This is a genomic window from Microbacterium resistens, from assembly GCF_021172025.1.
GTDB classification, from domain to species: domain Bacteria; phylum Actinomycetota; class Actinomycetes; order Actinomycetales; family Microbacteriaceae; genus Microbacterium; species Microbacterium resistens.
Map to the genome: position 1 here is coordinate 3,734,742 of NZ_CP082781.1, position 57,671 is coordinate 3,792,412.

The 57,671-nt window shown below is 71.1% G+C and carries 53 protein-coding genes and 1 pseudogene (2 of these 54 cut by a window edge); 46 read left to right on the top strand and 8 right to left on the bottom strand.

The window, feature by feature from the left end:
- The 12 genes from rplO to rplQ form a co-directional block, all read left to right on the top strand.
- Positions 1-192 carry the final stretch of a 50S ribosomal protein L15 gene (rplO, locus tag K8F61_RS17645; protein WP_084344243.1) on the top strand. The gene continues 369 nt to the left of window position 1, outside the view, so only the last 192 of its 561 coding nucleotides appear in the window; its start codon lies off the left edge, out of view; it ends in the stop codon at positions 190-192.
- A 103-nt stretch (positions 193-295) separates the two neighbouring features.
- Positions 296-1,618 carry a preprotein translocase subunit SecY gene (gene secY, locus K8F61_RS17650; RefSeq protein ID WP_067242077.1) on the top strand — a complete coding sequence of 441 codons (1,323 nt, stop codon included), beginning with the start codon at positions 296-298 and terminating at the stop codon, positions 1,616-1,618.
- Entirely contained in the window at positions 1,615-2,211 is a 597-nt protein-coding gene (locus tag K8F61_RS17655; protein WP_231820121.1) for an adenylate kinase, read from the top strand. Before secY ends, K8F61_RS17655 begins: the two co-directional genes overlap by 4 nt.
- Before the next feature lies 1 nt (position 2,212).
- Entirely contained in the window at positions 2,213-3,073 is an 861-nt protein-coding gene (gene map / locus K8F61_RS17660; protein WP_231820122.1) for a type I methionyl aminopeptidase, read from the top strand.
- 192 nt (positions 3,074-3,265) lie between these two features.
- A complete protein-coding gene (locus K8F61_RS17665) occupies positions 3,266-3,934 on the top strand; it encodes a DsbA family protein (RefSeq protein WP_231820123.1) in 669 nt (222 codons plus the stop codon).
- A gap of 729 nt (positions 3,935-4,663) precedes the next feature.
- Positions 4,664-6,652: a choice-of-anchor A family protein gene (locus K8F61_RS17670; protein ID WP_231820124.1), complete on the top strand. Its 1,989-nt coding sequence runs from the start codon at positions 4,664-4,666 to the stop codon at positions 6,650-6,652.
- A 240-nt stretch (positions 6,653-6,892) separates the two neighbouring features.
- Positions 6,893-7,114, top strand: coding sequence for a translation initiation factor IF-1 (gene infA / locus K8F61_RS17675; RefSeq protein ID WP_018171468.1), 222 nt, complete (start codon positions 6,893-6,895; stop codon positions 7,112-7,114).
- A gap of 65 nt (positions 7,115-7,179) precedes the next feature.
- Positions 7,180-7,296: a 50S ribosomal protein L36 gene (gene rpmJ, locus K8F61_RS17680; RefSeq protein WP_005050492.1), complete on the top strand. Its 117-nt coding sequence runs from the start codon at positions 7,180-7,182 to the stop codon at positions 7,294-7,296.
- Positions 7,297-7,562: 266 nt separating this feature from the next.
- On the top strand, positions 7,563-7,937 hold the full coding sequence (gene rpsM / locus K8F61_RS17685; protein WP_067242101.1) for a 30S ribosomal protein S13: 375 nt from the start codon (positions 7,563-7,565) through the stop codon (positions 7,935-7,937).
- Between the two features lie 27 nt (positions 7,938-7,964).
- Positions 7,965-8,363 carry a 30S ribosomal protein S11 gene (gene rpsK, locus K8F61_RS17690; protein ID WP_017829189.1) on the top strand — a complete coding sequence of 133 codons (399 nt, stop codon included), beginning with the start codon at positions 7,965-7,967 and terminating at the stop codon, positions 8,361-8,363.
- 128 nt (positions 8,364-8,491) lie between these two features.
- Positions 8,492-9,481, top strand: a complete 990-nt coding sequence (locus tag K8F61_RS17695; RefSeq protein WP_067242104.1) for a DNA-directed RNA polymerase subunit alpha — start codon at positions 8,492-8,494, stop codon at positions 9,479-9,481.
- Between the two features lie 35 nt (positions 9,482-9,516).
- The gene (gene rplQ, locus K8F61_RS17700) at positions 9,517-10,206 is read left to right on the top strand and encodes a 50S ribosomal protein L17, sunset domain variant (protein ID WP_231820125.1); all 690 of its coding nucleotides are present in this window, start codon (positions 9,517-9,519) and stop codon (positions 10,204-10,206) included.
- A 72-nt stretch (positions 10,207-10,278) separates the two neighbouring features.
- On the opposite strand, the gene K8F61_RS17705 is transcribed toward rplQ, so the two are convergent.
- Positions 10,279-11,850 (bottom strand): AMP-binding protein, encoded by a 1,572-nt coding sequence (locus K8F61_RS17705; protein WP_231820126.1) that lies wholly within the window; start codon positions 11,848-11,850, stop codon positions 10,279-10,281.
- 185 nt (positions 11,851-12,035) lie between these two features.
- Here K8F61_RS17705 and truA point away from each other — a divergent pair, with 185 nt between their 5' ends.
- The 6 genes from truA to glmM all read left to right on the top strand — a co-directional run bounded on the left by truA (position 12,036) and on the right by glmM (position 17,212).
- On the top strand, positions 12,036-12,890 hold the full coding sequence (gene truA, locus K8F61_RS17710) for a tRNA pseudouridine(38-40) synthase TruA (RefSeq protein ID WP_231820127.1): 855 nt from the start codon (positions 12,036-12,038) through the stop codon (positions 12,888-12,890).
- A gap of 188 nt (positions 12,891-13,078) precedes the next feature.
- Entirely contained in the window at positions 13,079-13,963 is an 885-nt protein-coding gene (locus K8F61_RS17715) for a hypothetical protein (protein ID WP_231820128.1), read from the top strand.
- A gap of 40 nt (positions 13,964-14,003) precedes the next feature.
- Positions 14,004-14,672 carry an endonuclease/exonuclease/phosphatase family protein gene (locus tag K8F61_RS17720; protein WP_067242120.1) on the top strand — a complete coding sequence of 223 codons (669 nt, stop codon included), beginning with the start codon at positions 14,004-14,006 and terminating at the stop codon, positions 14,670-14,672.
- 209 nt (positions 14,673-14,881) lie between these two features.
- Positions 14,882-15,328, top strand: coding sequence for a 50S ribosomal protein L13 (gene rplM / locus K8F61_RS17725; RefSeq protein WP_067242136.1), 447 nt, complete (start codon positions 14,882-14,884; stop codon positions 15,326-15,328).
- Between the two features lie 25 nt (positions 15,329-15,353).
- Complete coding sequence (rpsI, locus tag K8F61_RS17730; protein WP_067242140.1) at positions 15,354-15,839, top strand: 30S ribosomal protein S9; 486 nt, start codon at positions 15,354-15,356, stop codon at positions 15,837-15,839.
- A 17-nt stretch (positions 15,840-15,856) separates the two neighbouring features.
- A complete protein-coding gene (gene glmM / locus K8F61_RS17735) occupies positions 15,857-17,212 on the top strand; it encodes a phosphoglucosamine mutase (RefSeq protein ID WP_231820129.1) in 1,356 nt (451 codons plus the stop codon).
- A 128-nt stretch (positions 17,213-17,340) separates the two neighbouring features.
- On the opposite strand, the gene K8F61_RS17740 is transcribed toward glmM, so the two are convergent.
- On the bottom strand, positions 17,341-18,303 hold the full coding sequence (locus K8F61_RS17740; RefSeq protein WP_067242147.1) for a Ppx/GppA phosphatase family protein: 963 nt from the start codon (positions 18,301-18,303) through the stop codon (positions 17,341-17,343).
- A gap of 24 nt (positions 18,304-18,327) precedes the next feature.
- Positions 18,328-19,668: an aminotransferase class I/II-fold pyridoxal phosphate-dependent enzyme gene (locus tag K8F61_RS17745; protein ID WP_231820130.1), complete on the bottom strand. Its 1,341-nt coding sequence runs from the start codon at positions 19,666-19,668 to the stop codon at positions 18,328-18,330.
- Between the two features lie 137 nt (positions 19,669-19,805).
- Here K8F61_RS17745 and K8F61_RS17750 point away from each other — a divergent pair, with 137 nt between their 5' ends.
- From K8F61_RS17750 to K8F61_RS17825, 16 genes and pseudogenes are all read left to right on the top strand, one after another.
- Positions 19,806-21,527, top strand: coding sequence for an ABC transporter family substrate-binding protein (locus tag K8F61_RS17750; protein WP_219085620.1), 1,722 nt, complete (start codon positions 19,806-19,808; stop codon positions 21,525-21,527).
- Between the two features lie 99 nt (positions 21,528-21,626).
- The gene (locus tag K8F61_RS17755) at positions 21,627-23,138 is read left to right on the top strand and encodes an ABC transporter substrate-binding protein (protein WP_231820131.1); all 1,512 of its coding nucleotides are present in this window, start codon (positions 21,627-21,629) and stop codon (positions 23,136-23,138) included.
- 4 nt (positions 23,139-23,142) lie between these two features.
- Positions 23,143-24,129, top strand: coding sequence for an ABC transporter permease (locus K8F61_RS17760; RefSeq protein WP_231820132.1), 987 nt, complete (start codon positions 23,143-23,145; stop codon positions 24,127-24,129).
- Positions 24,116-25,909, top strand: a complete 1,794-nt coding sequence (locus K8F61_RS17765; RefSeq protein WP_231820133.1) for a dipeptide/oligopeptide/nickel ABC transporter permease/ATP-binding protein — start codon at positions 24,116-24,118, stop codon at positions 25,907-25,909. The genes K8F61_RS17760 and K8F61_RS17765 overlap by 14 nt, the downstream gene beginning before the upstream one ends.
- 1 nt (position 25,910) lies before the next feature.
- A complete protein-coding gene (locus K8F61_RS17770; protein ID WP_219085624.1) occupies positions 25,911-26,807 on the top strand; it encodes an ATP-binding cassette domain-containing protein in 897 nt (298 codons plus the stop codon).
- A 40-nt stretch (positions 26,808-26,847) separates the two neighbouring features.
- Positions 26,848-28,332, top strand: a complete 1,485-nt coding sequence (locus tag K8F61_RS17775) for an ABC transporter substrate-binding protein (RefSeq protein ID WP_067242169.1) — start codon at positions 26,848-26,850, stop codon at positions 28,330-28,332.
- 80 nt (positions 28,333-28,412) lie between these two features.
- Complete coding sequence (gene coaA / locus K8F61_RS17780) at positions 28,413-29,363, top strand: type I pantothenate kinase (protein ID WP_067242233.1); 951 nt, start codon at positions 28,413-28,415, stop codon at positions 29,361-29,363.
- 250 nt (positions 29,364-29,613) lie between these two features.
- Positions 29,614-31,461, top strand: coding sequence for a glutamine--fructose-6-phosphate transaminase (isomerizing) (gene glmS, locus K8F61_RS17785; RefSeq protein ID WP_231820134.1), 1,848 nt, complete (start codon positions 29,614-29,616; stop codon positions 31,459-31,461).
- A 155-nt stretch (positions 31,462-31,616) separates the two neighbouring features.
- A pseudogene (locus K8F61_RS17790) lies at positions 31,617-31,964 on the top strand (holo-ACP synthase); the annotation flags it as partial.
- 119 nt (positions 31,965-32,083) lie between these two features.
- Complete coding sequence (gene alr / locus K8F61_RS17795) at positions 32,084-33,190, top strand: alanine racemase (RefSeq protein WP_231820135.1); 1,107 nt, start codon at positions 32,084-32,086, stop codon at positions 33,188-33,190.
- Between the two features lie 50 nt (positions 33,191-33,240).
- Complete coding sequence (gene tsaE, locus K8F61_RS17800) at positions 33,241-33,681, top strand: tRNA (adenosine(37)-N6)-threonylcarbamoyltransferase complex ATPase subunit type 1 TsaE (protein ID WP_231821576.1); 441 nt, start codon at positions 33,241-33,243, stop codon at positions 33,679-33,681.
- A gap of 83 nt (positions 33,682-33,764) precedes the next feature.
- Positions 33,765-34,400, top strand: coding sequence for a tRNA (adenosine(37)-N6)-threonylcarbamoyltransferase complex dimerization subunit type 1 TsaB (gene tsaB / locus K8F61_RS17805; protein ID WP_067242179.1), 636 nt, complete (start codon positions 33,765-33,767; stop codon positions 34,398-34,400).
- The gene (gene rimI / locus K8F61_RS17810) at positions 34,394-34,909 is read left to right on the top strand and encodes a ribosomal protein S18-alanine N-acetyltransferase (protein WP_219085634.1); all 516 of its coding nucleotides are present in this window, start codon (positions 34,394-34,396) and stop codon (positions 34,907-34,909) included. Before tsaB ends, rimI begins: the two co-directional genes overlap by 7 nt.
- The gene (gene tsaD, locus K8F61_RS17815) at positions 34,906-36,066 is read left to right on the top strand and encodes a tRNA (adenosine(37)-N6)-threonylcarbamoyltransferase complex transferase subunit TsaD (RefSeq protein WP_231820136.1); all 1,161 of its coding nucleotides are present in this window, start codon (positions 34,906-34,908) and stop codon (positions 36,064-36,066) included. The genes rimI and tsaD overlap by 4 nt, the downstream gene beginning before the upstream one ends.
- Entirely contained in the window at positions 36,063-36,467 is a 405-nt protein-coding gene (locus tag K8F61_RS17820; RefSeq protein WP_067242188.1) for a hypothetical protein, read from the top strand. Before tsaD ends, K8F61_RS17820 begins: the two co-directional genes overlap by 4 nt.
- A gap of 12 nt (positions 36,468-36,479) precedes the next feature.
- Positions 36,480-37,775, top strand: a complete 1,296-nt coding sequence (locus K8F61_RS17825) for a hypothetical protein (RefSeq protein ID WP_231820137.1) — start codon at positions 36,480-36,482, stop codon at positions 37,773-37,775.
- Positions 37,776-37,890: 115 nt separating this feature from the next.
- Here K8F61_RS17825 and K8F61_RS17830 read toward each other — a convergent pair whose 3' ends face one another.
- Positions 37,891-39,084, bottom strand: coding sequence for a class I SAM-dependent methyltransferase (locus K8F61_RS17830; protein ID WP_231820138.1), 1,194 nt, complete (start codon positions 39,082-39,084; stop codon positions 37,891-37,893).
- 140 nt (positions 39,085-39,224) lie between these two features.
- On the opposite strand from K8F61_RS17830, the gene groES reads away from it, so the two are divergent.
- The 3 genes from groES (at position 39,225) to K8F61_RS17845 (ending at position 42,065) form a co-directional block, all read left to right on the top strand.
- Positions 39,225-39,521 carry a co-chaperone GroES gene (gene groES, locus K8F61_RS17835; protein WP_067242196.1) on the top strand — a complete coding sequence of 99 codons (297 nt, stop codon included), beginning with the start codon at positions 39,225-39,227 and terminating at the stop codon, positions 39,519-39,521.
- A 191-nt stretch (positions 39,522-39,712) separates the two neighbouring features.
- Positions 39,713-40,639, top strand: coding sequence for an EamA family transporter RarD (rarD, locus tag K8F61_RS17840; protein ID WP_231820139.1), 927 nt, complete (start codon positions 39,713-39,715; stop codon positions 40,637-40,639).
- Between the two features lie 139 nt (positions 40,640-40,778).
- Positions 40,779-42,065: an ABC transporter substrate-binding protein gene (locus K8F61_RS17845; protein WP_067242202.1), complete on the top strand. Its 1,287-nt coding sequence runs from the start codon at positions 40,779-40,781 to the stop codon at positions 42,063-42,065.
- 61 nt (positions 42,066-42,126) lie between these two features.
- On the opposite strand, the gene K8F61_RS17850 is transcribed toward K8F61_RS17845, so the two are convergent.
- The 4 genes from K8F61_RS17850 to K8F61_RS17865 are packed head-to-tail and all read right to left on the bottom strand — an operon-like array spanning position 42,127 to position 46,228.
- Positions 42,127-42,861 (bottom strand): ABC transporter ATP-binding protein, encoded by a 735-nt coding sequence (locus K8F61_RS17850; protein WP_231820140.1) that lies wholly within the window; start codon positions 42,859-42,861, stop codon positions 42,127-42,129.
- Positions 42,858-43,883: an ABC transporter ATP-binding protein gene (locus K8F61_RS17855; protein ID WP_219085483.1), complete on the bottom strand. Its 1,026-nt coding sequence runs from the start codon at positions 43,881-43,883 to the stop codon at positions 42,858-42,860. The genes K8F61_RS17850 and K8F61_RS17855 overlap by 4 nt, the downstream gene beginning before the upstream one ends.
- Before the next feature lie 22 nt (positions 43,884-43,905).
- Positions 43,906-44,883 (bottom strand): branched-chain amino acid ABC transporter permease, encoded by a 978-nt coding sequence (locus K8F61_RS17860; protein WP_067242212.1) that lies wholly within the window; start codon positions 44,881-44,883, stop codon positions 43,906-43,908.
- A gap of 1 nt (position 44,884) precedes the next feature.
- Complete coding sequence (locus tag K8F61_RS17865; RefSeq protein ID WP_231820141.1) at positions 44,885-46,228, bottom strand: branched-chain amino acid ABC transporter permease; 1,344 nt, start codon at positions 46,226-46,228, stop codon at positions 44,885-44,887.
- Between the two features lie 206 nt (positions 46,229-46,434).
- Between K8F61_RS17865 and guaB the strand changes: the two genes are divergently transcribed.
- From guaB to K8F61_RS17910, 9 genes are all read left to right on the top strand, one after another.
- Positions 46,435-47,937 (top strand): IMP dehydrogenase, encoded by a 1,503-nt coding sequence (guaB, locus tag K8F61_RS17870; RefSeq protein WP_231820142.1) that lies wholly within the window; start codon positions 46,435-46,437, stop codon positions 47,935-47,937.
- A 99-nt stretch (positions 47,938-48,036) separates the two neighbouring features.
- Positions 48,037-48,315, top strand: coding sequence for a DUF2277 domain-containing protein (locus K8F61_RS17875; protein ID WP_067242223.1), 279 nt, complete (start codon positions 48,037-48,039; stop codon positions 48,313-48,315).
- Between the two features lie 58 nt (positions 48,316-48,373).
- Positions 48,374-49,750, top strand: coding sequence for an MFS transporter (locus K8F61_RS17880; RefSeq protein ID WP_231820143.1), 1,377 nt, complete (start codon positions 48,374-48,376; stop codon positions 49,748-49,750).
- Positions 49,747-51,243 carry a pyridoxal phosphate-dependent decarboxylase family protein gene (locus K8F61_RS17885; protein ID WP_231820144.1) on the top strand — a complete coding sequence of 499 codons (1,497 nt, stop codon included), beginning with the start codon at positions 49,747-49,749 and terminating at the stop codon, positions 51,241-51,243. The genes K8F61_RS17880 and K8F61_RS17885 overlap by 4 nt, the downstream gene beginning before the upstream one ends.
- Before the next feature lie 261 nt (positions 51,244-51,504).
- Positions 51,505-53,193: an ABC-F family ATP-binding cassette domain-containing protein gene (locus K8F61_RS17890; protein ID WP_231820145.1), complete on the top strand. Its 1,689-nt coding sequence runs from the start codon at positions 51,505-51,507 to the stop codon at positions 53,191-53,193.
- Between the two features lie 236 nt (positions 53,194-53,429).
- Positions 53,430-53,981: an OsmC family protein gene (locus tag K8F61_RS17895; protein ID WP_231820146.1), complete on the top strand. Its 552-nt coding sequence runs from the start codon at positions 53,430-53,432 to the stop codon at positions 53,979-53,981.
- Between the two features lie 113 nt (positions 53,982-54,094).
- Entirely contained in the window at positions 54,095-55,213 is a 1,119-nt protein-coding gene (locus K8F61_RS17900) for a GuaB3 family IMP dehydrogenase-related protein (protein WP_067242253.1), read from the top strand.
- A gap of 70 nt (positions 55,214-55,283) precedes the next feature.
- A complete protein-coding gene (locus tag K8F61_RS17905) occupies positions 55,284-56,039 on the top strand; it encodes an SURF1 family protein (protein ID WP_231821577.1) in 756 nt (251 codons plus the stop codon).
- Between the two features lie 232 nt (positions 56,040-56,271).
- Positions 56,272-57,671: the 5' portion of a bifunctional metallophosphatase/5'-nucleotidase gene (locus K8F61_RS17910; protein WP_231820147.1), read on the top strand. It continues 700 nt past the right edge of the window; the window shows 1,400 of its 2,100 coding nt (coding positions 1-1,400); its start codon is at positions 56,272-56,274; the stop codon falls past the right edge of the window.

Here is a 57,671-nt window from a genome sequence, read left to right on the forward strand (position 1 = left end):
CTCGCGGAGCTGTACCCGGCCGGTGGCGAGGTCACCGTGAGCGACCTGGTCGCCAAGGGTGCGGTTCGCAAGAACGAGAAGGTCAAGGTTCTGGGCAACGGCGAGATCGCCGTGAAGCTCACCGTGTCGGTCGACAAGGTCTCGGGTTCCGCCGAGCAGAAGATCGTCGCGGCGGGCGGCTCCGTCAAGTAGCCGACGACAAGAGGGGCCGGAGAAACCTCCGGCCCCTCTTGCGTTACCCTGGTTTCTTGGCCGCCCCTTGTCGGATCGGCATCCCTTTTCAGGAGGCACACCTTTGTTCAGCGCCATCGCGCGGATCTTCCGCACACCGGACCTGCGCCGGAAGATCGGCTTCACCCTGGCGATCATCGCGATCTACCGACTCGGCTCCACGGTGCCGGCTCCGTTCGTCAATTTCCCGAACGTGACGCAGTGCATCGCGGACAACTCCGGTACCGAAGGCCTCCTGGGACTCGTCAACCTCTTCTCCGGCGGCGCTCTGCTGAAGCTGTCGATCTTCGCGCTTGGCGTGATGCCGTACATCACCGCGACGATCATCACCCAGCTCCTGCGCGTCGTCATCCCGCACTTCGAGACGCTGCACAAGGAGGGCCAGGCCGGCCAGGCCAAGCTCACCCAGTACACGCGCTACCTGACGATCGCGCTCGCGCTCCTGCAGTCGACGACCCTGGTGACGGTGGCCCGCAGCGGCCAGCTCTTCGGCCAGAACTCCGGCGGCGCCTGCGCCCAGCTCCTCACCAATGACGTGTGGTGGGCGCAGCTGCTGATGATCATCACGCTGACCGCCGGAACGGGCCTCATCATGTGGTTCGCCGAGCTCGTCACCGAGCGCGGCATCGGCAACGGCATGTCGCTGCTCATCTTCACCTCGATCGCCGCGACCTTCCCCGGCGCCATGTGGGCGATCTGGGAGACCCGCGGTTTCGAGGTCTTCCTGCTCGTCCTGGCGATCGGCATCGTCGTGATGACGGCCGTCGTGTTCATCGAGCAGTCGCAGCGACGCATCCCGGTGCAGTACGCCAAGCGCATGGTCGGCCGCCGCACCTACGGGGGCACGAACACGTACATCCCGATCAAGGTCAACATGGCGGGCGTGATCCCGGTGATCTTCGCCTCCTCGCTGCTGTACATCCCGATGCTGGTCGCGCAGTTCAACATCCCGCAGGACGGCTCGACGCCGCCGGAGTGGGCGACCTGGATCATGCAGTACTTCGTGACCGGCGACCACCCGCTCTACATGGCGGTGTACTTCCTGCTCATCATCGGCTTCACGTACTTCTACGTCGCGATCACCTTCAACCCGGTCGAGGTCGCCGACAACATGAAGAAGTACGGCGGCTTCATCCCCGGCATCCGCGCCGGACGCCCGACGGCGGAGTACCTCGAGTACGTGCTGACGCGGATCACGCTTCCGGGCTCGCTGTACCTCGGCGTGATCGCGCTCATCCCGCTCATCGCGCTGGCCACGGTCGGTGCGAACCAGAACTTCCCGTTCGGCGGCGCGTCGATCCTCATCATCGTCGGCGTGGGTCTCGAGACCGTGAAGCAGATCGACGCGCAGCTCCAGCAGCGCCACTACGAAGGGCTCCTCCGATGACCGCTCGTCTCCTGATCGTCGGACCGCAGGGATCGGGCAAGGGCACGCAGGGCGTGCGCGTGGCGGAGGCCTTCGGGGTCCCGGTCGTCTCGACGGGGGACATCTTCCGCGCGAACATCAAGAACGGAACCGAACTCGGCAAGCAGGTCACCTCGATCCTCGACGCGGGCGACCTCGTCCCGGACGAGCTGACCGGCGAGATCGTGCGCGACCGGCTGTCCCAGCCCGACGCGGCGGGGGGCTTCCTGCTGGACGGGTATCCCCGCAACGCCGCCCAGGTGGCGCACCTCGACGCGTTCCTCGCGGAGTCCGGCGCCGCGCTCGACGCGGTCATCCTGCTGGACGTCCCGCGCGAGGAGAGCATCGAGCGCCTGCGGCTGCGCGCCGAGGAGCAGGGGCGCACGGACGACACCCCCGAGGCCATCGCGCACCGGCTCGACATCTACGAGCAGGAGACGGCTCCGATCCTGGAGGCGTACGGGGAGCGCGGCATCGTCGACCGGATCGACGGCGTGGGCGGGCTCGACGAGGTCACCGAGCGGATCTTCGCCGCGCTCCAGGCCCGTGGCCTCGAGCGCGCGGTCGCGGTCTGACGTGGTGTTCCGCCGGTCGATCTACAAGAGCCCGGCCCAGCTCCGCGCCATGGTGGAGCCGGGCCTCATCACCGCCGCAGCGTTGGACGCCGCACGCGCGCTGATCCGGCCGGGCGTCACCACGGCGGAGCTGGACGCCGCCGCCGACGCCCTGATCGTCGCCCGGGGTGCGGAGTCGAACTTCAAGCTGGTCCGCGGCTATCGCCACGCGACGTGCATCTCCGTGAACGATCAGGTCGTGCACGGGATCCCCGGCGATCGGGTGCTGGAGGCCGGCGACATCGTGTCCATCGACTGCGGAGCGCAGTACGAGGGGTGGAACGGCGACAGCGCGATCACCGTCGTGGTGCCCGACCCGTCGCGGCCCGATCTCGTCGCGCGACGCGAAGAGCTCTCCCGCGTGACCGAGGCCTCGATGTGGGCGGGGATCGCCGCGATGGCCACGGCGCGGAGCCTCGGCGACGTCAGCGCGGCGATCGAGGACCGGATCCTCGGTGCGGGTGTCCCGCCCGAGGCCGCAGACGGCATTGATCACTACGGCATCCTCCGTGAGTACGTGGGTCACGGCATCGGACGCAAGATGCACGAGGCGCCGAGCCTGTTCAACTACCGCACGTCCGACCAGGGGCCCGAGGTGCGGCCGGGACTCGTCCTCGCGATCGAGCCGATGGTCACCGCCGGCGGCGAGGAGACGTTCGTCGAGGACGACGACTGGACCGTGACCACGGCGGACGGATCCGACGGCTCCCACTGGGAGCACAGCGTCGCGGTCCACGAGAACGGGATCTGGGTGCTCACCGCGCCGGACGGCGGTGCGGCAGGCCTGGAGCCGTACGGCGTCGTCCCCACGCCGCTCGGCTGACGACGGGGCACCGGACGCGGATTGCGTCCCAGACGCACGGCGGGCGCCGGCATGGCAGCACCGTGAAGACGGGGTTCCCATGGAGCCCATAGGCGCGAGCGTGCAAAATGGCATACGGAGCGGGGCGTCGTCCTGCCCGAGACATCGGTCGCGCGCAGGCCTTGCGACGCGCCAGGACAGGAACGGAAGACAATGGCCGCTGCGAAGAGCTCGACCAATTGGTTCGCCATCGGCATCTCCATCGCCGTCGTCGTCGTGCTCGTGGCACTCGGCGGCGTCGTGGTGTGGCTGAACAACCAGGCCACGGACGCCGGGCCGGCTCCGAAGAGCAGCGACACGTTCAACGCCGAGACGGGCGCCGTCAGCTTCGGCGACGGCAAGGACACCGTCGACGTGTTCGTAGACTTCCAGTGCCCCGCGTGTAACGCGTTCGAAGGGCAGTACGGCGAGACTCTGGAGACCGCCGCCGCGGACGGAAAGATCACTCTGAACTATCACCCGATCGCGATCCTGGATCGATACTCGATGGGGACGGAGTATTCCTCCCGTTCTGCCGCGGCTGCCGTGTGCGTTCTGGAGTCGAACGAGGACAAGTATCTCGATTTCGCCAAGATTCTGTTCGAGAACCAGCCCGCTGAGAACACGACCGGACTGACGAATGAGCAGCTCGCAGAGTTCGCGACCCAGGCCGGTGCGGACAAGGCTGCGACCTGCATCACCGACGAGAAGTACAAGAAGTACGGCAGCGCTCAGGCGAAGAAGCACAACATCGGGTCGACGCCGACGGTCGACATCAATGGTGAACGCCTGAATCTTCAGGATCCCACCGACATGAAGCGGTTCACCGACCTTATCGGCTGACGACTCCACGATCTGGTGTTCGGGTCAAGGGCAGCACATGGGTTGCCCTTGACCCGAATGCGTATTGGCTAAGCACCACGTGCCTGAAGGTCGAGTTGCAGTCGTTGGACGATCGTCCAATGGTATACACGCCAAGCCGGTTCCTATCCTGGCATTAGGCGCTGACAGATCGTCAGCCCCGTTGTTCGAGGGGGAACAAGATGAGTAGGAAGATGTCGTTGACGAGGCGGATCGGTGCGATCGGGGCCGGGCTTGCATTGGGCGTCGGGCTTTCGATCGCGGCTGTGACGCCGGCAAACGCTGCGACGTGTTCGTCACTTGGGAGTGATTGGAACCGGGTCGTCGGTAGCTGTACCGGCTATCCGTCGTTCACCGTCAACTGGACGTGCTGGGGCGATCCGAATACCCATAGCCAGACGTTCAACACCAGCCCCTCGCTTCCGGGGTACAGTTTCAATTTCGAAGCGTGCTGGGCGGTCGGAGTCACTGGGGTGTGGGTCTCCTAGCAACCTGATCGCTGCGACGGCGCCGCGGACCTGGTCCGCGGCGTCGTCGTCGTGTCCGGGGGGAGCGCTTTTGTTCATTCCATGAACAAAATGCTAGTATGACGGCGGGGCCGCACGACGTGCGGTCGTGCGCGGCGGTGAATGTCGTGCACGTTGGTGTGCAGGTTATGCACAGGGTGGTTCGCCAGACTTGAGGCGACCACGTGGACAGGGGGAGAGAAACATGGGGATGTTCGGCGTGCGCGCGAAGCGCACCGCGGGAGTCGCGGGAGCGGCCGCGCTCGCAGCGACGGGGATCATGACGTTCGGGGCCTTCGGGTCGCTGACGCCGGCTCAGGCGGCGGCGGCCAGCTGTCCGACAGGGGAGATCGGGAGCCCCGGGACCGGCAACGAGATCTTCACGGACAACAACGTCGCGGTCTACGCGGGCGGGGACCTCGTCACCGGCTCGGGCGCGGCGGAGATCGAGGGCCTCGTCGTCGTCCACGGCGACGCGACCTTCCAGCGCCAGCCCGCGGGAGCATTCAACGTCGGCACCGTCGGCGTGGGATCCGGGGTCGTCCCGGGCGTCGGGGAGACCATGCTGGCCGTCGGCGGCGACCTCCGCGTCGAGTCGGGGATCACCACGTTCTTCGTCGGTGCCCCGGTGCCGGGTTTCCCCGATGGCGGCGGCGACGTGCGCGTGGGCGGCGCGGCGGACCCGACCCATCCGGACGGTCGCTACGACCTGAACGGCGGAGAGTTCCGCAGCGGCCTCGGAGCCGCGGCGCTGGACGGCTATGCGCACTTCGGCGACGCGATCTCGAGCGCCTCCGCCGCGTACGCCGCCGAGGCGACGACCGGATCCGCGCGATCCGAGTGGGGGACGGCGACGTTCGTCGGCACCGGCGCCGCGCGCGAGGTCTTCATCATCTCCGCGGCCGACCTCGGCGCGGCCGGCGCCGTCGCCTTCGAGAAGATCGCCGACGACGCCACCGTGATCGTCAACGTGACCGGGGACGCGGCGGTCTGGTCGCCGAACTACTTCTCCGACGACGGCGTGCGCGTCGACGGCGTGGGCGGCGCGGTGAACGGCTTCGGCCGCGTTGCCACCCGCACGATGTGGAACTTCGCGGATGCGACCCGTGTGGAGATCGGCGGCAGCTCGCAGGTGCTCGGTTCGATCATGGTTCCGCACGCCCACGCGGACGCCGCGACGCCGACCATCTCCACGACCGCGCACCTGAACGGGCGCGTCTACACCAACGGCACGATCCGGATGGAGGGGTCCGGCACGGAGATCCACAACTACCCGTTCCGGGACGGCGCTTTCGTGTGCGAGGTCGAGCCGGAGACGCCGGTGGACCCGGGCGCGGACGCAGATGCTGACGCCGACGGCGCGGGGGCGGACGCGGATGCGGCCGGAACCGACGCGGACGCGGGCGCCGCCGGAACCGACGCGGGCGCGGATGCGGCTGGAACCGACGCGGACGCGGGCGCGGCTGCGGCTGGAACCGACGCGGACGCGGGCGCGGCCGGAACCGACGCGGACGCGGACGCGGGCGTCGAGGTGCATGCCGACGCCGGTGCGACAGCCGACGCGGATGCGCGAGGCGCCGGCGCGGACGCCGACGCGGCGACCGCGATTCGCGCCGGTTCCGACGGCGGTGCCGACGGCGCCGGGATCGAGGGAACCGTCTCGGCGAGCGGGTCGGTCGACGCCGACGCGGCAGTGGAGGGAGCAGCGGTGTCTGCGGATGCCGCTGCGACGGCGGATGCCTCTGCGGGCGGTTCTGCAACGGCTTCCGGCGCCTCCGCGTCGGTGGCTGCCGCTGCGACGGCGGATGCCTCTGCGGGCGGTTCTGCAACGGCTTCCGGCTCCTCCGCGTCGGTGGCTGCCGCTGCGACGGCGGATGCGTCCTCGTCGGCGGGCTCCTCCGCGGCCGCGGACGCGGCAGCCGCCGCGACGGCCTCGGCGTCCGCGTCCGCGACGTCCGTCGCGAGCGCGTCGTCGACGGCCTCGACGTCCGGCGCCACGTCGGCATCCTCGGCCGCGGGGTCCTCCGCGGGCGGCACGGCTGCGAACGGCCCCGGCGCCGATCTGGCGGTCACGGGCGGGGTCGTCTCCGGGTGGCCGCTCCTCCTCGGCGGGGCCGCGATCTTCGGCGGGATCGTGCTGGTGCTGCGCACCCTCGTCCGGCGTCACGAGGCCGGTGCGGTCGACGCGGACTGATCCTCCTCGCCGTGCGCGACGGTGCCGTCGGGGTGACCCGGCGGCGCCGTCGTCGTGGCCCCGGTCGTCGACCCGGGGCGGGACCGATCGCGCATTTGCCCGTAGCGGGAAACGCGTCTACCATAGATCTTTGGTGCTTTGCGCCTCGGTCCGGCGTGTCCATGGACGTGTCCGGCGGGCCCTGCGCCATCCCATCCATCCACCGCAGATCGACCGGTCTGCAGAAGCGTCAGCGAGGCTATGGCTAAGAAAGACGGTGTCATCGAGATCGAGGGCGTCGTGTCCGAGGCTCTGCCCAACGCGATGTTCCGCGTTGAGCTCAGCAACGGCCACAAGGTCCTGGCAACGATCTCCGGAAAGATGCGGCAGAACTACATCCGCATCATCCCCGAGGACCGCGTGGTCGTGGAGCTCAGCCCCTACGACCTGACCCGCGGGCGCATCGTCTACCGCTACCGCTGATCGGTCGAGAAGTAACACCCCAGGCGTCCGCGCCTGCCCGGTGAAGACAGCGAACAGGAAACATCATGAAGGTCAACCCCAGCGTCAAGCCCATCTGCGATCACTGCAAGGTGATCCGCCGTCACGGGCGCGTCATGGTGATCTGCAAGAGCAACCCGCGCCACAAGCAGCGCCAGGGTTGATGCGGTGCGGCTCACCGCGACGAAGGAGCGTTGAGCCGCGACGGATCGAGGGTGAGCGAGCACGCGCGCAGCGCGAGCGAGTCGAAACCTCTCACGCAAGAAACTGACAACTCAACATCCGGTCCGCGGCGGGCGTTTCGTCTCGCTTCGCTCGCTCAACGACCGGGACCACACGGCAGGATCAGAACCCGCAAGGGGGACACCTCGGGGCGGAGGCCCGGGCACCGATCCTGCTCCACACCTCCACAACATCCAGGAGATTCCGCATGGCACGTCTTGCCGGCGTCGACATCCCGCGCGACAAGCGCGTGGTGATCGCCCTCACGTACATCTACGGCATCGGCCGTACCCGCTCGGTCGAGATCCTCAAGGCCACCGAGATCGACGAGTCGATCCGCGTCAAGGACCTCACCGACGACCAGCTCGTCGCCCTCCGCGACCACATCGAAGGCACCTACAAGGTGGAGGGCGACCTGCGCCGCGAGGTCGCCGCCGACATCCGCCGCAAGGTCGAGATCGGCTCCTACGAGGGCCTCCGTCACCGCCGTGGCCTGCCGGTCCGCGGTCAGCGCACGAAGACCAACGCGCGCACCCGCAAGGGCCCGAAGCGCACCGTCGCCGGCAAGAAGAAGGCCCGCTAAGCGGCCAGGGAATAGGAGAACACTTTCATGGCTGCACCCAAGGCCGCCGCGCGCAAGCCGCGCCGCAAGGAGAAGAAGAACATCGCGCTGGGCCAGGCCCACATCAAGTCGACGTTCAACAACACGATCGTCTCGATCACCGACCCGTCCGGCGCCGTCATCGCCTGGGCCTCGTCGGGCGGCGTGGGCTTCAAGGGCTCGCGCAAGTCCACCCCGTACGCCGCGGGCATGGCTGCCGAGTCGGCCGCCCGTCAGGCCGCTGAGCACGGTGTGAAGAAGGTCGACGTCCTCGTCAAGGGCCCGGGCTCGGGCCGCGAGACCGCGATCCGCTCGCTGCAGGCCGCCGGCCTCGAGGTGGGTTCGATCCAGGACGTCACGCCGCAGGCGCACAACGGCTGCCGCCCGCCGAAGCGCCGCCGCGTCTGATCGCCCTGTGCGCCTCCGATCCCTCCGCGGACCGGAGGCGCACCGGGGTGTCAGCACCGTCTTCACACAACTCAACACCTCACCCAACACGTGTCATATAGCGGGCACGTGATCGAAAGGAACACATAGTGCTCATCGCACAGCGTCCCACTCTCACCGAGGAAAAGATCTCCGAGAACCGCAGCCGGTTCATCATCGAGCCGCTCGAGCCCGGCTTCGGCTACACGATCGGAAACGCGCTGCGTCGCAGCCTGCTCTCCTCGATCCCCGGCGCCGCGGTCACCAGCATCCGCATCGACGGCGTCCTCCACGAGTTCAGCACCATCCCCGGGGTGAAGGAGGATGTCACCGAGATCATCCTCAACATCAAGCAGCTCGTCGTCTCCTCGGAGCGCGACGAGCCCATCACCGCCTACCTGCGCAAGACCGGCGCGGGCGAGGTCACCGCGGCGGACATCTCCGCTCCGGCGGGCGTCGAGGTGCACAACCCCGAGCTCGTCATCGCGACCCTCAACGAGACCGCGCGCTTCGAGCTGGAGCTCACGATCGAGCGCGGCCGCGGCTACGTGTCGGCGGCGCAGAACCGGAGCGAGTACGCCGAGGCCGGCCAGGTGCCGATCGACTCGATCTACTCGCCGGTGCTCAAGGTCAGCTACCGCGTCGACGCCACCCGTGCCGGGGAGCGCACCGACTTCGACAAGCTCGTGCTGGACGTCGAGACGAAGAACTCGATCGCCCCGCGCGACGCCGTCGCGTCGGCCGGCCGGACCCTGACCGAGCTGTTCGGCCTCGCCCGCGAGCTGAACGTCGAGGCCGAGGGCATCGAGATCGGCCCGGCGCCGGTCGAGGCCGTCCTCTCGAACGAGCTGTCGATGCCGATCGAGGACCTCGATCTGTCGGTCCGCTCGTACAACTGCCTCAAGCGCGAAGGCATCAACACGGTGTCCGAGCTCGTCGCCCTCTCGGAGACGCAGCTCATGAACATCCGCAATTTCGGACAGAAGTCGGTGGACGAGGTGCGCGACAAGCTCGTCTCGCTCGGCCTGTCGCTGAAGGACTCGGTGCCCGGTTTCGACGGCGCCCACTTCTACGGCGGCTCCGAAGACGAGTCCTTCTGATACCCGACCCTTTCCGATCCAGGAGATAGACGACAATGCCCAAGCCCACCAAGGGTCCCCGCCTCGGAGGAGGCCCCGCCCACGAGCGTCTGCTGCTTGCGAACCTCGCCGCGGCGCTGTTCACGCACAAGTCGATCAAGACGACCGAGACCAAGGCCAAGCGCCTGCGTCCGCTCGCCGAGCGACTGGTCACGTTCGCCAAGCGCGGTGACCTGCACGCCCGTCGCCGCGTGCTGTCGATCCTGCGCGACAAGGACGCCACGCACGTCCTGTTCGCCGAGATCGCGCCGCTCGTCGCCGAGCGAGAGGGCGGCTACACCCGCATCACGAAGGTCGGCAACCGCAAGGGCGACAACGCCCCGATGGCCGTGATCGAGCTCGTCCTCGAGCCGGTCGCGCCCAAGAAGAAGGCTGCTGCCAAGCCCGCGGCCAAGGCGGACAAGCCCGCCAAGGCCGAGGAGGCCCCCGCCGAGGTCGTCGAGGAGGCGACCGAGGCCGAGGAGACCGCCGCTCCCGCCGCGCTCGTCGACGGCGGCTTCGGCGAGGACTCCGCCGCTCCGCTCGAGGACGGCTCGGCTCCCGAGGGCTTCGACATCAAGGGCAACAAGGACTCGATGAAGTACCACCGTCCCGACGGCCAGTGGTACGACGCGACCGTCGCCGAGGTGTGGTTCCGCACCGCGGAGGCCGCCGAGGCCGCCGGCTTCACCGAGGCCGGCAAGTAAGCCGCTCCCTCCGACAGAAGGGCCCCGCCGTACGGCGGGGCCCTTCTGCGTCTCCTGCTCGTCCGGGCGGGATCAGCGCACGCGGAGGTCCTTGCGCAGGATCTTGCCCGAGCTCGACTTCGGGATCTGCTCGATGAACTCCACGACCCGCACCTTCTCATGCGGGGCGACGTGCGCGGCGACATGGGCCATGACGCCGTCCGCGTCGAGCTGCGCCCCCTGCTGGAGGACGACGAACGCCTTCGGCACCTCCTGGCCGTCCTCGTCGAGAGTCCCCACGACCGCGGCGTCGGCGATGGCGGGGTGCTCGAGCAGCACCGCCTCCAGCACCGCCGGGGCGACCTGGTAGCCCTTGTACTTGATGAGCTCCTTCAGGCGGTCGACGATGCGGAACACGCCGTCCGCGGTCACCGTGGCCACATCGCCCGTGTGCAGCCAGCCGTCCTCGTCCAGCATCTCGGCGGTGGCCTCGGGGCGGTTCAGGTAGCCGACCATGATCTGCGGCCCGCGGAGGAGGAGCTCGCCGGGCTCGCTCGTCCCGGAGGCGGGGACCACGACGTCGCCGCCGTTCTCCGCGACGATGCGCGCCTCGGTGTTCGCCAGCAGGACGCCGATGCTGGAGCGGTCGATGTCGGGTCGGTCGACGGGGATCGCGTGGGCGACGGGACTCGTCTCCGTCATCCCGTATCCCTGGCAGACGGTGCAGTCCAGCCGCTCCGCGACGGCGCGGGCGAGGGCGCCGTCGAGCGGCGCCGCACCGGAGAACACGACCTTCACCGCCGAGAGATCGAACTGGTCGACGAGCGGGTGCTTCGCGAGCGCGACCGCGATCGGCGGGGCGATGAACACCCACGACGTGCGGTGCTCGGAGGCGACGCGGAGGAACTCGGCGAGGTCGAACTTCGGCATCGTCACGAGCGTGGCGCGCTGGCGAAGCGCGAAGTTCAGCAGCACGGTCATCCCGTAGATGTGGAAGAACGGGAGCACGGCGAGGACCCGATCGTCCTCGCCGAGGCTGATCGTGGTGCTGCTCTGGGCGACGTTGGCGACGAGGTTCCGATGGGTGAGCATCACGCCCTTGGGGCGGCCGGTGGTGCCGGAGGAGTAGGGCAGGACGGCCAGGTGCGTCGCCGGGTCGAACGAGACGTCCGGCGCGGCGTGCCCCTCGCCGAGCAGCGCGGGAAGGGACGGATGGCCCTCGGCGCCGTCGAGCACGATGACGTGGTCGTCGGCGATGCCGAGCTTCTCGGCGGCGGCCTTCGCGCCCGGCAGCAGCGGGCTAACGGTGACGATCCATTCGGCGCCGGCGTCCGTCAGCTGCGCGGCGATCTCCTCGGCCGTGTAGAGGGAGTTGATGGTGGTCGCGGTGGCGCCGGCGCGAAGCAGGCCATGGAAGACGGTCCCGAACGCCGGGATGTTCGGGCAGAGCACGCCGACGACGGTTCCGACGCCGACCCCGCGGGCGGCGAGGGCCCCGGCGAAGAGGTCGATCTGCGCGAGGAGCTGACGATAGGTGGTCTCGGCGCCGGAGGTGCCGTCGACGATGGCCGTCGTGTCGAGGCGCGCGTCGTCGAGGGTTCCGAAGAGGAACTCGTGGATCGAGACGTTCGGGATCTCGATGTCGGGGTGGGGACTGCGGATCATGGGATCTCCTTCGGATCGCAACACTGCGTTCGGGATTCGCGCGGTCGCCCGAGACCGGCTTCGTGCGATTCAGTCTCGCACAACCTGACACGCAGTCCCAGGGTGAACTTTGCGGCGGAGATCCGGGGGAGCACGGCCGAACGGCGCGGAGACGCCGTCGTCCCGCCGCTCGATACCCTGGACTCGTGCGCATCCGCCTCGACATCTCCTACGACGGCACCCACTTCCGCGGGTGGGCGCGGCAGCCGGGACTCCGCACCGTGCAGGGCACGATCGAGCAGGCCCTCGCGCGGATCGTCGGATCGGAGGCGCAGCTCGTCGTCGCGGGGCGCACGGACGCCGGCGTGCACGCGAGCGGCCAGGTCGCCCACGTGGATCTCGACGAGGCGCAGTGGGCCCGCCTCGGTGCGCGCCGGGGACCCGACGCACAGGATCCCGCGGGATCGCTCGCCCGCCGGCTGCGCGGGGTGCTCGGGGCGTACGCCGATGCGACCGTGACGCGGACCTCGATCGCCCCGGGGGGCTTCGACGCCCGGTTCTCCGCGGTCTGGCGCCGCTACCGCTACCGGCTCGCGGACGACGCGAGCGGGTACGACCCGCTGGCCCGGCACGACACGACCTCGATCCGCGGAGAGCTCGACGTCGCCGCCATGGACGAGGCCGCCCGCGGGCTGATCGGCCTGCACGACTTCGCGGCGTACTGCAAGGCGCGCGAGGAGGCCACGACGATCCGCACGCTCCTGGACTACCGGTGGCGGCGCGACGACGCCGGGGTCCTCGTCGCGGAGGTGAAGGCGGACGCGTTCTGTCACAGCATGGTGCGCGCGCTGGTCGGAGCCTGCGCCGCGGTGGGGGAGGGGCGTCTGGACCCGGGCGACCTCGTGCGGCTGCGCGACGAGCTCACCAGGACGAGTGCGTTCAAGGTGCTCGCGGCGCGCGGGCTCACCCTCGCGGAGGTCGGGTACCCCGCGGACGAGCTGCTCGCGGCGCGTGCCGAGCAGACCAGGAACCGTCGAGATCGGGACGAACCGATCGACTGACCCCCGGCATCCGGCTCGGAACGGCGGTCCCCGGCGGCCGGTCCCCGGACCGGCCACCGGGGCGGGGGAGGTGCCCCGGCGACGGCCCCAGTGCTCGCGTTACCGGAAACGACCTGCCCGTTCCCGGCGGGCGGTGGCCGTAGGGTGAAGCTACTCGAAGCCTCTTCACACGACGCCGGGGGACTGTGATGGACGAACGCGACGACGCCGACACGGGCTTCGCCGGCGCGCTCAGCCGGGCGATCGCCGCCAGCGGGCTGTCCCTGAGCAGCCTCCACGCCCGTCTCCGGGACAACGGCAACCCGGTGTCGGTCACGACGCTCAGCTACTGGCGCTCCGGGGCCCGTCACCCCGAGAGCGCGACGTCGCTGAGCGCGATCGAGGACCTCGAGCGCATCCTCGGGCTGGATCCGGGGTCGCTCTCGCGTCTGGTGTCTCCGTTCGCCCGGCTGGGGGCGGTCCCCGCGCCGCGGGTGCCCTTCGACGCCGAGCGGGAGCGGCGCGAGACCGAGGAGACGTTCGCCGCGCTGGGAGCGGCGCCCCAGGCCGCCATCCGGGACCTGTCGACGCACATGACGGTGCACGTCGGTGCGGACGGCGCGGTCGAGCGGACGACGACGCGTGCCCTGATCCAGGTGACCCGCGGCGTCGTCGAGGAGCTGCCGCTGATCGACGTCGCCCCCGAGGAGACCGAGGTCACTCCGGTGATCGAGGACGTCCGCGGCGGGAGGATGGCGCGCGAGTGGCGGCACCCCGGCGGCCTGTTGTCGGGCATCGTGATCGCCTTCGATGAGCCGGTCGTCGCCGGCGAGACCGCCCTCATCGAGTTCACCGAACGCCTCCCGCCGGGGTATCCGCCCCGACGAAGCGCCTGGCACGGCACTGCGCGGCCCTCCCGGGAGACGCTGATCTGGGTGATCTTCCCCGAGGGCGCCGAACCCGACTGGTGCGAGGAGTACGTCGAGCGGGACGGCACGCCGGAGACCTCCTCGCCGGCGCTCCTGCTGGGGCGGACCGCGCACGCCTTCCGGCACGGCTTCGGACCCGGCGTCCTCGGCCTCCGGTGGGGCTGACCCACCGGACGTCCGGGAGTCCGGAGTAGCGTGGGTGCCGATGAGGGTGATCTCGTACAACCTGCGCAAGCACCGCGCCGCCGGCGAGCTGCATGACCTGGCCGACGTGCACGCGGCGGATCTCCTCTGCCTGCAGGAAGCCGACACCCAGGCGCTCCCGGAGCGGCTGGGCGGGCTCGTCCTCGCCCGCGCCACCCAGGGGAACCGCCTCGGGCTCGCCGTCTACCACCGGGAGAACACCTTCCGCGTGGGGGAGGTGCGCGCGTTCGAGCTGAAGAAGTCCCTGCACGACCGCGTCCTGCGTCCCGCGCACGAACGGGTGCTCGGCGTGCGGCTGCGCGACATCGACAGCGGCGGCGACTTCGTGATCGCGTCCTTCCACGCGGCGCCCCTCACGGCGTTGAACTCGCTGCGCCGCCATCAGATCCGGGCGGCGCTGGACGCCCTCACGGAGCTCGGCGACGGCCTTCCCATCCTGATGGTGGGCGACTACAACTACCCGGTGTTCAAGGAGAACCTCGGCCAGGCCGTCCGCGACCACGGCTACACCCTGACCCTGAGCGACGAGCGCACGTACACGCGGTACCGGGTGTTCCGCGGGCACTACGACTTCGCGACGTCCATCGGCTTCGACATCCGGGAGATCCGGACCCTCGCGCAGGGGTCCAGCGACCACCGTCCGATCCTCGTCGTCGCCGAACCGGGCTGAACCGGGGCATTTGGGGAAGACGGTCGGATGCCGTAAGCTATCCCTTTGGTGCCCCATGCCTCGGCGTGTCCGAGGGGCGGGGCGCACGAACGTGAGCCCTCCACTGGCGCCCTTCGGCAGGTGCAGGACCGGAAACGGTCCCGACGGTCGAAGCGCCCCGGAGCGGGATTCACGAACCTCTCCGTTCGAATCAAGAAAGCAGCACTATCGTGACGCGCACTTACACCCCGAAGGCCGGGCAGGTCCAGCGTGACTGGGTCGTCATCGACGCCACCGACGTCGTCCTCGGCCGTCTGGCTTCGCACGCCGCAGCGCTCCTGCGCGGCAAGCACAAGCCGACCTTCGCCAACCACATCGACTCCGGCGACTTCGTCATCATCGTGAACGCGGACAAGGTCGCGCTCACGGGCCAGAAGCTCCAGAAGAAGATCGCCTACCGCCACTCGGGCCACCCGGGCGGGCTCAAGGCCGTCGCCTACTCCGAGCTGCTCGAGAAGAACCCGGTCCGCGCCGTGGAGAAGGCCGTCCGCGGCATGCTCCCGAAGAACAGCCTCGGCCGCCAGCAGCTGGCGAAGCTGAAGGTGTACACGGGTGCCGAGCACCCGCACGCCGCGCAGCAGCCGAAGACGTACACCCTCGACCAGGTCGCCCAGTAAGCGCCGCCCAGATAAGGACATACTCGTGGCTGACATCCAGGACACCACCGAATTCCCGCAGAACTTCACCACCTCGACCCCTGAGGCCGAGGCCGTCGAGAGCGCGCCCCGCCCCGTGCTGAGCGTCCCCGGCGCCGCCGTGGGCCGCCGCAAGCAGGCCATCGCCCGCGTGCGCCTCGTCCCCGGTTCGGGCACCATCACGGTCAACGGCCGCACGCTCGAGGACTACTTCCCGAACAAGCTGCACCAGCAGCTGATCAACGACCCGTTCACGGTGCTGAACCTGCAGGGTGCGTACGACGTCATCGCGCGCATCTCGGGTGGCGGCGACTCGGGCCAGGCCGGCGCTCTGCGTCTCGGCATCGCCCGTGCGCTCAACAACATCGACGCCGAGAACAACCGTCCGGTCCTGAAGAAGGCCGGCTTCCTCTCGCGCGACGCCCGCGTCATCGAGCGCAAGAAGGCCGGTCTCAAGAAGGCCCGCAAGGCTCCTCAGTACTCGAAGCGCTGATCCTCACAGTCCCTTCTATGGCACTGTTCGGTACGGACGGCGTGCGTGGGCTGGCCAACGGCCCCCTCACCGCCGATCTCGCGCTCACCCTGGCCCAGGCGACTGCCGTCGTCCTGGGCCAGGGCCGTATCGCCGAGGCGCGCAGGGCCGCCGGCAAGCGGCTCACCGCCGTCGTCGCCCGCGACCCGCGGATCTCGGGACACTTCCTCAGCGCCGCCGTGGAGGCGGGGCTCGCCTCCTCGGGCGTCGACGTCCTGGACGCCGGCACCCTGCCCACGCCGGCGGCGGCGTTCCTCATCGCGGACGTGGACGCGGACTTCGGGGTCATGATCTCGGCGTCGCACAACCCGGCGCCCGACAACGGCATCAAGATCTTCGCTCGCGGAGGGGTCAAGCTCCCCGACGTCGTCGAGCAGCGGATCGAGGCCGCGATGGCGGGCCCGAAGCTCCAGCCGACCGGCGCGGACGTGGGGCGCATCCAGCGCTTCTCGGACGCGGAGGACCGGTACGTCATGCACCTGCTGGCGTCGCTGCCGCACCGCCTCGACGGCATCCACGTCGTGCTGGACTGCGCGCACGGCGCCGCCTCCGGTGCCTCGCCCGAGGCGTTCCGCAACGCCGGGGCGAAGGTGACCGTGATCGGCGCGGACCCGGACGGCATCAACATCAACGACGGCGTCGGCTCCACGCATCTGGACAAGCTGGCGGCCGAGGTCGTGCGCGTCGGGGCGGACGTCGGGATCGCCCACGACGGCGACGCCGACCGCTGTCTCGCTGTGGACTCCGAGGGCAACGTCGTCGACGGCGACCGGATCATGGCGATCCTGGCCGTCGCGATGAAGCAGCGGGGGAAGCTCTCCCAGGACACGCTCGTCGCGACCGTGATGAGCAACCTCGGGCTGCACGTCGCGATGCGCGAGCACGGCATCACCGTGCGCACGACCGGCGTGGGCGACCGCTACGTGCTGGAGGAAATGAACGCCGGCGGGTACTCGCTCGGCGGCGAGCAGTCCGGGCACGTGATCCTCAGCGACTTCGCCACCACGGGCGACGGGCTCCTCACGGGCCTGCATCTCGTGGCCGAGATGGCCCGTCAGCGCAAGACGCTGGCGGAGCTCGCGTCCGTCATGACCGTCTACCCGCAGGTGCTCGTCAACGTCAAGGACGTGGATCGCACCCGCACGGACGACGAGGTCGTGACCGCGGCGGTGCGCGAGGTCGAGGCCGAGCTCGGCGAGTCCGGCCGCGTGCTACTGCGGGCCTCCGGCACCGAGCAGCTCGTGCGCGTGATGGTGGAGGCCGCGGACGCGGAGTCCGCCCACGCCTTCGCCGAGCGCCTCGCGGACGTCGTCCGCGAGCGCCTGGCCCTGTAACGCGAGCCTCGCCCAACGCCATCGGGTTGCGCCGAATCAGGCAGACGCGCGGGATCAGGCAGATGGCAGCAGATGTCGCCTGAGCTCGCGCGTCTGCCTGATCTCGCGCGCTCGCGCGGGGCGCCGGATCAGGCGTGCGCGGCGTGCGGGGCCGGAGCGGGACTCCAGGCGAGCTGCTCGATGTAGCGCAGCAGCACGCCCTCGCGCAGCGCCCAGGGCGACACCTCCAGCTCGTCCACGTCGAGGGCGGTCATCGCGGTGTGCAGCACGACGGCGGCGGCGACGATCTGGAAGGTCCGGTCCGGCGTGATCCCGGGAAGCTCCTGCCGTGCGGAGGCGGGGAGGCGCGCGAGTCGCGGGATCCAGGATCCCAGGGCGGTGCGCGGCAGCAGCAGCCGCTCCGATCCGGACCACCCGACCGCCTGATAGCCCACGAGCCGGGCCAGGGAGCGGATCGCCTTCGAGGAGCCCACGGCGTGGTCGGGGGAGGGGAGGGCGGCGAAGCGCTCCGCGATCGGGGCGATCACCTCGGACGCATGCGCGCGCAGGTGCTCGGCCGCGTCCTCGCCCGGCGGGTCGTCGGGGAGGAAGCCGATCGTCATGCGTCCGGCGCCGAGAGGCGCCGAGACGGCGAGGTCGGGCAGCTCCTCGGATCCGGCGGCCAGCTCCAGCGATCCGCCGCCGATGTCGAAGAGCAGGATGTTCCCCGCCGACCACCCGAACCAGCGCCGGACGGCGAGGTAGGTGAGCTCCGCCTCGGTCTCTCCGGCGAGGACCTGCAGCGGCTGCCCCAGCGCCGCCTCGATCCGGGCGATCACCTCCGGCCCGTTGGACGCGGACCGCACGGCGCTCGTCGCCGTCGCCAGCAGCGCGTCGACCCGTTCCGCCTCGGCGACGCGCCGGGCCTGCGTGACGGCGGTCTCCAGCGCGACGACGCCCTCCTCGCTGATCGCGCCGGACGGCGTCAGGAACCTCATGAGGCGGAGGATCGACCGGTCGCTCGTGGTCGCGAGCGGGCGGCCACCGGGGTGGACGTCCGCCGCGAGCAGGTGCACGGTGTTGGATCCGATGTCGAGCACTCCCAGTCGCACGTGACGAGACTACTCGCCGCGCCCTCACCCGATGGGGAACGGCCGGCACGCCGCCGCGATGAGCTCCGCCACCTCCTCGTGGTCCCCGTCCACGGCGGCGCTGTTCACGTGCACGCGCTCCTCGGGGAACGGCGCGGCCTGGAAGAAGCGGCCCGGGTGCACCGCGATCCCCTGCTGACTGAGCCGGGTGCAGACCGAGTGGTCGTCCGGGACCGGCAGCCAGATGCACGGGCCCGCGGAGGGCTCGACCTCGAATCCGCGCGCCCGCAGGGCATCGGCGAGGAGACGGAACCGGTCGCGCACTCCGTCGCACAGGGCGTCGAGCTCTCGCCGCGACGCGTCGTCGGTGAGCAGGAAGGCGAGCGCGCCCTGCACGAGGCGGCTGACGAAGCGCGTGGAGTACGTCAGCCGCATCCACATCGCGTCGATGAGCTCCGAGGTCCCGCCGACGACCGAGACGCGCATGTCGGCGCCGAAGAAGAGGTTGTAGGAGCGGATCTGCGTGACCTGTCGCGGCCGGAACCTCCCCAGTGACACGTGGTCCGGATGCAGCAGCGACAACTGCGAGAGCTCGAGGATCGGGAGGGTGTCCGGGAGGAACTCGGCGGCGGCCTCCGCCCACCCCTCCGTGACGGAGCGGCCGGAGGGCATCTGGCCGGTCGGCTGATACACGAAGGCCACGGGCTTGCTGACGAGGGCGCGGCGCAGTGCGACGAGGTCCGGCCCCTCGACGCCGTACTCCACGGCGACGGCCCGCGCGCCCAGCGCCTCGAGGACGTCGAGGATCCGTCCGTGCGTGGGGGACTCGACGATCACCGCGTCCCCGGGCTTGACGAGCAGGGAGAGCGCGAGCTCGACGCCGTCCATGAGCCCGTGCATGGTCACGAAGCGCTCGGGCTCGAACGGCCAGGTCCGGCGCACCGCATCCTCCAGCTCGGCGGTGATCGGCTCCGCGAACGGCTCGTGGAGCCGCGGCTGGGTCACGGACCACGCCATGGCGCGGGAGAGGTCGGGGTACGTCAGCCCGTCGGTGCGGATGTTCGCGAGGTCGCGCACGCCGCTGACGGTGCTCCGGATCATGCTCTCGTACCGCAGCGCCCGCGGCGTGGGCGGCTTGCCCAGGACCACGGTCCCCCCGCGGCGGCGGGTCTCGATGAGGCCTCTCGCGCCGAGCTCGCGCCACGCCTCGCCCACCGCGGACCTGCTCATCCCGCAGTCCTCGGCGACCTCGCGCACGGTCGGCAGCCGGTCGCCCGGCGCGAGAAGGCCCGCGGCGATCATGTCCGCGACCGTCTGCGTGAGCGCCGCGGTGGTCCGCAGCGTCATGCGGCTGTGCAGGAGATCCAGGGGTGTCGGATCCTCCATCGTCCTCCTTTATGTCCGGGGACATATTGGTCTTGTAGTTCCTCTTTGGCCGATCATAGGATCCGACCAAGTGATCTGCCAAGGGCCGACCCGACCGTGTCCCTCCTGATCGCGACCCGAATCCAAAGGAGGATGTCATGCCCAGGTCCCGGAGCCCCTTCCCCTCCCGGCGCCGCCGTGCCGCACTGACCGTCGCCGCCTCGATCGCCGGCCTGTCGCTGGCGTTCACCGGATGCGCACCGCTTCCCTCGACGTCCGGCGACACGGGCGCGGCGACCGACGCCCCGGTCGAGACGGTCGCCGACGGAGGCTCCCTCACCTTCGCCGCGACGTCGCCGATGGAGGACTGGAACCCGCTGTCCGCCGCGGGGGACACCACCGGCCAGCGCCAGCAGCAGTGGCCGATGTACCCGCACCCCTTCCTCAGCCAGCCGGACACCTCCGTCGTCCTCAACGAAGCGCTGCTGGAGTCCGCCGAGGTCACCGAGACGGACCCGATGACGGTCGTGTACCGGATCCAGGACGACGCGGTCTGGTCCGACGGTGTTCCGATCACGGCCGACGACTTCGCGTACACCCAGGCGGTCCAGGACCCGGAGAGCTGCCCGGACTGCCTCGCGGCCTTCACCGACGGCTACGACTCGATCGAGAGCGTCACCGGCAGCGAGGACGGGAAGACCGTCACCATGGTCTACTCCGAGCCGTTCTCGCAGTGGCGCGCGCTGTTCAACTACCTCCTTCCCGCGCACATCGCCGAGGGATACGGAGACCTCGCGACCTCCTTCAACCAGGGCTTCAGCCAGAACGTCCCCGCGTTCTCCGGCGGCCCGTACATCGTGAAGGAGTACACCGAGGGGATCTCCCTCACGCTGGCCAAGAACCCGAAGTGGTACGGCGAGCCCGCGCACCTGGACGAGGTCATCATCCGCTACATCAAGGGCCAGGGGGAGCAGGTCACGGCCCTGCAGAGCGGCGAGGTGCAGATGGTCTACATGAACCCGACCGTCGACACGGTCGAGCAGGTCAAGACGATGCCGAGCACCACGTACAGCATCGGTGCGACGCTGACCTATGCCCACCTCGGCATGAAGACCACGGGCGACGTGATGAGCGACCCCGCGCTTCGCAAGGCGATCTACACGGCGATGAACTTCTCCGACATGTACGCCCGCACCGCGGGGCAGGCGGCGCCCGACGTCCCGCTCATGCAGAGCGCCGTCTACGTCCCCGGGCAGCGGATCGGCGGGGTCGAGGCCTACCGTCCCAACACGGAGAAGGTCGGCATGGGGATCGGTGACGTCGAGAAGGCCACGAAGATCCTCGAGGACGCCGGCTACTCGATCGAGGGGGGAAAGCTCCTGCTTCCCGACGGCTCGCCGCTGCGCGACCTCACCTTCCTCACCTACGCCGCCGACCAGACCCGCATGGACATCGCCGTGATCGCGCAGCAGCAGCTCAAGGAGATCGGGATCACGATCGTCATCGACCCCGCCGACGGCGCCCGCTACTCGCCCGCGCTGCGGGAGGGCTCGTTCGACATCATGGCCACCGGGACCGCGCTCGATCTCGGACCGCTCTCGATCCAGCAGTGGTACGGCACCGGTGCGCCCCGCTCCTTCGGGTACAGCAACCCCGAGGTGGACGACCTGCTCGCCCGGGCCTCGGCGGAGCTGGACGAGGAGAAGCAGGTGGAGCTGATGAACGAGCTCGACCTCCTCCTCCTCGAGGACGGCGTGGTGATGCCGCTCTTCGCCTACAGCAACATGGCCGCCTACGCGGACAAGTACCGCAACATCCACGTCGACCCGAGCAAGTACGGCGTGACGATGAACATCGAGCAGTGGGGCATCGCCGAATGACGCACTCCGCGCGGGCCGGCCGACGCAGCCCGGCCCGCGCGGTCCTCCCGATGCACGACATCGGACGCTGCGTGCTCGACCCCTACGAAAGGTGACCCCTTGACCACCGATTTCATCGTCGTGTCCCCGGACGACGCCGTCGAATTCAACGACGTGTATCGCAACGTGACCGGAAGCGCCGGATACATCGCGTGCAACAACCTGTACAGCCGGCTGGTGCTCAACGAGTGGAGCGACATCCACCCGTATCCCGACCTCGCGACGCACTGGGAGTGCCTGGACGGCGCCCGTCGCTGGCGCTTCCACCTGAACCAGGCCGCGCGCTGGCACGACGGGATGCCGCTCACGGCGCACGACGTCCACTACACCCACACCCACGCCATCGCGAACGGCTACACCGGCGGGCGGATGCTCAAGGACGTCGCAGAGATCGAGATCGTGAACGACCACACCCTCGACTACCACCTGAAGGGCCCGAACTCGGGCTTCCTCGTGATGCTCGGGAACTTCGTCTGGACCCACATCCTCCCCGCGCACCTGTACGAGGGGACCGACTGGGCGACGAACCCGCACAACCTCGACCCGGTCGGATCCGGGCCCTTCCGCTTCGCCGAGTGGATCCCCGGCGACCGGATCGTCATGGAGGCGGTGAAGGACCACTGGGGCCCGCGCCCCGAGATCGACCGGCTGATCCTCAAGATCGTCCCCGATCGCGACGAGTGCGTGCGGATGCTCGCCCGCGGCGAGGCGCACTACTTCCCGCAGGACACGCTCACGAAGGACCGGCTGCCGCTGCTGGAGGGCGCCACCGCCGGCATCGAGCTCATGCTCGACCGCGGACCGGGACAGGCCCTCCTCGACTTCAACCAGGCGCAGGACCGGTGGAAGGACGTCCGCGCCCGCCGGGCGATCGCCCAGGCGGTCGACCGCTCGGAGATCGACGCGCTCGGCGACCCTGGCATCTCGCAGGCCTGGGGCCACTACCTGCTCGCCAGCACGGACTGGGCGTTCAACGCGGAGGCGAAGGCGCCCGCGCACGATCTGGCCGGCGCCGAGGAACTGCTGGACGAGGTCGGGATGACGCGCGGCGCGGACGGACGCCGCGGCCACCTGCGCCTGTACTACATGGACACGTTCGACGGGCACCGTCCGCTCGCACGGATCGTGGCGGACCAGCTCGACCGGGTCGGCTTCGACGTGACGTGGTCGGGGCTCAGCTCCGTCGACTGGGCGAACACGATCACGCGCGACCGCGACTTCGACCTCATCATCATCGGCGGCTCCATGACCCCGGACCCGGAGATCATGTCGACGAAGTACTCGACCGGCGGCGACAACAACGTCGGCGGGCACGCGAACCCGGAGGTCGACGCGGCGTTCCAGCGGGCCAGGGAGGCCCTGACGATCCCCGAGCGCGGGGAGCACTACCGGGAGCTCCAGACCGTCCTCGCCCGGGACGTGGAGTACGTCCCGCTGTTCTGGTACGGCACCTACTTCGCCCGCAGCACGGACTTCTTCGGCTGGTCGGACCAGGTGGCGTACACGGTCCCGTGGTGGCACTGGGGCCGGATCCGGCCCGTCGCGACCGCGGACCGCGTGGCGGCAGGCTGACGCGATGGTCGGGATGATCCTGCGCCGATTCGGCAGCGCGCTCATGGTGCTGCTGCTGTCGACGGTGCTCATCTTCGTGATCGTCGGCGTCTCCGGCGACCCGCTGGCGGAGCTGCGCGATCGCCAGCCGCCCGTGTCGGAGAGCGTGATCTCCGCGGAGGAGCACCGTCTCGGCCTGGATCTCCCGATCGCCCAGCGCTACGTCCTGTGGCTCGGCGGACTGCTCCGGGGGGACTTCGGCCCCTCGGTGCAGCCCGCCAGAGACATCGGCGCGGAGCTGGGCAGCCGGATCGGCGTGAGCCTTCAGCTCGTCGGCGTCGCCGTCGTCATCGCCCTCGTGCTGGCGGTGCTCGCCGGCACGGTCTCGGCGCTGCGGCAGCGGCGCTGGCCCGACGTCGTGCTCACCCCGACGGCGTTCGTCCTGCTGGCGCTGCCCTCGTTCTGGCTGGCCGTCCTGCTCAAGCAGTGGGGGATCGGGTTCAACGAGCTGACCGGATACCAGATCTTCGCGACGGTCGGGGCGACGTCCATCCCGGCGCCCACCGACCCGCTGGCCGCGTTCCTGGACAGCGCCGCCCACCTCGTCCTGCCCACGATCGTCCTCACTCTCGTGCACTACGCGGTGTGGAGCCGCTATCAGCGCACGGCCGTGGCGGAGAGCCTCGGCAGCGACCACGTCCGCTTCGCCGTGCTCAAGGGCCTGCCCCGGCGGACCGTGATCTGGTCGTATGTCGTGCGGCCCGCGCTGGTGCCCATCGTCACCATCGTCGCTCTGGATCTTCCCGCCCTGTTCTCCGGCGCCGTGATCACCGAGACCGTGTTCCAGTGGCGCGGGATGGGCGTCTTCCTGCTGGAGTCGATCACGCTGCGGGACACGAACGCGGTGATGGCCTGGCTGCTCATCGCCGCGGCCGCCGTCGTGCTGTTCAACCTGATCGCCGACCTGCTCTACCTCGTCCTCGACCCCCGGGTGCGCTATGTCTCTCACTGAGCCGTCGAACCTCTCGCCCAAGACCGAGCTCGTCGCGACGGCCGCGGCGGACGGCAGCGGTCAGTTCCGCGTCGTGCTGCGCCGGTTCCTGCGCCACCGGACCGGGATCGTCGCCCTCGGCGTGCTCGCACTGCTCGTCGTCGTCGCGATCGTCGTGCCGCCGCTGTGGCCGTACGCGGCGGGCCAGATCACCCCCGACCTGTCGGCGAGCCCCAGCCTGCAGCACCCGATGGGCACCGATCAGCTCGGCCGCGACCAGTTCGCCCAGGTGCTCCGCGGGCTGCAGCAGTCGCTGCTCATCGCCTTCAGCGTGACCGTGGTGGCCACCGTCATCGGCACCGTCCTCGGCGTCGTGGCGGGCTACCTCGGCGCCGCCGTCGACGCCGCGATCATGCGGCTGGTCGATCTCACCCTGACCCTGCCGACCCTCGCGATCGCGGCCTTCCTCGGATCCGTGGTGCCGGCCGGCGGCGTGTCCTGGTTCGCCCTGTCGCTCGTGCTCGGCGTCCTGATGTGGACGTCCATGGCGCGCCTGGTCCGCGGAGTCGTCCTCGGGCTCCGGGCGCTGCCGTACGTGGACGCCGCGCGCACCATGGGAGCGGGCTCCCTCCGCGTCATGTTCCGCCACCTCATCCCGAACGTCGCGGACCACATCATCGTCGCGGCGACGCTGCTGTTCGGCGCCTCGATCCTCGCCGAGACGGGGCTGTCCTTCCTCGGCTTCGGGGTCCAGCCTCCGGACACCTCGCTCGGCCGCCTCGTGGCCGACGCGCAGTCGGCGGTGCTGACGCGGCCGTGGCTGTTCTACTTCCCGGGGCTGCTCATCATCCTGCTCGTGCTGTCGGTCAACTACATCGGCGAGGGGCTGCGGGACGCCGTGAACCCGAAGTCCGCCCCCGTGAACCCCCTCGACGCACGACCGATGGGGGGCGCCCGTCGCCGGACCCGCCGCGGCGCGACCCCGCGGGCGTCCGCCCCGCCGGAGACGGGCCGGCTCGTCGAGATCCGTGACTTCTCGGTCGAGTTCTCCGGGCGCGCCGTCGTCGACCGGATCAGCCTGGATCTGGCGCCGGGCAGCGTGACGGCGCTCGTCGGGGAGTCGGGCTCGGGGAAGACCCTCACCGCGCTGTCGCTCGTCGGACTCCTCCCGCCGACGGCGGTCGCGAGCGGGGAGCTGCGGTTCGACGGCATCGACCTCATGGAGCTGCGTTTCGAGCAGTGGCGTCGCCTGCGGGGCAGACGGATCGCCATGGTGCTGCAGGATCCCTCCACCTCGCTGAACCCGGTCCTCACGATCGGGCGGCAGTTCGCCGACCAGCTCCGGATGTCCGGGATCACCGGGGCGGCGCTCGACGAGCGGGCGACGGTGCTGCTGACCGGCGTCTCGATCAAGGACCCGGCACGAGTGCTGGCCTCCTACCCGCACCAGCTCTCGGGCGGCATGCGCCAGCGCGTGGTCATCGCGATGGCGATGGCGATGGATCCCGACCTCATCATCGCCGACGAGCCCACGACCGCGCTGGACGTGACGGTGCAGGCGCAGGTGATGAAGACCCTGGCCGCGGCGCGCGAGCGCACCGGCGCCTCGATGCTGTTCATCACGCACGACCTCGCCCTGGTCGCGGGCATCGCCGATCGCGTCGTCGTGATGCAGGCGGGACGAATCGTCGAGAGCGGCGACGTGCAGGACATCTTCACGGCGCCGGCCCACGAGTACACGCGCAAGCTCCTCTCGCTCGCGCCCGATCTCAGCCGGCACGGCGCGATCGAGGAGGCCTGACATGGATCGTCCCACTCCCGTTCCCGCCGCCGACGCCGCGTCGGCGGCCGAGCCCCTGCTGCAGGTGCGCGAGCTCGTCACGCACTTCCGGCCGCGGCGCCGGGGCGCGGTCGTCCACGCGCTCTGCGGGGTGTCTCTGGATCTGCGTCCCGGAGAGACCTTCGCGGTCGTGGGGGAGTCCGGATCCGGGAAGACCACGTTGCTGCGCACCATCCTCGGCCTCGAGCGCGCGACGGCCGGGAGCGTCCGCTTCCGCGGGGACGACGTCACCGGCGTGCGCGGCGCCGCCGGGCGCCGGTTCCGGGCGGCGGTGTCGGTCGTGTTCCAGGACCCGTACACGTCGCTGGACCCGCGGATGACGGTCGCCGACATCCTGCGCGAGCCGCGCCGGATCCAGCGGCTCGCGCACCGGCCGGGCCAGATCGCCGAGCTCCTCGCCCAGGTGCGCCTGCCCGCCGACGCCGTCGACCGGTTCCCGCACGAGTTCTCCGGAGGACAGCGGCAGCGCATCGCGATCGCCAGGGCGCTCGCCGTGGACCCGGACCTGATCATCCTGGACGAGCCGGTGTCGGCCCTGGACGTGTCGGTGCAGGCGGAGATCCTGGAGCTGCTCCGGGACCTCCAGCGCCAGCGCGGCGTCTCGTACCTCTTCGTGTCGCATGACATGGCCGTGGTCGCCGAGCTCGCCCACCGGATCGGCGTCATGCACGGCGGTCAGATGGTCGAGGCGGGGCCTGCCGCGCAGGTCATCGGGGATCCCGCACACCCGTACACCCGCGCCCTGCTGGCCGCGGTCCCCGTCCCGGACCCGGCTCTCCAGCGGGCACGCATGCGCGCGCCGCTGCCGGTCTGGCCGACCCCGGACAGCCCCGCGGCCCCGTGCCCGGCCGAGGCATGAACCTCCCGTCGCAGCCGCGGCGGGTTCCCCGAGAAGGAGGATGATGAGCGTCGACTTCATCGTGGCCACACCCCACGACGCCCTCGAGTTCAACGACGTCTACCGCAACACCACCGGCAGCGCCGGATACCTGGCGTGCAACAACATCTACAACCGCGTCGTGCTCAACGAGTGGTACGAGATCAACCCGTTCCCGGACCTCGCAACGCACTGGGAGTGCCTCGACGGCGCGCGGCGCTGGCGGTTCCACCTGAACAAGGCGGCGCGGTGGCAGGACGGGACGCCCCTGACGGCCCACGACGTGGCCTACACCCACAGCCATGCGAAGGAGATGGGCTACACCGGCGCGATGTTCCTGCAGGACGTCGATCACATCGAGGAGGTCGACCGGCACACCGTCGACTACCACCTTTCCCGGCCCAACTCGGGGTTCCTGGTGCTGCTGGGGAACTTCATCTTCGCCCACATCCTGCCCGCGCACCTCTACGAGGGCACCGACTGGTCGACCAACCCGCACAACCTGAAGCCGGTCGGATCCGGACCGTTCCGGCTCGTCGACTGGACGCCCGGGGAGCACGTGATCATGGAGGCGGTCCCCGACCACTGGGGTCCGCAGCCGGCGATCGACCGGCTGATCCTGAAGATCGTGCCGGACCGGGACGAGTGCGTGCGCATGGTCGCGCGCGGCGAGGCGCACATCGTGCCGCAGGACACACTCACCCGCGACCGCCTGCACCTGGTCCCGGAGGACTCCGAGGCCGAGATCATGACCCGCCAAGGGCCGGGCATGGCCCTGCTGGACTTCAACCACCGCCAGGAGCGGTGGAAGGACGAGCGCGCCCGTCGTGCGATCGCGCACGCGGTCGACCGCAGCGAGATCGATCGGCTCGGCGACCCCGGCGTCTCGCAGGCGTGGGACCACTACCTCCTCGGCAGCAGCGAGTGGGCGTTCAACCCCGAGGCCAAGGCGCCGGCGCACGACGTCGAGGCCGCCGAGCGCCTCCTCGACGAGGCCGGGCTGACGAAGGACGCGAACGGCAGCCGCGGCGACATCCGGCTATACTACATGGACATGTTCTTCGGGCACAAGCCGCTCGCCGAGATCGTCGCGCGACAGCTCGAGGCGGTCGGGTTCGCGGTGACGTACGACGGCCTGTCCTCCCCGGACTGGGCCTCGATCGTCCGGCGGGGCGGGGAGTTCGACCTGATCATCGTCGGCGGCTCGATGGCTCCGGATCCGGAGATCACGGCGACGAAGTACTCCAGCGCCGGGCGCAACAACATGGCCGGCCACGCCAACGCCGACGTCGACGCCGCCTACGAGGCCGCGCGCGAGGCCACGACGCTCGCGGAGCGCGGCGCGCACTACCGCCGGCTCCAGGAGGTGTGGGCCCGCGACACGGAGTGGGTGCCCCTGTTCTGGTACGGCATGTACTACCCGCGCAGCAAGCACTTCTTCGGCTGGGCGGACCAGATCGGCTTCTCCATCCCCTGGTGGCACTGGGGCCGGATGCGCCGGATCTGATCGAGACGGGCGGGCGGGGACGAATGGTGCCGTCCCCGTCCGCCGACCACCGGACGGGAGCGGCGGCGCGCGTGGCTACGATGGGGGACGTGAGTCCCGAGACCCTCGCGCCGCTGTCGCCGTACCGCCGGATCGACCGAGCGGACTGGGCGCGCCTGGCGGCCGACCTGGACCAGCCCCTGTCCGAGACCGAGGTCGTGGAGATCCGGGGCATCGGCGATCGGCTGGATCTCACCGAGGTCCGCGAGGTCTATCTGCCGCTGAGCCGGCTGCTCAGCCTCTACGCGACCTCCACCAAAAAGCTCGGCGCGGCCACCAGCACCTTCCTCCAGGAGGAGGACGACACCACGCCCTTCGTCGTCGGCGTGGCCGGATCCGTCGCGGTCGGGAAGTCCACCATCGCCCGTCTGCTCCGGGAGCTCATGAGCCGCTGGCCCGGCACGCCGCGGGTGGAGCTCGTCACGACGGACGGCTTCCTCTACCCGAACGCCGAGCTCGAGCGGCGCGGGCTCATGGACCGCAAGGGCTTCCCGGAGTCGTACGATCGCCGGGCGCTGGTCGAGTTCCTCACGAAGGTGAAGAGCGGCGCCGAGGAGGCCCGCGCGCCCTTCTACTCGCACATCCGCTACGACATCGTGCCGGACGCGCACGTGGTGGTCCGCCGCCCCGACGTCGTGATCGTCGAGGGGCTCAACGTCCTGCAGCCGCCGCCCGCGCCCAACGACGTGGCCGTCAGCGACCTGTTCGACTTCTCCGTCTACGTCGACGCGGATCCGGATCACATCGCCCAGTGGTACGTCGAGCGCTTCCTCGCCCTGCGCAAGGGCGCCTTCGCGAACCCGAGCTCGTTCTTCAACGTCTTCGCGCACCTCACCGACGACGAGGCCGTGACCACCGCCATGGGCTACTGGAACGAGATCAACCTGCCGAACCTCGTCGAGAACGTCCAGCCCACCCGCCATCGCGCCTCGCTCGTGCTGAACAAGGGGGCGGACCACTCCGTCGAGAGCGTCCTGCTCCGCAAGCTCTGACCCCGGGCCGAGCCGGTGCCCGCCCGGCTCCTGCCTCCGTCCGTCCCCGATCTGCGTCCGGCCCCGATCTGCACACCCGGTCCCGATCTGCACACCCGGTCCCGATCTGCACACGTCTTGCGCGATTCGGTGTGCGGATCGGGGTGATGTGTGCAGATCGGGCGAGCGCCTCGGCGGGTGGCTCCGATCCGCACGAGCACGCTCCATTCGTTCAGAACCTGCGCAAAAGGCGCCGCTTACTCTGGACCGCATGTGTGGAATCGTCGGTTACGTCGGCTCGCGTCCGAGCCAGGACATCCTCCTCGCCGGGCTCGCTCGCCTGGAGTACCGCGGCTACGACTCGGCCGGGATCGCCGTGATCACGGAGGACGGGACGCTCTCCAGCGCGAAGAAGGCCGGGAAGCTCGGCGTGTTGCGCGACGAGCTCGACGCGCATCCGCTCCCTTCCGGGACGACCGGGATCGGGCACACCCGGTGGGCGACGCACGGCGGCCCGACGGACGTCAACGCGCATCCGCACCTCGCCGACGAGGGGCGCCTCGCGCTCATCCACAACGGCATCATCGAGAACTTCGCGGCGCTGCGCGCCGAGCTCGCCGCGGAGGGCGTGACCTTCCGCAGCGAGACCGACACCGAGGTCGCCGCGGCCCTGCTCGGGCGCGAGCACGCCCGCACGGGCGACCTCCAGGAGGCGTTCCGCGCCGTCGTCGGACGCCTCGAGGGGGCCTTCACCCTGCTGGCCGTGCATCAGGACGAGCCGGACCTCGTCGTCGGGGCCCGCCGCAACTCGCCGCTCGTGATCGGGCTGGGCGAGGGGGAGAACTTCCTCGGCTCCGACGTGGCCGCCTTCGTGGAGCACACCCGTCGCGCCCTCGCGATCGGGCAGGACCAGATCGTCGCGATCACGCCCGGCCAGGTGACCGTCACCGACTTCGACGGCACGGTCGTCGAGGCCGAGCCGTTCGAGGTGTCGTGGGACGCGGCCGCCGCGGAGAAGGGCGGATGGCCCAGCTTCATGGCCAAGGAGGTCTCGGAGGAGCCGGAGGCGGTCGCGAACACGATCCGCGGGCGCGTCCGCGACGGAGAGGTCGTGATCCCGGAGCTCGAGGGCATGGACGACCTGCTGCGCGACGTCGACCGGGTCATCGTCACCGCGTGCGGCACGGCGTCGTACGCCGGGATGGTCGGCAAGTACGCGATCGAGCAGTGGGCGCGCGTGCCCGTGGACGTCGAGCTCGCGCACGAGTTCCGGTACCGGGACCCGGTGATCGGGGACCGCACGCTCGTGGTCTCGATCAGCCAGTCCGGCGAGACCATGGACACCCTGATGGCGGTCAAGTACGCGCGGGAGCGCGGCGCGCGGACCCTGTCGATCTGTAACACCCAGGGGGCGACGATCCCGCGGGAGTCCGACGCGGTCGTCTACACGCACGCGGGACCGGAGGTCGCGGTGGCGTCGACCAAGGCCTTCGTCGCCCAGATCACGGCCCTGGAGCTGCTGGGCCTGCACATGGGGCGCGTCCGCGGGACGCTGTCGTCGGACGCCGCACGCGACGTCGCCGAGCTGGAGGCGCTCCCGGGCAAGCTCGCCCGCGTCCTGGAGTCGGAGCAGGCGCACGTGGCACAGCTGGCGGGATGGATGGCCGACACCCGTTCGGTGCTGTTCCTCGGCCGTCACGTCGGCTATCCGATCGCCCTGGAGGGCGCGCTCAAGCTCAAGGAGATCTCCTACATCCACGCGGAGGGCTTCGCCGCGGGCGAGCTCAAGCACGGCCCGATCGCTCTCATCGAGCCGGGGCAGCCGGTGTTCGTGATCGTCCCCTCGCCGCGTCACTCGTCCCTCGTGCATGCGAAGGTGATCTCCAACATCCAGGAGATCCGTGCGCGCGGCGCCCGGGTGATCGTCATCGCGGAGGAGGGGGACGCGGCGGTCCTGCCCTTCGCGGACGAGGTGATCCGGATCCCTCTGGCCGAGCCGCTGTTCGAGCCGATCCTCGCCGTCGTGCCGCTGCAGATCTTCGCGATGGCGCTCGCCACGGCGAAGGGGCTGGACGTGGATCAGCCGCGCAACCTCGCCAAGTCCGTCACGGTCGAGTGACCCCGGCCCCTCGAGCGCCGCACCTGCGCGCGGTGCCGAGTGGTCAGAAACTGTGGGTTCACGGCGCGACAACCCACACTTTCTGACCACTCGGCCGGGGCGGCGGTGCGACGGGAGCCGGGGGAGGGCGGGGCGGGCGCGAGTAGGCTGAACCGGTGATCATCGGCACCGGCATCGACATCGTGGACATCGCGCGGTTCGAGCAGACGATGACGCGGACCCCCCGGTTGTCCGAGCGGCTCTTCGCTCCGGCCGAGCGGTCGCTGCGGCTGGCGTCGCTCGCCGCGCGCTACGCCGCGAAGGAAGCGCTGATCAAGGCCCTGGGCGGATCGGACGGCGTGCACTGGACGGAGATCGAGATCGCCTCGGAGGAGTCGGGCCGCCCCTACTTCGTGCTCACCGGCACCACCGCCGAGGTCGTCCGGGAACGGGGCATCTCCACGGTGCACCTCACGCTCAGCCACGACGCGGGCCTGGCCGCCGCGTTCGTCGTCGCGGAGGGGACCGATACCCCCTCCGGCCGCCCACACCCCCCGGGAGAAGCGCCTGCAGGAGGGGGTCCCGGCGGGCAGAGGGGGTCTCGCGCCGATACTGTGGACGATCCGCCGAGGGAGGGCAGACCATGACCCTGTTCCGCGAAGCCGTGATCGACCTGGACGCGATCAGCGACAACACCCGTCAGCTGCGCCGGATGACCGGCACCGACGTCATCGGCGTGATCAAGGCGAACGCCTACGGGCACGGAGCCGCGTCGGCAGCCGTCGCGGCGCTCGCCGGCGGCGCGACCCGGCTGGGCGTGGCCACGGTCGACGAGGCGCTGGCGTTGCGCCGAGAGGGCGTCAACGCGCCCGTGCTCGCCTGGCTGCACGCCCCGCGGCGCCGTTTCGACGACGCCGCCGAGGCGGGCATCGAGATCGGCATCTCCTCCTTCGACCAGCTCGAGGCCGCCGCGGCCGCCGCCTCGGCGCGGACCCCGGTCGGAGTCCACCTGAAGCTCGAGACCGGCCTGTCCCGCAACGGCGTGGCGCCCGCCGCCTGGGAGCGCGTGCTCGCGGAGGCCGCACGGCTGGAGCGGATCGGTCGGATCCGGATCGTGGGCCTGTTCAGCCACGTCTCCAACACGTCGCCCGCGGACGACCTGGCCGCCCTCGCCGCCTTCGAGCGCGGCTGTGCGCAGGCCGAGGCCGCGGGCGTGCGACCGGAGATCCGCCACCTCGCGGCCACCGCGGCGGCGATCGACCTGCCGGAGACCCGCCTCGACGCCGTGCGCATCGGCATCGGCCTGTACGGGCTGTCGCCGTTCGACGACCGCTCGTCCGCGGACCTGGGCCTGCGCCCCGCGATGACGCTGCGGGCCGCCGTCGCGGCCGTGCGCCGCGTCCCCGCCGGGCAGGGCGTCTCCTACGGGTACGACCACCGCACCGCCCAGGAGACCACCCTCGCCCTGATCCCGCTGGGCTACGCCGACGGGATCCCGAGGCAGGCGTCGGGACGCGGGCCGGTCCTCATCGGCGGACGGCGCTTCCCGGTGGCCGGACGGATCGCGATGGACCAGTTCGTCGTGGACGTCGGCGACCACGCCGTCGCCGTCGGCGACGAGGCGATCCTGTTCGGGGATCCCACCCTCGGTCATCCGTCCGCCACGACCTGGGCGGACGCGGCGGGCACCATCAACTACGAGATCGTCACCCGGATCGGCCCCCGGGTGCCGCGGCGGACGGTCTCGTGAGCGTCTCGGACACCCTGCTCGGACGCCACGAGATCGCGACGGCCGAGGACATGGAGGCGCTCGGGCGCGCGATCGGCGGCGGTCTGGAAGCCGGGGACGTGCTGATCCTCACCGGTCCGCTCGGCGCGGGGAAGACGACCTTCACGCGCGGCCTCGCCGAGGGGCTGGGAGTGCGCGGTCCCGTGCAGAGCCCGACGTTCGTGCTGGCCCGGACGCACCCCTCCCTGGTCGGGCGCGCCCCGCTCGTGCACATGGACGCGTACCGTCTGGGGTCCGCGGCGGAGCTCGACGATCTCGACGTCGACGCCGCCGGTTCGGTGGTCGTCGTGGAGTGGGGGCGCGGGATCGCCGAGGACCTGGCCGACTCCTGGTGGGACATCGAGCTGGAGCGGCCGGTCGGGGCCGGAGCCGGGGCACGGGACGACGTCGCGGACGAGGACCTGGACGCGGACGCCCCGAGGGTCGTGACGATCCGCCGCGGCGGCCGCTGACCCCGCCGACCCGGGCGCGCGGATCCGGCCGGCACCGGATCGTCCCGGCGTCGGCGGGCGGCGGCGGAGACTACCCTGGAGGGGTGATCCTCGCCGTCGACACGTCCCTGGGCTCGGCCGTCGCCCTCCTCGGCCGTGACGGATCGACCCTGGCCGAGCTCGGGGAACGAAACGCCCTCGGGCACGCCGAGGTCATCGGAACGATGCTGCAGGACGCGCTCGCCGCCGCCCAGGCGGAGGCGCCCGACGACCCGCTCACGCACGTGGTCGCGGGCATGGGGCCGGGGCCGTTCACCGGGCTGCGGATCGGGATCGCCGCGGCCCGCGCGTTCGCCCTCGGCCGAGGCGTCCCCGTGGTCCCCGTGCCCAGCCATCTCGCCGCCGCCCTCTCCGTCATCCGCGAAGAGAAGCCGAGCGAGCCGTTCGCGATCCTCACCGATGCGCGCCGTCGTGAGTCCGCGGTGACGGTCTTCGAGGGGCTCGACGTCGACGGGATCCCGCACGTCGTGGTGGATACCGTGCTCGTCCCCCGCGAGGAGGTCGACGCGCGTCTGGGGGCGCTCCGCCAGATCACCGCGACCGAGCTGTCCGCGGTCTCCCTCGCCCGTGTCGGCGCCCGGGCCGTCGCCGCCGGACGCACCCTCGCGGGCGCCGAGCCGCTGTACCTGCGGGCGCCGGACGCCCGGATCCCGAGCGCGCCGAAACGGGTCGGATCATGATCCGGCCGGCCTCCCCGGACGACCTCGACGCGATCATGGCGATCGAGCAGGCCTCGTTCCCCCGCGACGCCTGGAGCGCGGAGGCGATGGCCGCCGAGCTGGCCTCCCCGCACGGCAGCTACCTCGTCGTCGTCGAGCCGGATGCGGCGGGCGAGCGGATCGTCGGCTATGGGGGAGTGCGGGCGCTGCGCGGCTCCCGGGACGCCGACATCCAGACGATCGCCCTGGATGCGCGGCATCGGGGCGCGGGGCGGGGCCGTGCGCTGCTGCGTGCGCTCCTGGCGCAGGCCGAGGAGCGGGGGGCGAGTGAGGTCTTCCTCGAGGTCCGCGCCGACAACCCCGTGGCCGCCGCGCTCTACGCGTCGGAGGGCTTCGACGAGATCGGACGCCGCGCGCACTACTACCAGCCCGACGACGTGGACGCCGTGGTGATGCGCCTGGACCTCCGGTCCCGCGCCGCTCAGACGACCGCGGACGCCGCGCCGAGCGACCGGAAGGAGTCGGCATGAGCGAGCCCCTCGTCCTCGGCATCGAGACGAGCTGCGACGAGACCGGGATCGGCATCGTCCGCGGACGCACCCTGCTGTCCAACACGATCGCCTCCAGCATGGACGAGCACGCCCGCTACGGCGGTGTGGTGCCGGAGGTGGCGGCGCGCGCGCACCTGGAGGCGTTGCAGCCGTCGATCGAACGCGCCCTCGACGAGGCCGGGGTCCGGTTGACGGACCTGGACGCGGTGGCCGTCACGAGCGGCCCGGGGCTGGCGGGCGCGCTCATGGTCGGGATCGGTGCCGCCAAGGGGCTGGCGGTCTCGCTCGGTACGCCGCTCTACGCCGTGAACCACCTCGTCGGGCACATCGCCGCGGACATCCTCGACGCCGATGCGCCGCCGCTGGAGTACCCCACGATCGCCCTGCTGGTGAGCGGCGGTCACACGTCGCTCCTGCACGTGCGCGACCTCACCACCGACGTCGAGCTGCTCGGCGAGACGGTGGACGACGCCGCCGGCGAGGCCTTCGACAAGGTCGCGCGCCTGCTCGGACTGCCGTATCCCGGCGGACCCGAGATCGACCGCGCGGCCGCGGGCGGGGATCCGCGGGCCATCGCGTTCCCCCGCGGCCTGTCCCGGGCGTCGGACCTGGAGCGGCACCGCTACGACTTCTCGTTCTCGGGCCTGAAGACGGCGGTGGCCCGCTGGATCGAGCGCGCGAGCGCCGACGGCGTGGTGGTCCCGGTCGCGGATGTGGCGGCGAGCTTCCGTGAGGCGGTCGTCGACGTGCTCGTGACGAAGGCGCTCGCCGCCTGCGCGGACCGCGGCGTCCCCCGCCTGCTCCTCGGCGGCGGCGTGATCGCGAACCGGCGACTGCGCGAGCAGACGATCGAGCGCGCCGCGGCGGCGGGCGTGACCGTGCGGATCCCTCCGCTGAGCCTGTGCACCGACAACGGAGCCATGATCGCGGCGCTGGCCGCCGAGCTCATCGCGTCCGGGCGTGCGCCGTCCACGCTCGCCTTCGGCGCCGACTCCACCCTGCCGGTGACCGAGATCCAGGTCGCGTCCTCGGCGCCGGGCGCCGCACCCGGGGTCGCCGCCGGGGCCGACACCGGGGCGGGCATTGGGGCCGACACCGGGGCGGGCATCGGGGCCGACACCGGGGCAGGCGGATGACGACGCCGGGCGACGGAGCCCCGGAACGGTTCTCCAAGCTGCCGACGGCGCCGTCGCCGGTGACGGTGGAGAGCGGCCCGGATCTGCACGACGAGGGGGCCGTCCCCACCGGAGCCGTCTGGGAGCCCTCGACCGCGACCGGCGCGGTGCGCCGGGGTGACGATGCCCGCCTGGCGCCCTGGGCCTTGCTCGCGGCGATCGTCGCGCTCGCCGCGTCCCTGTTCGTGGGGTGGGGGATCCCGGTCGCGATCATCGCCGTGGTCTCGGCGATCATGTGCCTGCGCCGCCCGGTGGAGAGCCGGGCGATGTCGGTCTGGGCGCTCGTGTTGGGTTCTGTCGCCACCGTCTACAGCGCCGGCTGGCTCCTCTGGGCCGCCTTCGCGGCGGGGCTGCTCGGGTAGCGGAGCGATCCGATGGGCGACGGGCTCGACGAGGAGCGCGAACGGCGGGCGCTGCAGGAGCGCGCCTACGGCCGGGGGCCGACGCCGTTGAGCCCCGCGGAGGCGGACCGGCTTCGGGACCTGCAGCGGCGTCGCGTGGTCCCGGCAGGGCCGGAGGTCAGCGCGGTCGTGGACACCGCGGCGCCGGGCGAGGGACCCGCACCGGGACCGGAGGCATGGTTCGCGTCCGCGGTGGCGGAGGACGCGGCGACGACGGGGGCGCCGCACGTCCTCGCCGTGCCGAAGGAACCCGGGAGCGATCCGGTGACGGTGGCGGCGGATCCGGGATCCTCCTCGATCGGTCCGCCGCACGTCCTCGGCGAGACGGCTCCGCCCTCCCGCTGGCGGGCGCTGCTCGCGGACCGCGCGATTGCCGGCCGGTGGCGGCGTCCTCGCGTGCTCGTCACGGCCGCCGCGGCACTCGTGGCGGCGGGCCTCGCGATCGGCTGGTCCGTGCCCCGCGCGCCCGATGTGGCGCTGCCGATGACCGCGGCGCACGAGGAGCGGCGGGAGGCCGTGCTCGAGGCGCTGAACGGACTCGACGACATCGACGGCGGCTCGCTCGTCCTTCTCGCCGAGAGCAGCCCGTTCGAGGATGAGGATCCCGCGGAGGAGGGGGCGCTGCTCTGGTATGTGACCCGCAAGGGCGGGGAGCTGTCTTGCGCGATCCTGGAGGTCCCTGGGCAGGGGCCCGGCATGCAGTGTCTTCCCCGGGCCAGTGTGACGAAGGGCAGCCTGACCGTTTCCGCGGAGGTGCGGCCGGATCGCCCTGCGAACGACGCCTCCCATCCGGGCGACGATTCCCTGAGCACGTACTTCTGGGGGACGGTCACGCTGACCCGGCTCGGGGTGCCGTTGGCCACGGTGTCCGGCCAACGGAACTCGAACGCGGATCCGGGCACGTGGTATCGCGAGCGCGAGGCTGCGGCAGAACGGATCCGCGAGGCTCTCGACATCACCTATCCGCCGACTCTCCTGGGGCACCTGGACGACGCCCCGGTCTGGCTCGCGAACAGGCAGGACGGCACACTGTGCCTCGTGCTGGAGGAGGGCGACGAGCCCCGTCTCGGGTGCGAAGCGATCGTCGTGCGTGGGCGTGACGGCGAGAGCACCGGGATCGGTCCGGTCCTCCTCCTGCGCATGTCGGTCCCCGCGACCCCGACCCGGGAGGCGGCTCTCCTCGAGGTGCTGAACGACCCGATGTCCGGGGCGGTGCTGACGATCACCCGGCAGGCCGATCCCTCGACCGCCTGGGGTCCCCGCCTCTGACCCCCTCCCCGCCCGCCCCTTCTGTCGAGTGGTCAGTTTCTGTGGGTTGAGGCGCGCGGAACCCACAAAAACTGACCACTCGACGACGGAGCGAGGGGAGCGGAACGAGGGAGGATCAGACGCGGTCGGCGAGGACGGCGTGGCGCCGGTCGCCGATGCGGACGAGGATGAGCGTCGCCGAGCCCTTCCCGCGCAGCGTCAGCTTCCGGCGGAACGCTGCGGGATCGATGTCGACGCCGCGCTTCTTGATCTCCAGGGTTCCGACGCCGGCCGCCTTGAGCGCCGCCGAGATCGTCTTCGCGTGCAGGGGCAGCACCTCGCGCACCCGGAAGCTCGCCGCGAAGGGGGAGGAGAGGGGATCGTCGGACGTGAGGTACGCGATGTGCTCGTCCAGCATCCCGGCTCCGGTGCGTCGCGCCAGATCCCCGATGAGTCGGGCGCGGATCACAGCGCCGTCCGGCTCGTGGAGGTAGGCGCCGAGCGGGCGCACCTCCGCGTCCGCGGAGTCGGCGGGAGCGGTGAGCTCGTGCGTGCTCTCCCCCCGGATGACCATCGCCGCACGGCGCACCCCCTCGCGTTCCAGGCCGCCGGCCCACAGCACGAGCTCCACGACGCTGCCGTCCACGCTCACCCACTGCGCCTCGGCCTCGCGCGGCAGGGCGTCGCGGTCGTGCCCGGGGCCGAGCTTGACCCCGGTCGGCATCCTCTCCGCGAGAGCGAACACCCAGTCCAGGGGAGGGGAGTAGTCGGCGGCCGCCACGCGGCGGGTCTCGGTGTGACCCGCCGTGCGCCGGGCGGGGTCGAGCCACGCCGCCTCGCCCGGATCGCCGCTCAGCGGGATCTCCTCGGCTCGGGCGTGCCGCACCTCGGCGTCCGCGCCGAAGGGCGCCAGGTTGAAGGCGGCCAGCGCCGCCGTGATCTCGTCGGCATCGACCGCGGTCACGCGCAGGCCCGCGGCGGCGAAGGCCAGCGCGTCTCCGCCGATGCCGCAGCCGAGGTCGGTGACGTGGGCGATCCCTGCGGTTCGCAGGCGTCCGGCGTGCCGTGCCGCCACGGACAGCCGGGTGGCCTGTTCGAGCCCGGCGCGGGTGAACAGCATCCGGTCCGCGAACGGCCCGAACTTCGTCCGAGCTTTGGCGCGGAGATGCGCTTGGCCGACGACGGCGGCCACGAGATCCGGACCGTGCCCGGCTCCGCGGAGCCGCGACACCGCGGCGGCGGCCTCGCCCGTCGTCTCCACCGGGCCGAGCTCGTCCAGCAGGCGCAGCCCCTCGGGGGTGAGCAGGGCGGTCAGCTCGGGCATCTCCACCTGCCCAGCCTAGGGGCCTGCCGCATCCGCCGAGGCTGGCACTCGCATTGCGCGAGTGCCAGCCTTGCGCCTACACTGTGATTAGCACTCTCGGGTTGAGGGTGCTAACGAGTCTTGAACCGTCGAGAAAGAGGTAGACCGTGTCGGTTTCCATCAAGCCGCTCGAGGACCGCATCGTCATCCAGCAGGTCGAGGCCGAGCAGACCACCGCGAGTGGCCTGGTCATCCCCGACACCGCCAAGGAGAAGCCCCAGGAGGGCGAGGTCGTGGCCGTGGGCCCCGGCCGCATCGACGACAACGGCAACCGTGTTCCGCTCGACGTCGCCGTCGGCGACCGCGTGCTCTACAGCAAGTACGGCGGGACCGAGGTCAAGTTCGGCGCCGACGAGTACCTGGTGCTCTCGGCCCGCGACGTCCTCGCGGTCGTCGTCCGCTGACGCGCTGACGTTCACGAAGGGCCCGGATGCCTCGGCATCCGGGCCCTTCGCCGTGTCCGGGCGGTCCGCCGCGTCTTGGGGCGCGTTCCGGGCGGAGATTGGCGCGAATCACGCCCCGAATGGCCGGAATCCGCCCCGAACCGGACCCGGACAGGCGCCGCTGAGCCGTGAGCGCGCCATAGGGTTGACCGGTGAGCCCATCCCCGCGCAGCCCGCAGACGGCCGGAGCGGTGTACGCCGGCGGCGCCTACCTGATCTGGGGCGTGCTGCCGCTGTACTTCCTGCTGCTGGTCCCCACCGGTCCGTGGGAGCTGGTTGCGTGGCGGGTGCTGCTGTCGTTCGTGTTCTGCCTGATCCTGCTCACGGTGATGCGCGGCTGGAGCGCGCTCGGCGCCATCGTGCGGCAGCCGCGCCTGCTCGGCTGGACCGCGCTGGCCGGCGTGCTCATCTACGTCAACTGGCAGGTCTTCGTCATCGCGACGCTGTCCGACCACATCGTCGAGACGAGCCTCGGCTACTTCATCAACCCGATCACGACCGTGCTGCTGGGCGTCTTCGTCCTGCGGGAGCGGATCCGCCCGCTGCAGTGGGCCGCCATCGGGATCGCCTCGCTCGCCGTGCTGGTGATCGTGTTCGCCTACGGGTCCTTCCCCTGGATCGCGCTCTCGCTCACCGCCTCGTTCGGCGTGTACGGACTGGTCAAGAAGCGGATCGGCGCGGCGGTCGACGCCGTCAGCGGGCTCACCCTGGAGTCGTTCTGGCTGATCCCGGTCGCGCTCGTGCAGCTCATCGCGGTCGCGCAGACCACCGGCGTGACCCTCGGGGCGGCGGGCCCGACGCACGCGGCGCTGCTGGCCTTCGCCGGCGTCGCCACGGCCGTGCCGCTGCTGCTGTTCGCGGCCGGGGCGCGACGGATCGGCCTCACCGTGATCGGCATGCTGCAGTTCATCACGCCGGTGATGCAGTTCATCGTGGGCGCCGTCTTCCGTGGGGAGCCCATGCCGCTGGAGCGGTGGATCGGCTTCACGATCGTGTGGATCGCGATCGCGGTGTTCCTCGTGGATCTGCTGCGGGAAGGGCGCCGGGGCCCGCGGACGGCGGCTCCCGAGCTGGTGTGACACCCGGTCCCGCGCGACGCGGGATCCGATCGTTAACGCACTGATACGCGGATGCGCCGCGGCCGGATCTAGGGTGGTTACACCCGACGGGCGGGCACCGACGATGGTGTCGCCACGTTCAGTCACGCAAAGGAGCATCATGAACGCACTGAAGGGTTCGAGGGTGGCGAAGACCCTGACCGGGATCGCCCTGGTCGGTGTATCGGCCCTCGTGATCGCCGGCTGCAGCGGCTCACCCGCCGGCACGCCGTCCGGCGACACCGGCGGCGGCGGTGGCGAGAAGCCCGCCGGCGACATCACACTGAAGCTGGGGTCGCTGCTGCCGCAGACGGGCTCGCTGTCGTTCCTCGGCCCGCCGATGGAGTCCGGCGTGGGGCTGGCGGTGCAGGAGATCAACGACGCCAAGGCCGGGATCACGGTCGACATGACCAGCGAGGACGAGGGCGACACCGACACCAAGGCGTACGAGACCTCGATCAGCAAGCTGCAGAGCGCGGGCGTCGCCGGCATCGTCGGCGCGGCCGCGTCCGGCGTGTCCAAGCTCATCCTGGACGGCAACGTCGCGAAGGGCATCATCACGATCTCGCCCTCCAACACCTCGCCTGACTTCACCACGTTCGAGGATGACGGCCTCTACTTCCGCACCGCGCCGAGCGATCTGCTCCAGGGCGAGGTCCTCGGGAACCTGATCGCCGAGGACGGGCGCAAGACCCTCGGCATCATCTACCAGAACGACGCGTACGGCACGGGTCTGGACGCGGCGATCAAGGAGACGTTCGAGAGCGCGGGCGGCCAGGTGGTCGCGGAGGCGTCCTTCAACGTCGGCGACGCGCAGTTCGACGCCCAGGTGGCGACGATCAAGGCGGCGAACCCGGATGCGGTCGCCGTCGTCTCGTTCGACCAGTTCCGCACCATCGCCCCGCTTCTGGTGAACGCCGGCATCACCGCCGACAAGTTCTACATGGTGGACGGCAACACCTCGAACTACGGTGCCGAGGCGTCCACGAACCTCCCCGTGTCGCTGGAGGGCGCGCAGGGCACGCGTCCGGGGCCCGCCCTGTCGGACGACTTCACGGAGCGGCTGCAGACGTACTGGACGGGTGAGGGCAACTCCACCATCCAGGACTTCACCTACGCCGCCGAGGCGTACGACGCCGTCGTGCTGATGGCTCTGGCGTCGCTCGCCTCCGGGTCGACGAAGGGCGCGGACATCGCCGCCAAGATGCAGGAGGTCTCCGGCGGGTCCGGCGACGGCAAGGCCTGCACGAGCTTCGCCGACTGCGCGAAGATCATCAACGACGGCGGCGTGGCCGACTACAACGGCTACTCCGGCGACGTCACGTTCGACGAGAACGGCGACCCGACGGGCGCCGCGATCGGCATCTTCAAGTACGGTGCCGACAACCTCTACGAGCGCACCAACTGACACCGGTCACGGAACGGCCCCGGATCCTCGGATCCGGGGCCGTTCGGCGTCTCCTGCGCCGTCAGGCCGCGTCGGTGCCCAGCGTGCCCAGGTAGAGCCCGATGACCTTCGGGTCGTTCAGCAGGTCGCGCCCCGCCCCTTCGTACGCGTCCCGGCCCTGGTCGAGGACATACCCGCGGTCGCAGATCTGCAGGCAGCGGCGGGCGTTCTGCTCGACCATGATCGTGGTGACGCCCGCCTTGTTGATGTCGGAGACGCGGATGAAGGCGTCGTCCTGGCGGACGGGGGACAGGCCCGCGGACGGCTCGTCCAGCAGCAGCACGGACGGGTCCATCATGAGAGCCCGCGACATGGCCACCATCTGGCGCTCCCCGCCCGACAGCGACCCGGCGCGCTGGTTCAACCGCTTGCCGAGCTCCGCGAAGATGCCGGTGACGAACTCGAGCCGCTCGGCGTAGATCCGCGGGTTCTGGTACAGGCCCATCTGCAGGTTCTCGGCGATCGTGAGGGACGGGAAGACGTTGTTCGTCTGCGGCACGAAGGCGACGCCGCGGCGCACCAGCTTGTCCGCCTTCAGCCCGACGATGCTGTCGCCGTTGACGGTGATGTCGCCGGAGCGCACGTTCACGAGCCCGAAGATCGACTTCAGCAGCGTCGACTTCCCGGCACCGTTCGGGCCGATGATCCCGATCAGCTCGCCGCGGCGGGCGACGAGGTTGGCTCCGTTGAGGATGTTCACGCCCGGGAGGTACCCGGCGTGCACGTCGGTCAGCTCGACGACGACGTCCTCGCTCATGCGTTCTCTCCGTCCTTCTCGCCGCCGGCCGGTCCCGACCCGGGCTCCGTCCCCTCGCGCTGCGCCTCCACGGCGTCCAGCTCCTCGACCGCCTCCGCCTCGATCTCCGCGCGCAGGGCCTGCGCCTCGGCGACGTCGCCCACCGAGATGCGGCCGGTCACGGTGCCGAGGTCCACGTCCTGGTGGGCGCCGAGGTACGCGTCGACGACCGCCGGGTCCTCCATCACCGTCTCCGGCGGCCCCTCGGCGACCACCCGGCCCTCGGCCATGACGACGACCCAGTCCGCGATGTGACGGACCATGTGCATGTCGTGCTCGACGAAGAGCACCGTCATCCCGAGGTCCTTCAGATCCAGGATGTGATCGAGCAGCGACTGGGTCAGGGCCGGGTTCACGCCCGCCATCGGCTCGTCGAGCATGACGAGGTTCGGGTCGGTCATCAGGGCTCTCGCCATCTCCAGGAGCTTGCGCTGTCCTCCGGAGAGGGACGCGGCGAAGTCCTTCTCCTTGGCGTCGAGCTTGAACCGGGCCAGCAGCTCACGGGCCTTGTCCTCGATCTGCCGGTCCTGAGCGCGCCACAGGAAGGGGAACAGGCTCGGCCAGAAGCGTTCGCCGCGCTGACCGGTCGCTCCGAGCTTCATGTTCTCCAGCACGGTCAGCAGGGACAGGGACTTGGTGAGCTGGAACGTGCGGACCTGGCCCATCCGCGCCACCTTGAAGGACGGGATCCCGGCGAGGTTCGTGCCGTCGTAGACCCACGAGCCGGAGTTCGGGCGGTCGAACCCGCACAACAGGTTGAACAGCGTCGTCTTGCCGGCGCCGTTCGGGCCGATGAGCGCCGTGATCGCGCCCCGGGGGATCTCCAGGTGGTCGACGTCCACCGCGGTCAGCCCGCCGAAGCGGCGCTGGACGGCGTCGACCACGAGGATGGGGTCGTTCTTGGCGACCCCGGGCGCGGCAGGACCCGCGGCCAGGCCCGTGGTCTTGGCCCGCGGGACGCTCCCGGTGGTCGTCGAGGGCACGGGAACGCCGGGGGTGGGGGTTTCACTTGACAAAGGTCATCTCCCTCTTGTCTCCGAGGATGCCCTGCGGGCGGAAGATCACGAGGAGCATGAGCGCCACGCCGACCAGGACGAACCGCAGGGTCCCGGCCTGGGTGTCCGACATCGGCAGGAAGCCGGCCTTCGCGAGGTCGGGGAGGAGATTGCCGAGGAAGGCGAACACCAGCCAGAAGATCACCGCGCCGAGCGTGGGACCGAAGACCGTCGCGGCCCCGCCGAGGAGCAGGATCGTCCAGAGGAAGAACGTCAGCGACGTGGAGTAGCTCCCCGGCACCACCGCGGACGGCAGCACGAAGACGATGCCGCCCATCGCGCCGATCATGCCGCCGATGACGAGCGACTGCATCTTGTAGGCGAACACGTTCTTCCCCAGGGACCGCACGGCGTCCTCGTCCTCGCGGATGCCCTTGAGCACGCGCCCCCAGGGACTGCGCATCAGCGCCCACACGAGCAGGATCGCCAGCGCGAGCATCAGGACGCCGAACACGCGGTTCCACAGGTCCGTCTCGTTGTAGGTCCACGGCCCGAATCCGTAGGTCCCCGGCGGGATCGGGTTGGCGCCGCGGAAACCGCCGTGGTAGCCGGCGAGGCCGTCGGCCGAGTTGGTCCACTGATCGAACAGCTGCGTGGTGAACAGCAGGCGCACGATCTCCCCGGCCGCGATCGTCGCGATCGCGAGGTAGTCGGCGCGCAGCCGCAGGGTCGGGATGCCGAGGATGAGCGCGAACACCGCGCCGCCGAGAAGGCCGATGAGCATGCCGAGCCACCACGGGAGGCCGAACGAGAGCACGGAGATCGCGTAGCCGTAGCCGCCGACCGCCATGAAGGCGGCCATGCCGAAGTTCAGCAGGCCCGCGTAGCCGAAGTGCACGGCCAGGCCCGTCGCAGCGAGCGCGTACGCGATCGTGACCGGGCTGAACAGATAGCTGGCGGTGTTGCCGAAGATGCTTCCGAAGTCCATGTCAGCCCAACCTCTCCTTGCGACCGAGCAGGCCCTGCGGGCGCACCAGCAGGATCACGATCAGGGCGATCAGCGCGCTCGCGTACTTCAGGTCCGAGGGGATCCACAGCGTCGAGACCTCCACGGCGAGTCCGACGATGATCGAGCCGACGAGGGCGCCGATCGCCGACCCCAGCCCGCCGAGCGTGATCGCGCAGAACATCAGCAGCAGCATCTGCATGCCCATGTCCCACTTCACGCCCGGGCGGAAGTAGGCCCAGAGGATGCCGGAGATCGCGGCCAGCACGCCCGCGAGGATCCAGACGATCCGGATCACCCGGTCCACGTCGATTCCGGAGGCGGCGGCCAGCTGGGGGTTGTCGGAGATCGCGCGCGTCGCCTTGCCGATCCGGGTCCGCGTCAGGAAGAACGCCACCGCCAGGATCACCACGAGGCTCACCGCCATGCTGACCATGTCGATGTAGGACAGGGAGATCGGGCCGAGCTGGATCGGGGTGGGGCTGGCGCCGGGGAGCTGATAGGTGCCGCCGCCGATGACGTACTGCAGCGCGTAGCGGAGGGCGAGCGACAGGCCGATGCTGACGATCATGAGCTGCACGATCCCGAGGCCGCGTCGGCGCAGCGGCCGCCACAGGCCCGCGTCCATCGCCCATCCGAGGAGCGCGCCGCCCGCGACGGCGCCGATGATCCCCAGCCACAGCGGCAGGTGCCAGAACGACGTGAACAGGAGGGCGACGACGCCGCCCCAGGTCACCATCTCGCCGTGGGCGAAGTTCGACAGCCGGGTCGTGCCGTAGATGAGCGCGGCCCCCATGGAGGCGAGCCCGAGGAGGAGCCCGAAGTTGAGACCGCCGACCATGCGCGACAGGAGCTGGTCGAGGACCGACTCCGTCACGCGCTCGCCCTCGCCGAGGAAGAGGTTGACGATCTTCGTCCCGGTCAGGCCGAACTCGGCGGTGAAGGACCCCGAGGTCCCCGAGACCGGCTCGACGCCCTCGGGGAGCTTCGAGGCGTCCACGATCACGCCGTCGGGGAGGGTGTCCTCGTCCACCGCGAGGGTGTACTCCTCCTTCTCCGGAACGTACAGCCGCCACTTGCCCTCGGCGTCCGTCTCGGTCTCGGCGTCGAAGCCGCCGCCCTCGACGGAGATCGTGACGCCCTCGATCGGTTGGTCGTCGAACGTGATCGTCCCGGCGAAGTAGAAGTCCGTCTTCTCTTGGTCGTCGGTGGCCGCCGCGGCGCCGATCGGCGTCTGCAGCACCAGCACGACCGCCGCTGCGAGTGCGCACAGCAGCGCCACGAGCCATCGTCGGGTTCGGTCGATGGCCGTTGTCCCTTGTCTCACGCAACCTCCACGGTGAGTGCGTCCGCGGCGCCGCCTCGTTGCGCCGCCGGTCTGACGAACAGAGCGTAACCCGACAGCGCGGGATCGCCTATGCGCCGACGCCGAATGCGCCCGAGCCGTGACCCTGGCCGGCATCGGGCCGGCGGGAATTTCCACCGGCCGCAGCGACTTAGAATTGTCAGACGGCGCGAGAGGAGCACACCCCCATGGAGCAGCACGACCCGTTCGGTTTCGTCGGACTCACCTACGATGACGTGCTGCTGCTGCCCGGGCATACCGACGTGATCCCCAGCGAGGCGGACACGTCCTCGCGCGTGACCCGCCGCATCTCGGTGGCTACCCCGCTGCTCTCCAGTGCGATGGACACCGTGACCGAGGCCCGGATGGCGATCGCCATGGCGCGCGAGGGCGGCCTCGGCATCCTGCACCGGAACCTCTCGATCGCGGATCAGGCCGCGCAGGTCGACCGCGTCAAGCGCAGCGAATCCGGCATGATCACGGATCCGATCACCACGACGCCCGAGGCGACGATCGAGGAGGTCGACGCGCTCTGCGCCAAGTACCGCATCTCGGGTCTGCCCGTCGTCGACCCGGACGGCCGTCTGGTGGGCATCGTCACCAACCGCGACATGCGCTTCGTCTCCGGCTTCGAGCGGCAGACCACCCTCGTCAAGGACGTGATGACCCGCGAGGACCTCGTCACCGCGAAGGTCGGCGTGGCCGCGGGTGAGGTCATCGCGCTGTTCGCGAAGCACCGCGTGGAGAAGCTCCCGCTCATCGATGAGGACGGCCGGCTCGCCGGGCTCATCACGATCAAGGACTTCGACAAGAGTGAGAAGTACCCGCTCGCGACCAAGGACGAGCAGGGACGCCTCCGCGTCGGCGCGGCCATCGGCTTCTTCGGCGACGCGTGGGAGCGCGCCGAGGCGCTGCGCGACGCGGGCGTGGACGTCCTGGTCGTGGACACCGCGAACGGGCAGTCCCAGGGCGTGATCGACCTCGTCACGCGCCTGAAGGCCGACGAGTCTTTCGCCCACATCGACGTCATCGGCGGCAACGTCGCCACCCGCGAGGGCGCGCAGGCGCTCGTGGACGCGGGCGTGGACGCGGTCAAGGTGGGCGTCGGCCCCGGCTCGATCTGCACCACCCGCGTCGTCGCCGGCGTGGGCGTGCCACAGGTGACCGCGGTGTACGAGGCCTCCCTCGCCGCGCGGCCCGCCGGGATCCCGGTCATCGCCGACGGCGGCCTGCAGTACTCCGGCGACATCGCCAAGGCGCTCGTCGCGGGTGCCGACGCCGTGATGCTCGGGTCGCTCCTCGCCGGCACGGACGAGTCGCCGGGCGAGATCGTCTTCCAGGGCGGCAAGCAGTTCAAGCAGTACCGCGGCATGGGCTCGCTCGGGGCGATGCAGACCCGCGGCAAGCAGACCTCGTACTCCAAGGACCGCTACTTCCAGGCCGACGTGCCCAGCGACGACAAGCTCATCCCCGAGGGGATCGAGGGTCAGGTGCCGTATCGCGGGCCGGTCTCGGCGGTCGCCTATCAGCTCGTCGGCGGGCTCCGTCAGTCGATGTTCTACGTCGGTGCCCGGACGATCGGCGAGCTCAAGGAGCGCGGCCGTTTCGTGCGGATCACCGCGGCGGGGCTCAAGGAGTCCCACCCGCACGACGTGCAGATCGTGGTCGAGGCGCCGAACTACAAGAAGTGAGACGGCACCGGGTCCGGCCTGTCCGTCGTCCCCGTCGTCGTGCAGGTGCGCGGCGCCCGGGCCTGGTCCGTGTCCATGACCCGGCGTAGCGTGTCGGGCATGTGCCGAAGCATCCACACCCTCCACAACTTCGAACCGGCCGCGACGTCGGAGGAGGTGCACGCCGCCGCCCTCCAGTACGTGCGCAAGATCGCTGGGACGACGAAGCCGTCCAAGGCCAATCAGGAGGCCTTCGACCGGGCCGTCGCCGAGATCGCGCACGCGACCCAGCATCTGCTGAACGACCTCGTCGCCACCCGGCCGCCGAAGAACCGCGAGGAGGAGGCCGAGAAGGCCCGCGCCCGTGCGATCGCGTCCGGTCGCTACGCGGCGGCCTGACCCCGTCGTCCCCTCCGCCGCATACGGCATGCGGGGCTCCGATCGCTAGAGTGACCGCATGGGTTCGACGACGAATTCCGCGGCCGTGCGCCTCACCCGCGGGCAGGTGTCGCGCTATGCCATCGGCTCCCTGGGGACCGGCGGATTCGCGACGCTCCCGGGTCTCGTCCTCGTCTACTATCTGACCGACTCGCTGGGCGTGACCGCGCTCGCCGCCGGCGCGATCGTGACCGCCGCCAAGGTGTGGGACGTCCTGATCGATCCGGTCATCGGCGGCCTGAGCGATCGATCGTTCGCCCGCGCGGGGACCCGTCGCGCGTTCATGGTGCTCGGCGGGATCGCCCTTCCCGTCGCCTTCGTGCTGACCTTCGCGGTGCCCGAGGGACTCGCCCCGGCGCTCGCCGGGGCGTGGGTGCTCGTGGCGTTCCTCGCCGCGGCGACCTGCTTCAGCCTCTTCCAGGTGCCCTACATCGCCCTGCCCGCCGAGCTCACCGACGACTACCGCGAACGCACGCGCCTGCTGAGCTGGCGGGTCGTCGTCCTGACGCTCGCGATCCTGCTGTTCGGGGCCGGCGGTCCGGAGCTGCGCGGGATGTTCCCCGAGGATCCGCTGCTCGGCTACCTCGTCATGGCGGCCGTCGCCGGGGTGGTGCTCGGCATCGGGATGCTCGTGGCCTCGACCGTGGCACCCCGTCGCGCGCCCTCCGCGGCCCCGCCCCGCGTGGCGCTCGGCGGGCACTACCGGGCGGGGATCGCGGTGCTCCGGGAGAGTGCGCCCTTCCGCGCGCTGCTCGTCACTTTCATGCTGCAGGGGCTCGCCACCGGCCTCATGCTGGCCGCCGCCCAGTTCGTGGCGCGCTGGCTGCTGCACGACGAGGGGGCCGTGACGCCGTTGTTCGCGGCTCTGATCGCCCCCGCACTGCTCATGGCGCCGGTGTGGAAGCTGATCGCCGACCGGGTGGGGAAGGAGCGCGCCTTCCGCCTCGCCAGCGTGGTGTTCCTGGGCGCCACGCTGGTCCTGTCCGTGTCCGCCTGGGCGCCGGGCTGGTGGATCCTCGGGCCCGTGGCTCTGGCCGGCGCCGCCTACGCGGGGATGCAGACGCTGCCCATGGCGATGCTCCCCGACGTCATCGCGCACGACCGACGGACCGGGGGCGAGAACCGGTCGGGGGTCTTCAGCGGCGTCTGGACCGCCGGCGAGACCACCGGCATGGCGCTCGGGGCGACGGTGCTGTCGATCGTGCTCGCGGTCACCGGCTACGTCGAGTCGACGGCCGCCGTCTCGGCCGCGGGCGGGGTGCAGCAGCCCGCGGCCGCCCTCGTCGGCATCGCGGTCTCGTTCAGCCTGCTCCCGGCGGCGCTCATGGCGGTGAGCCTCGTGACCGTGTCCCGCTACCGGCTGCGCGAACGCGACATCCTCGGGACCTCCGCATGAGCGAGGCGATCCTCGACCGGCTGCGCCGTCTGCGCGCCGGGGACGCGCCCACGCACGGCGGCCGCGTCCTGGCCTATGTGTACGACGCGGGCCTCCCGGAGCTCGACGAGCTCGCCGACGAGGCCGCGCGGCTGTCGCGGCCGGTGAACGGGCTCGATCCCACCGTCTTCCCGTCCGTCGCCGTGATGGAGCGGGAGCTGCTCGGCTTCGTGCGCCGTGTGCTGCACGGCGGTCCCCGGACGGGGAGGGGGATCGGCGGCGCCGTGGGGACGGTCACGAGCGGCGGCACCGAGAGCTGTCTGCTGGCGGTGAAGACCGCACGGGACCGGTGGCGGTCGGAGCGCTCGGCGGCGATCCCCGCGGTGCGGCCCCGGCTGGTCGCCCCCGCCACGGCGCACGCCGCGTTCCAGAAGGCGGCGCGCCTGTTCGACCTGGAGTGGGATCCGGTGCCGTGCGGGGCGGACGGCAGCGTCCGCGCGCAGGACGTCGTGTCGCGGCTCGACGCCGACGTGGCTCTGGTCGTGGTGTCCGCACCGGCGTACCCGAGCGGAGCACTGGATCCGGTCCGCGAGGTCGCCGAGGCCGCGCGCGCCCGCGGGATCCGCTGTCACGTCGACGCCTGCTTCGGCGGTCTGGTCCTGCCGTGGTGGCCGGACGGCGGCGGGAACCGCCGGGTGCCGCCGTGGGACTTCCGGGTGGACGGCGTCACGAGCATCTCCGCCGACCTCCACAAGTTCGGGTATGCGCCGAAGGGCGTCTCCGTGCTCCTGCACCGGGACCGCCGCGATCACCGCGCGCAGTTCTTCGCGACGACGCGCTGGCCGGGCTACCCCGTGGTGAACCCCACGCTGCTCGGCTCCCGGTCGGCCTCGTCGCTGGCAGCGGCGTGGGCCATCGTCCATCGCCTGGGAGACGCGGGGTTCGCGGAGCTCGCCCGGTCGATCGCGCGCGTGGCGGAAAGCGTCCGCGCGGAGGTCGAGTCGATCGCGGGGCTGCAGGTGTGGGGGGATCCCGCCGGCCCCGCGGTCACGCTGGTGGCCGATCCCGACGCCCCCGCGGCGGTGCGGGTGGATCCGCATCATCTCGCCGACGCGCTCGCGGGGCGCGGATGGCGGATCCAGCACCAGCCCGGGTTCGTGCAGACGGACGGCTCGCGGCTCCCGCGCAGCGCGCACCTCACCCTCACGCCCGTCCTGGAGCGGCGGATCGGCGAGTTCCGGTCCGCGCTCACCGCGGCGGCCGACGACGTCCGGGGCCGCCCGCCCGCGGACGCCCGGGGACTGGCGCGTGCGATGCGGGCGCTCGGATACGGTCCCGGCGGGCGCGTGCCCGGACCCCGAGCCGCATCGACGCTGCTGACGCTCGCCGGCGCGGGGACGGTGCGTCCGGATCGTCCGATGGCGACGCTGATGGCACTGATCGAGGAGCTTCCCGCCCCGGTCGCCGAGGCCCTGCTCACCGAGCTGGTCGCCCGTCTCTCCGCCCCCGCCTGACCCCCGCCCCCGCGCCCCGCGTCCCGCGGTTTCGGGGCGCACAACGGGGCATCGGGGCCAGTGATGAGCCCCTTCGCCCCCACCACGCGCCCCGAACCCGGGGGATCGGGAGGGAGCGGGGCTGGGTTTGGGGCACCGGGCGGGGGAGTGGGGCGGGGGAAGGGGGACCGGGGCACCGGGACGCGCCCCGAAACGGCGGGCGGCGCTGGTATTCTGGAAGGCTCGCCTTCCGACCGGACGCGGGCGGAAGGAAAGACCCCCGTGGGACACATCGACGTCGCCGGCATCTCGCTCGCCCTGCCGGACGGACGCCCCCTGCTGGACGAGGCCGGGTTCCGTGTCGGCGCCGGATCGACGAGCGCGCTGATCGGGCCCAACGGCGCGGGCAAGACGACGCTGCTGCGCGTGATCCGCGGCGAGCAGGCCCCGGACTCCGGCGTGGTCACCATCGACGGATCGCTGGGCGTCATGGACCAGTTCATCGGACACGGCCGGGAGGGCGAGACCGTGCACGACCTGCTCGTGCGCGTCGCGCCGGAGCGGATCCGGACGGCTGCGGAGGCGCTGGACGCAGCCGAGAACGCGCTCATCGAGGACGACACGCACGACACGCAGATGCGTTACGCCTCCGCGATCGCCGACTACGCCGATGCCGGCGGATACGAGCACGAGACCGTCTGGGACCAGTGCACGATGGCCGCGCTCGGGATCCCGTTCGAGCGCGCCCGCTTCCGCGACCTCGCCACGCTGTCGGGCGGCGAGCAGAAGCGGCTGGCGCTGGAGGCGCTCCTTCGCGGTCCGGACGACGTGCTGCTCCTGGACGAGCCGGACAACTACCTGGACGTCCCGGGCAAGCGCTGGCTCGAGCAGCAGCTGCGGCAGACGCCGAAGACCGTGCTCCTGGTCTCGCACGACCGCGAGCTGCTCGCACGGGCCGCGGATCGGATCGTGACGCTGGAGCCCGGGGGAGCGGGGGCGACCGCCTGGGTGCACGGCGGCGGCTTCGCCACCTACCACCAGGCTCGCGCGGACCGCATGGACCGGCTCGACGAGCTGCGCCGGCGCTGGGACGAGCAGCACGAGAAGCTGCGGACCCTGGTCGCGACGCTGAAGGTGAAGGCGTCGGCGAACGACGGCTTCGCGTCGCGGTATCAGGCCGCCCAGACGCGCCTGCGCAAGTTCGAGGAGGCGGGCCCGCCCGAGGAGCGCCCGCCCGCACAGGAGTTCGACATGCGGCTGCGCGGCGCCCGCACCGGAAAGCGGGCGATCGTCTGCACGGCGCTGGAGCTCACCGGGCTGATGCGACCGTTCGATGCCGAGATCTGGTTCGGCGACCGGATCGCCGTCCTGGGGTCGAACGGATCCGGCAAGTCGCACTTCCTCCGGCTCCTCGCGCGCGGCGGGAGCGATCCGGATCCGACGCTCGGACACCTGATCTCGACGGCGGAGCGGCTCGACCCGGTCGCCCACACCGGGACCGCGACGCTCGGCGCCCGCGTGGTGCCCGGCCTCTTCGCCCAGACGCACGCGCACCCCGAGTTCGCGGGGCGGACGCTGCTGGAGATCCTGCATCGCGGCGACGAACGCCGCACCGGCCTGCCCCGGGACGCCGCCAGCTCGGCGCTGGACCGCTACGGCCTGGTGCGTCAGGCACAGCAGGAGTTCGACCAGCTCTCCGGCGGGCAGCAGGCGCGCTTCCAGGTGCTGCTGCTCGAGCTGTCGGGGGCGACGCTGCTGCTCCTGGACGAGCCGACCGACAACCTGGATCTGGAGTCCGCCGAGGCCCTGGAGGCCGCGATCGCGCGGTTCGAGGGCACCGTCGTCGCCGTGACGCACGACCGCTGGTTCGCCCGCTCGTTCGACCGGTTCCTCGTGTTCGGGGAGGACGGCACGGTGTTCGAGGCCGATGAGCCGGTCTGGGACGAGCGGCGGGTCGCTCGCGCTCGCTGAGCCCGCCCGCGCCCTCCCGCCGCGCCCCTCCCGTCGACCACGAGGAGGGGCGCGGCGCATCCGCGGGAATCGTCCGGATCCGCTGACCGAAGACTCCGCGGCGGCGCGACGGCCGGGGCAGCGCAGCGAAGGGGGCGCCCGCGATCCGAGGGTCGCGCGTGACGTCGGATGACGCGGTGTTGCGCACGGTGACGCCGTCGTGACGTCCGGCCGGGCGGCGCGGCTAGCGTCGGGCCATGACGATCACCCAGGACCCCACCACGCTCATCCCCGAGGTCTCGCCCGAGGAGCGCGCGCAGCGCCTCGGCACCGCAGGCGCCGCCTGGAACGAGAGGATCGCCGCCGACCCGCGCAGCGCGGCGCTGACCTACCGCGTCGTGGGACGCGGCGTGGGATCGGTGGGCACCGAGGTCCGCGCGGGCAAGCACCGCTTCCTCGTGGACGAGCCGGCGGCCCTCGCCGGCGACGACGCTGCCGCGAGCCCGGTCGAGTACGCGCTCGGCGCCCTCGTCTCGTGTCAGGTCGTGGTCTTCCGTCTCTACGCGCAGGCGCTGGGGCTGACGATCGACGACATCGAGATCACCGCGGAGGGCGACCTCGACGTGCGCAAGCTCTTCGGGATCGACGAGTCCGGCCGTGCCGGCTTCCACGACGTCCGCGTCCGTGTCGACATCACCGGTCCCGACGCGGTCGAGGACTACGAGCGCCTCCGCGCCGTGGTCGAGGAGCACTGCCCCGTGCTCGACCTGTTCGCGAACCCCGTGCCGACCTCGGGCGCCCTGGCCTGATCCGTCCGGATCCGGTCACGGCCCTTCCCGGAACCCCGTCTCTCGCCGCCCTGTCCGCCCTGCCGCGCGGACACGGCGGCGTCGGGCATCGCGGGTAGGGTAGGAGGGTGACCATGGACATCGAGATCGGCCGAGGCAAGCGCGCGCGCCGTGCCTACACGTTCGACGACATCGCGGTGGTTCCGTCCCGCCGGACCCGCAACCCGGAGGATGTGTCGACGGCGTGGACTATCGACGCGTTCCCGTTCGAGATCCCGGTCCTCGGGGCGCCCATGGACTCCGTCATCAGCCCGCAGACGGCGATCGCGCTGGGGCGCCTGGGCGGGCTCGGCGTGCTCGACCTCGAGGGACTGTGGACCCGGTACGAGGACCCCGAGCCGCTGTTCCAGGAGATCGCAGGGCTCGACGAGGCGCACGCCACCGTCCGCATGCAGGAGCTGTACGACGAGCCCATCAAGCCCGAGCTCATCACGCAGCGTCTGGCGGAGATCCGCGCCGGCGGCGTGACCGTGGCCGGTTCGCTCACCCCGCAGCGCATCCAGGAGCACTACGAGACGGTCGTCGCCGCCGGGGTCGACCTCTTCGTGATCCGCGGCACGACCGTGTCCGCCGAGCACGTCTCCAGCGTCGCCGCACCCCTGAACCTCAAGAAGTTCATCTACGACCTCGACGTGCCGGTGATCGTCGGCGGCGCCGCGACCTACACCGCCGCGCTGCACCTCATGCGCACGGGGGCGGCGGGCGTGCTCGTCGGCTTCGGGGGAGGCGCGGCGTCGACGACGCGGGCCACGCTCGGCATCCACGCGCCGATGGCGACCGCCGTCTCCGACGTCGCCGCCGCTCGTCGCGACTACCTCGACGAGTCGGGCGGCCGCTACGTGCACGTGATCGCGGACGGCGGGGTCGGCACGTCCGGCGACATCGTCAAGGCGCTCGCGATGGGCGCCGACGCCGTCATGCTCGGCGTCGCGCTGGCCCGAGCCACCGACGCTCCCGGTCTCGGCTACCACTGGGGTCCCGAGGCGCACCACCCCAAGCTGCCGCGCGGCCGTCGCGTCGCCGTGGACGGCGTCGCCCCGCTCGAGGAGATCCTGTACGGTCCCGCCCCCGTGGCCGACGGCACGGCGAACCTCATCGGGGCGTTGCGCAAGTCCATGGCGACGACCGGGTACTCGGACCTCAAGGAGTTCCAGCGCGTCGAGGTCGTCCTGGCCCCGTACGAGCGGGTCTGATCCCGTCGTGACGAGTTCCCCGATCCCGGACGCGCCCGAGGAGGAGTTCCCGCCCACGCTGCGCGAGGTCATGCTCCGCGGACGGTGGATCGGGATGCTCGTGCTGTGCCTCGTCGTCGCGGGGGTGTTCGCCTGGCTCGGGCAGTGGCAGCTCGGGCGCGCGATCGACACGGATCCGACTCCTCCCGGCGCGACGGAGGAGGTCCTGCCGCTGGGCGACGTGGTCGAGCCCGGCGCGTACCTGCCCGGGCCCTCGATCGGCCAGCGCGTGGAGACCCGCGGGAGCTGGGTCCCCGGCGACTTCCTCCTGGTGACCGACCGGATCAACGACGGCGTCGAGGGGTACTGGGTCACGGGCCAGCTGCGGATCGCCGACGCCGAGGAGAAGACCTCGCTGGCGGTCGCGATCGGGTGGGCTCCCGATGAGGCGAGCGCGCGGAAGGCCGTGGAGCGGCTGGAGGCCGAGGCCGACGGCTCGGTCGTCGAGCTCACCGGGCGCGTCATCACGGACGAGGGCGCGGTGCCTCCGCCGCGGACCGATCCGCACCGCATGACGCGGATGTCGCCGGCGATGCTCCTCGGGCAGTGGCACGACGTGGAGGACCTGTCCGTCTACCGGGTGTTCCTCGCCGCCACCGAGGCGCGCGGCGGGCTCGCGGACATCGACTCCCCGGCGCCGATCGAGCAGTCCCCGGTCAACTGGCTCAACGTCTTCTACGCCGCCGAGTGGGCGGTGTTCGCGGGGTTCGCCTTCTACCTCTGGTATCGGCTGGCCAAGGACGCCTGGGAGCGCGAGGTCGAGGAGCTCGAGGAGCGCACGGCCTGACCGCGGCACGTCGTCCTCGGACCGGTCGTCACCCGGCTCCGTGCCGGACACCATGCCCGCGCGGAGGATGGCGGGATCGTGAACGAACCTGGGAGACCGTTGTGAACCGTCCGGGCTCTCCGTAAGCTCACACTCGGATGCCGCTCGCACCCTGGCGGGCGGCCCGCGCCACCGGCTCCGACCCGGGTGCCGGTGCACGATCCGCACCGTGCGACCTGGAGGAGCCATGCCGATGCCGTTCCCGTCCGAAGCCGCGACCGCGGCGTCCCCGCGCCGGCGTCGAGCCGCGCGACTGGCTGCGGCGGGCACCGCCGTCGCCGGTGTCCTGGCCTTCGGAGGCGGCGCCGCGCCGGCGCTCGCCGCGGGGGAGCCCGTCAGCATCGATGTGGTGACGGTGAATGACTTCCATGGTCGGATCGAGGCGGATGGTGCGTCGGCGGGGGCTGCGGTGTTGGCGGGGGCTGTGCAGCAGTTCCGGTCGGAGAATCCGAACACGATCTTCGCTGCGGCGGGGGATCTGATCGGGGCGTCGACGTTCACGTCGTTCATTCAGGATGACAATCCGACGATCGATGCGTTGAATGCGGCGGGTCTGGATGTGAGTGCGGCGGGCAATCACGAGTTCGATCAGGGGTGGGCTGATCTGCGTGATCGGGTGCAGGATCGTGCGGAGTGGGAGTATCTGAGCGCGAACGTGTTCCTGACCGAGACGGGTGAGCCCGCTCTGGCGCCCAGCTGGGTCAAGGACGTGCAGGGCGTGAAGGTCGGGTTCGTCGGTGCGGTGACCGAGGACCTCGACACGCTGGTGTCGCCCGACGGCATCGCCGAGCTCGAGGTGCGCAGCATCGTCGACTCCGTCAACGACGCCGCGGCGGACCTGAAGGACGGAGACCCCGCCAACGGGGAGGCGGATGTCATCATCCTCCTCGTGCACGAGGGGGCGACCACGGTCGAAGCCTCGAGCATCACGCCGGACTCCCGCCTCGGGGAGATCGTGTACGGGGTCGGCCCGGACGTGAACGCGATCGTCTCGGCGCACACGCACCTCGCGTACAACCACGTGATCGACGGTCGTCCCGTCGTGTCCGCGGGCCAGTACGGCGAGAACGTCGGACGGATGAACCTGCAGGTGGACCCGGAGACGAAGGAGCTCCTGTCGATCACGAACGAGGTCCTCCCGCTCGTGGTCGACGACGTGCCCCAGTACCCGGCGGTCCCCGAGGTCCAGGCCATCGTCGACAAGGCCACGGAGGAGGCCGACGTGCTCGGCGCCGAGAAGGTGGGTGAGGTGACCGCCGACCTCAACCGGGCCCGGCAGTCCGACGGCTCGGAGAACCGGGGCGGGGAGTCGACGATCGGCAACTTCATCGCCGATGCCCAGAAGGAGGCGACCGGCGCCGACATCGCCCTGATGAACCCGGGCGGGATCCGGGCCGACATCGCGTTCGCCGGATCCGGCGAGGGGGACGCCGACGGCGACGTCACCTTCCGCGAGGCCGCGACCGTGCAGCCCTTCGCGAACTCGATGGTCACGGTGCAGCTCACCGGCGCGCAGATCGTCCGGATCCTCGAGGAGCAGTGGCAGCCCGCCGACGCGAGCCGCCCGTTCCTCAAGCTCGGCGTCTCGAAGGG

What these genes read in the sequence shown, in the direction of transcription:
- K8F61_RS17655 (WP_231820121.1), top strand. Translation starts at nt 1,615, where the DNA reads ATGACCGCTCGTCTCCTGATCGTCGGACCGCAGGGATCGGGCAAGGGC.
- K8F61_RS17665 (WP_231820123.1), top strand. Translation starts at nt 3,266, where the DNA reads ATGGCCGCTGCGAAGAGCTCGACCAATTGGTTCGCCATCGGCATCTCC.
- K8F61_RS17670 (WP_231820124.1), top strand. Translation starts at nt 4,664, where the DNA reads ATGGGGATGTTCGGCGTGCGCGCGAAGCGCACCGCGGGAGTCGCGGGA.
- infA (WP_018171468.1), top strand. Translation starts at nt 6,893, where the DNA reads ATGGCTAAGAAAGACGGTGTCATCGAGATCGAGGGCGTCGTGTCCGAG.
- rpmJ (WP_005050492.1), top strand. Translation starts at nt 7,180, where the DNA reads ATGAAGGTCAACCCCAGCGTCAAGCCCATCTGCGATCACTGCAAGGTG.
- rpsM (WP_067242101.1), top strand. Translation starts at nt 7,563, where the DNA reads ATGGCACGTCTTGCCGGCGTCGACATCCCGCGCGACAAGCGCGTGGTG.
- rpsK (WP_017829189.1), top strand. Translation starts at nt 7,965, where the DNA reads ATGGCTGCACCCAAGGCCGCCGCGCGCAAGCCGCGCCGCAAGGAGAAG.
- rplQ (WP_231820125.1), top strand. Translation starts at nt 9,517, where the DNA reads ATGCCCAAGCCCACCAAGGGTCCCCGCCTCGGAGGAGGCCCCGCCCAC.
- K8F61_RS17705 (WP_231820126.1), bottom strand. Translation starts at nt 11,850, where the DNA reads ATGATCCGCAGTCCCCACCCCGACATCGAGATCCCGAACGTCTCGATC.
- K8F61_RS17715 (WP_231820128.1), top strand. Translation starts at nt 13,079, where the DNA reads ATGGACGAACGCGACGACGCCGACACGGGCTTCGCCGGCGCGCTCAGC.
- K8F61_RS17720 (WP_067242120.1), top strand. Translation starts at nt 14,004, where the DNA reads ATGAGGGTGATCTCGTACAACCTGCGCAAGCACCGCGCCGCCGGCGAG.
- glmM (WP_231820129.1), top strand. Translation starts at nt 15,857, where the DNA reads ATGGCACTGTTCGGTACGGACGGCGTGCGTGGGCTGGCCAACGGCCCC.
- K8F61_RS17745 (WP_231820130.1), bottom strand. Translation starts at nt 19,668, where the DNA reads ATGGAGGATCCGACACCCCTGGATCTCCTGCACAGCCGCATGACGCTG.
- K8F61_RS17750 (WP_219085620.1), top strand. Translation starts at nt 19,806, where the DNA reads ATGCCCAGGTCCCGGAGCCCCTTCCCCTCCCGGCGCCGCCGTGCCGCA.
- K8F61_RS17760 (WP_231820132.1), top strand. Translation starts at nt 23,143, where the DNA reads ATGGTCGGGATGATCCTGCGCCGATTCGGCAGCGCGCTCATGGTGCTG.
- K8F61_RS17765 (WP_231820133.1), top strand. Translation starts at nt 24,116, where the DNA reads ATGTCTCTCACTGAGCCGTCGAACCTCTCGCCCAAGACCGAGCTCGTC.
- K8F61_RS17770 (WP_219085624.1), top strand. Translation starts at nt 25,911, where the DNA reads ATGGATCGTCCCACTCCCGTTCCCGCCGCCGACGCCGCGTCGGCGGCC.
- K8F61_RS17775 (WP_067242169.1), top strand. Translation starts at nt 26,848, where the DNA reads ATGATGAGCGTCGACTTCATCGTGGCCACACCCCACGACGCCCTCGAG.
- coaA (WP_067242233.1), top strand. Translation starts at nt 28,413, where the DNA reads ATGGGGGACGTGAGTCCCGAGACCCTCGCGCCGCTGTCGCCGTACCGC.
- glmS (WP_231820134.1), top strand. Translation starts at nt 29,614, where the DNA reads ATGTGTGGAATCGTCGGTTACGTCGGCTCGCGTCCGAGCCAGGACATC.
- alr (WP_231820135.1), top strand. Translation starts at nt 32,084, where the DNA reads ATGACCCTGTTCCGCGAAGCCGTGATCGACCTGGACGCGATCAGCGAC.
- tsaE (WP_231821576.1), top strand. Translation starts at nt 33,241, where the DNA reads ATGGAGGCGCTCGGGCGCGCGATCGGCGGCGGTCTGGAAGCCGGGGAC.
- tsaD (WP_231820136.1), top strand. Translation starts at nt 34,906, where the DNA reads ATGAGCGAGCCCCTCGTCCTCGGCATCGAGACGAGCTGCGACGAGACC.
- K8F61_RS17820 (WP_067242188.1), top strand. Translation starts at nt 36,063, where the DNA reads ATGACGACGCCGGGCGACGGAGCCCCGGAACGGTTCTCCAAGCTGCCG.
- K8F61_RS17825 (WP_231820137.1), top strand. Translation starts at nt 36,480, where the DNA reads ATGGGCGACGGGCTCGACGAGGAGCGCGAACGGCGGGCGCTGCAGGAG.
- K8F61_RS17845 (WP_067242202.1), top strand. Translation starts at nt 40,779, where the DNA reads ATGAACGCACTGAAGGGTTCGAGGGTGGCGAAGACCCTGACCGGGATC.
- K8F61_RS17850 (WP_231820140.1), bottom strand. Translation starts at nt 42,861, where the DNA reads ATGAGCGAGGACGTCGTCGTCGAGCTGACCGACGTGCACGCCGGGTAC.
- K8F61_RS17860 (WP_067242212.1), bottom strand. Translation starts at nt 44,883, where the DNA reads ATGGACTTCGGAAGCATCTTCGGCAACACCGCCAGCTATCTGTTCAGC.
- guaB (WP_231820142.1), top strand. Translation starts at nt 46,435, where the DNA reads ATGGAGCAGCACGACCCGTTCGGTTTCGTCGGACTCACCTACGATGAC.
- K8F61_RS17875 (WP_067242223.1), top strand. Translation starts at nt 48,037, where the DNA reads ATGTGCCGAAGCATCCACACCCTCCACAACTTCGAACCGGCCGCGACG.
- K8F61_RS17880 (WP_231820143.1), top strand. Translation starts at nt 48,374, where the DNA reads ATGGGTTCGACGACGAATTCCGCGGCCGTGCGCCTCACCCGCGGGCAG.
- K8F61_RS17885 (WP_231820144.1), top strand. Translation starts at nt 49,747, where the DNA reads ATGAGCGAGGCGATCCTCGACCGGCTGCGCCGTCTGCGCGCCGGGGAC.
- K8F61_RS17895 (WP_231820146.1), top strand. Translation starts at nt 53,430, where the DNA reads ATGACGATCACCCAGGACCCCACCACGCTCATCCCCGAGGTCTCGCCC.
- K8F61_RS17900 (WP_067242253.1), top strand. Translation starts at nt 54,095, where the DNA reads ATGGACATCGAGATCGGCCGAGGCAAGCGCGCGCGCCGTGCCTACACG.
- K8F61_RS17905 (WP_231821577.1), top strand. Translation starts at nt 55,284, where the DNA reads ATGCTCCGCGGACGGTGGATCGGGATGCTCGTGCTGTGCCTCGTCGTC.